Source organism: Microbispora sp. H10949 (genome assembly GCF_014161435.1).
Taxonomy (GTDB): Bacteria; Actinomycetota; Actinomycetes; order Streptosporangiales; family Streptosporangiaceae; genus Microbispora; species Microbispora triticiradicis.
In genome coordinates this window covers 301,809-345,652 of the sequence record NZ_JABBWZ010000010.1, presented here as the reverse complement: position 1 = coordinate 345,652, position 43,844 = coordinate 301,809, and the positions used below count along the sequence as shown (strand labels likewise).

Genomic DNA, 43,844 nt, shown 5'->3' with positions numbered 1-43,844 from the left:
CCAACTGCGGCTGATGCACATGCACCAACCCCTCCGCCGCCATGTCCGCGATCACCACACGAACCACACCCAGCGGAATCCGCAGCAACGCCGACACCTCCGCCACCGACCGCACCTGACGGCACAGCGTGCTGATCGCCTGGCGCTCCGGGGTGAGCGTGGAAAGGTCCTGGTGCATCGAGGTGGCGGAGGACACGAGTGCCTCCATCGCCAGCTGGAGGCGTGGCGTCGTCCGTCCTCCCGTCACCGCGTAGGGCCGGACGAGGGAGCTCTGCTCCGTCGGCGCCGGCCTCGGGACGGGGGTCGCACCGCCGTACTGCCGGTGGGCGTCGGCCACCGGCGGGTAGGGCTCGTTGTTCCAGCCGCCGCCTGCCACAACGTCCTCCTGACGTTCTTGTTGTCACTCCGGAATCCCGGTGGCCACCCCGTGCGCCCCGCTCCCGGGGCGCGTTTCCCGATCTGTCCTCCGCCGCGGTTCTCAGCTCACGGAACGGCGGGTCACCTCGGGTGGGACGACTGCAGCTCGGCCCGGACCGCGGGGGTCAGCACCTGCCCCGCACGCTCCACCAGCAACGTCATCTGATAGGCCACCAGACCGAGATCGGAGTCCGCCGCAGCCAGCACCGCCAGACACGACCCGTCACTGATCGACATGATCAGCAACAAACCCCGCTGCATCTCCACCACGGTCTGCGTGACGGGGCCGCCCTCGAACACCCGGGACGCCCCCTGCGTCAGACTGATCAACCCCGCGGCCACCGCCGCCAGCTGATCCGCCCGATCCTTGGGAAATCCGTCCGAGAACGCCAGAGGCAACCCGTCGGCCGACACCACCACGGTGTGCGCCACACCGGGCACGTTGTTCACGAAGTCCGTGATCAACCAGTTGATGCCGCGTGCGGCCTGACTCATCTCCCTCATCAGTCCTCCTTCTCACTGTCCTGGGCATCAGGCATGCCCAGGGACGCCGCCCCGGGGTATCCCTGGTCCTCTCCGGCCTCCCCGCGCGCGACCGCACGGCCCTGCCGTACGCCCTGCTGGAAGCTGGAGAGCCTGCTGCGCACCCGCTCGGGCGAGAGCACGGGCGGGGGTGGCGGCGGGGTGGCCGCCGCCGCGGGGGCGGGTTCCGCGGAGGGCGCGGGAGCGTTGGCAGAACCCGGCACGAGGTTGGCCTTGGGCACCCGCTTGGGCAGACCCGACGAGGTGACCCCGCCGAGGGCCGGCTCGCTGGCCGCCTGGGCCGCCTGCCAGCCGACGTCGGCCGGGGACGACCAGGCCCTGCTCTCCGCGCCGTCTTCGGCGGAGTCGTCCTTCTCCTCCGGGCCGTCGGCCTTCTTGAACCAGTCCGACTCGACCGCGGCGAAGATGGGGAGGTACTCCTCCTCCGACTCCAGCGGCGAGCTGCGCACCACCGGAAGCGGGCCGGTGTTGTCCTCGCCTTCGAAGGAACCGCGTCCGGCCCACCCGGGCCAGCCCGCGCCGCCCTCCTCCTGCCCTCCCGGCCAGGAGGCGCTCCCCGGCGGCGGCAGGTGGCCGGGCCAGGGCGTGTCGACGGGCGCCTCACCCACGCGGCCGCGGTTGAAGGGGTTGGTGTCGAAGGGACTGGACTCGAACGAGCCCGCGTCGAACGCGCCCGAGTCGAACGGGCGTGACTCGAACGCGCGTGAGTCGAAGGGTCCGGAGTCGAAGGTCGTGGTCTCGAACGGGTCCCGCTCGGCCGGCGTCTTCTCGAACGGCGTCCTGTCGGCGAAGCCCCTGTCGGGGGCCTCCTTGTCGAGGGGCGTCTTGTCGAAGGCCGCCCGGTCGAAGGGGCCGGACTCGAACGGGCTGCGGGCGAACGGGTCGGGCTGGCCGAACCCCCCACTGTCGAAGGGGTTGCGGGCGAAGGGATCCGGCTCCGCGGGGCGCTCGAAGCCGCCCGATTCGAAGGGGTTGCGGGCGAAGGGGTCGTTGCCCGCGTTCCGCTGCGGCGGCTCGAACGGATTGCGCGAGAACGGGTCGGGGTCGAAACCGGTCGTCTCGCGCGGGAAGGTCTCGAAGGGCCCGCGCTCGAAGGAGGCGGCGGCCGGGGCGCCGACCCCCGGCGCGTCCGCGCCGAACACGGGGGTGCGCGGCGGGTTGTCGAACGAGGTCGGGCTGGCGAGGGCCGGCGCGCCGAACGCGGGCTCGCCGAACGCGGGGGCGCCGAACTGCGGCCCGGTCCCGACGGCCGGCATCGGGCTGGTCAGCTCCGGCTGGGGCATGCCCGGCACTCCCGGGAAGGCCGGGCCGGCGTGGGCCAGCAGCGACTCGGGCAGCAGCACCATGGCCGTCAGGCCGCCGCTGTCCTGCTGGCGCAACTGCACCCGGACGCCGTGGCGCAGCGCGAGGCGGCCGACCACGAACAGGCCCATCCGTCGGGACACCGACACGTCCACCACCGGCGGGTTCGCCAGGCGGTAGTTCGTCTCCGCCAGTTCCTCGGGCGTCATGCCGATGCCGAGGTCGCTCACGGAGATGATCAGACCGCCGCCGTCGATGCGGTTGCTCGACACGGTGACCTTGGTGTCGCGCGGCGAGAAGGAGATGGCGTTCTCGACCAGCTCGGCCACCAGGTGGACGACGTCGTTGACCGCCTGGCCGACGATGGACGCGCCGGGCTGCACCTGGATGTCGACGCGCTCGTAGTTCTCGACCTCCGACAGGGAGGCGCGGACGATGTCGACGATGGGCACCGGCTGGCCCCAGCGGCGCGCGGCCTCCTGCCCGGCGAGGACCAGCAGGTTCTCACTGTTACGGCGCATGCGGGTGGCCAGGTGGTCGAGCTTGAACAGGTTGCCCAGCCGGTCCTCGTCCTGCTCGCCCTGCTCCAGTCCCTCGATCAGGGACAGCTGGCGTTCCACCAGGGTCTGCGTGCGCCGCGAAAGGTTCACGAACATCGCGTTGACGTTGCTGCGCAGGCGCGCCTCGTCGCCCGCGAGGCGGATGGCCTCACGGTGGACCTCGTCGAAGGCCCGGGCCACCTCACCGATCTCGTCGCGGCCGACCACGCCGATCGGGACGATGGCCGGCGCCTGGGCGTTGTCACCGGCCTCCCGCAGCTTCTGGACGGTGTCGGGCAGGCGCTGCCCGGCGACCTCCAGGGCCTCGCTGCGCAGTCGTCGCAGCGGGCGTACGAGCGAGCGGGCGACGCCGGCGGTGACGAGCAGCACCGCGATCAGCAGGAGGGCGACGGCGACGGCGATGACGACGGCCCGCTGCTGCTCGTCGTCCTTGAGCGACTGGGCGCGGGCCACGATCGCCGACGTCAGCTTGGCCTCGACGGTGCGCATCCGGTTGATCGGCTGCGAGATCGCGTCGAACCACAGACGGGTGTCGTCGCGCACGGACTGGTCGAGGCCTCTGAGGTCGAAGCCCGAGTTGGCCCGGTCGAGCACGAGCGTCCGGAGGAACTCCGCCTGGTCGACCCTGCCGCCGGAGACCGTGTTGTCGTAGTCGGTCCGTTCCTCCGGCGTGGCGCTCTTGCGGAACGCGCGCAGCTCGCTCTCCTGGGCGGACATCGCGCCGAGGAAACTCTGGAGCTGGGCCTGCTCGAACCGGCCGGAGGTCAGCACCGTGGACAGCAGGCCGCGCTGCTGGGAGGCGCTCTCCTTCGCGCGGGCGAGTGCGGCCAGGGTGACCGACATGGAGCCGAGCCGGTCGTCGACCGTGCCCTTGGCCAGTTCGTCCTGCAGGGCCAGCAGGTTGTCGATGACGAGGGTGTACTGGTCGAGCACGGCCCGCGGCTGCAGGTTCCCCTCCGCGGCCTGGCCGCGCAGCGACTCCACGCCGTCGAGCTTGCCGAGGATGTGCTCGATCTCGGCGGAGGCCCGGTCGCTCACGCCGGACCTGATCTCGTTCGCCAGGTCGCGTACGGCGGTGGCCGCCTTGTTCGTGAGGATGGTCTGCGCCTTGACGGCGGCGGCCGCCTTGGCCGGGCGGCCGATCGTGGCGTTCCACGCGGCCCGGTCCCGCTCGGCCTGCAGTTCGTGGGTGAGGTTCGCGACGCGGTCCACCAGCCGGGCCAGCTGGCTCGTCTGCTGGTACTGCGCCGCCGTGGCCACCGAGGTCACGATGCGGAACCCGCCGAGCACCAGTGCGGCCAGCGTGGGTATGAGGATCAGCGCCACCAGCCGGGAACGCACCCGCCAGTTACGCAGGAGGAAACGGCTTCCCTCGTCGGGCTCCTGCTCAGCCGGAACCCCGGTCCCGGGGCTCTCATCGGTCCGGGGGTCTAGTGTCCTCACAGGCTTCGCAACCTCTCGCCGTATGTGCGCGCAGGGGGAGTGTCTCGTCACGGATGTGGTCGGCGTGACACGGGAGACGTCCTGCAGGCGAGGGTAATTGCAGCACACCGACACCAGGGAGGCCAACCGAACACCCGTGCACAAACAACCTATACAGGCACGGAGATGATGTTATTTGATTAAATATCGGGTCGTCATCATTACCGGATTCTGCCCTTCCGGCTAGGTCACCATCTCACGAAACCACAGGCAGAAGGCTGGGAATCCGGTGACGCGGGCGGCCCGGACGGGCGCGGCCGCGGCCGGACGCCACGAAGGGCGGCACCCCGGGGGTACCGCCCTCGCCGCCCTCTCCCCGAGGGCTCACGGGACCGCGCTCAGTACGTCCTGCCGTACGCGGCCCGCACCGTGAGCACGTACTCGACCAGGCTGATGAGCGTGGACTTGACGGCGTCCCGCGACCTGGCGTCCGTACGGACGACCGGAACCTGCGGGGGCAGGGACAGCGCCTCGCGGACCTCGTCCTCCGAGTGGAGGAACTGCCCCTCCCAGCCGTTCATCGCGACGAGGAACGGAAGCTGGGCCTCCTCGAAGTAGTCGATGGCCGGGAAACAGTCGGCGAGCCTGCGGCTGTCCACGAGCACGACCGCCCCGATGGCACCGCGGACGAGGTCGTCCCACATGAACCAGAAGCGGTGCTGCCCCGGAGTGCCGAACAGATAGAGAATGAGGTCCTGGTCGAGCGAGAGCCGGCCGAAGTCCATCGCGACCGTCGTGGTCGTCTTGTTCGGCGTGAGCCCCAGGTCGTCGATGCCGGCGCTGGCGTCGGTCATCACGGCCTCGGTCGTCAGCGGAAGGATCTCGGAGACGGCACCGACGAAGGTCGTCTTCCCGACGCCGAACCCACCCGCCACGACGATCTTCGTCGAGGTAAGACCACGACTAGAGCCTGCGTAGTCCACTGAGCACCCTTTCGAGCAGGTTGAGGTCTGGCTGTCCCTGGTTGAGCTGCGGCATGTGCAGGCGGACCAGACCCTCGTCGGCCATGTCGGCGATGAGCACACGGGCCACGCCGAGCGGGACCCGGAGCAGCGCCGAGATCTCCGCGACCGATCGTACGGTACGACACAGCATCATGATCGATTCCTGCTCCGGACCGAGCAGGGAATAGTCATTGCTCTTCAAGGCCACCGATGATACGAGCGTTTCCATCGCCAGGTGATAACGCGGCTCGGCTCGCCCACCGGTGACGGCGTACGGACGGAACAGAGGTTCGTCCTCTGTCCCGTCACGATCGCGCATGCCTCACTCCCATGGTCATCGCCGCGATGTCTGCAGCTCGGCGCGCAGCGCCGGGGTGAGCACCTGTCCGGCCCGTTCCACGAGCAGGGTCATCTGGTAGGCCACCAGACCCATGTCGCAGTCCGGGGAGGCCAGCACGGCCAGGCAGGAGCCGTCGCTGATCGCCATGACCAGCAGCAGGCCGCGCTGCATCTCGACCACGGTCTGGGTGACCGAGCCTCCCTCGAACACCCGCGAGGCGCCGACGGTGAGGCTGAGCAGGCCGGCGGCGACCGCCGCGAGCTGGTCGGCTCGGTCAGGGGGGAAGCCGTCCGATTGGGCCAGCCGCAGGCCGTCCGACGAGACCACCACCGCGTGCGCCACCCCAGGGGTGGTGCCGACGAAGTCGGTGATCAGCCAGTCGAACCTGCGTGCTTCCACGCTCAGCTCAGTCACGAGCCCTCCTCCTCTTTACCCGACCCTTCGGTGAGGCCGCCGGCCGCTTGGGCCCGGCCCCGCCGCACACCCTGCTGGAAGCTGGAGAGGCGGTTGCGCACCGCCTCGGCCGAGACCGGCGGACGCGGAGGCGCGGCGCTCTCCGTGCCGACCGAGCCGGGCACCAGGTTGGCCTTCGGCATGCGCTTGGGCAGTCCGGCGGCGGTGACGCCGCCGAGCGACGGGTCGCGCACGCTCGCCGCGGCCTGGAAACCGCTGTCGGCCCGCGACCGCCACAAGCCGGTGTCGCCGGCCTGCTCGGCGGCGTTCGCCCGTCCGTCCGCCGGCCCGTCCATCGGCCGGGGGGCCGGTGCCGGGGCCGCGGCGGCCCGGGGGGTTCTCGCGATCTCTCCTGTGGTCTCCGCCGCGGTCTCCCCGTCCGCGGGCGGGACCGCGGTGGGACCGGTGTCGGAAGGACGGCGGAACCAGGCCGACTCGACCGAGGCGAAGATCGGCAGGAACTCGTCGCCGCGCTCCAGCGGCGAGTCCTCCGCCTCCGGCAGCGGACCGGTCGCCGACGCGAGGTCCCCTGCGCCGCCGGCCCGCGCCCTGGCGGGCGGCGGAGGGAAGGCGGTCGGCCCGGTGTCTCCCGGCGATCTCGTGCCTCCCGGCACCGGAGTGAAAGCGCTCACCCCCGTGCTTTCCCGAGTGAAGGCGCTCGGACCCGTGCTCTGCGGTGACGGCGAGAACGCGTTCGGCCCGGTGCTCTGCGGTGACGGGGGGAAAGCGTTCGGCCCGGTGCTCTGGGGCGAGGACGGGAACGCGTTCTCACCCGTGCTCTGGGGTGACGGCGGGAACGCGTTCGGCCCGGTGCTGTAAGCAGAGGGTGCGAGCGCGTTCTCACCCGTGCTCTGCGGCGGCTGCGGGAAGGCGTTCGGCCCGGTCGTGCCGGCCGGGGTGGCCGCGTCCCGCCGCGGGAGCGGGGTCGGCCCGGTGGGCAGCGACGGCCAGGAGGATTCGGACCGGCCGGGCGCGGGCTCCTCATCGAGCGGCGTGCCGAACGCCGGGGGCCACGACGCGCCCGCCTGCCCGCCGAAGGCCGGGCGGGGGGAGTCCGCGTCCGGAGACCCTCCCGGTGCTCCGGGCATCGGCTGCGGACCCGAGTTCCCCGTGTACGTGTTACCGGTGGCCGTGTTTCCGGCGTATGGGGTCTCGGCCGGCGGCGCCTCGGCGGGACCCGGCGCGCCGTAAGGGTTCTCGGGCGGCGCGGGCGCCTCCCTGACCGGAGCGCCGAACGCGGAGAAGCCGCCCGAGCCGTTTCCGCCGGACCCGGCGACGCCGGCCACCGGGGGACGGCGCGATCCCACGCCGCCGGCCGCGCCGTTGCCGGGGTTCCACGGCTCGAACGGGCCCGCTCCCGGCGCCTGGCCGGTGGGGTTGGGCTCGGCGAACGCCTGCCGGGCCGGCAGCCCCGCCGCGGTCTGCCCGACCGGGACCGACGGACGCGGCATTACGGGCTGGTCGGCGTTGGAGATGAGCTGCGCGGGGAACAGCACCATCGCGATGATGCCCGCGCCGTCACCCCGGCGCAGCTGCACCCGGATGCCGTGACGCAGCGCGAGGCGGCCGACCACGAACAGGCCCATCCGGCGGGACACCGACACGTCGATCGTGGGCGGCTCGGCGAGGCGGCGGTTGATCTCCGCCAGTTCCTCGGCGGACATGCCGATTCCGGCGTCGGTGACCCCGAGCATCACGGCCCCGCCCTCGACCGGACTGCTGGAGACCACGACCTTGGTGTTGCGCGGCGAGAAGGCGATGGCGTTCTCGACGAGCTCGGCCAGGAGGTGGACGACGTCGTTGGCGGCGTGCCCGGCCAGGGCGATGCTGCGGGGAATCCGGACGACGACCCGTTCGTAGTCCTCGACCTCCGACAGCGAGGCGCGGACCACGTCGACCAGCCGGGCGGGCTGGCTGCGCTTGCGCGGCGGCTCGTGGCCGGCGAGCACCAGGAGGTTCTCACTGTTGCGGCGCATGCGGGTGGCGAGGTGGTCCAGCTTGAACAGGTCGGCGAGGCGCCGGCCGTCCTCCTCGCCCCGCTCCAGGCCGTCGATCAGTGAGATCTGACGCTCCACCAGCGTCTGGGTGCGGCGCGAGAGGTTCACGAACATCGAGTTGACGTTGGCCCGCAGGCGCGACTCCTCGGCGGCCAGCCGTACGGCCTGCAGGTGGACCTCGTCGAATGCCTGGGCGACCTCGCCGATCTCGTCGGTGCTGCCGACCGCGATCGGCTGCACCTGCGACTCCCGGTCGGGGTCGTCCGACTCGCGCATCCGCCGCACGATCTCGGGCAGCCTGCGTCCGGCGATGTCGAGCGCCTCCACCCGCAGGCGGCGCAGCGGCCGGACCATCGAGCGCGCGATGAGCGCCGTGGTGGCCAGCACGAGGACGAGGAGGGCGAGGATCAGGGCCCCGGCGATGAGGGCGTTGCGCTGCTCGGCCGACTGCAGGTCGCGGGTCCGGTCCTGCACCAGCGACGACACGCGGCCCTCGACGGCCGCCATCTGCTCGATGGTCTTGGTACTGTCCTGGAACCACCGCTGGGCCGTGTTGTCCCTGCTGCGGTAACGGCTGAGCGACTGGTTCTGCAGGCCCAGCCTGAGCGCCCACGACTTGGTCAGCTCGCCGTTCACGACGCCCGGATCGGCGAAGAGGGTCACCAGGCGGGTCGCCTCGGCCTGCGGGGCCTCCGAGTAGAACGTCGCGAGGTAGCTCGCCTGGCGCGACTGGGCGGCCAGGAAGTCCTGCAGCTCGAAGGTGGTGAAGGTCTGGTTGCGCTCCATGAACTCGCGGGTGAGGGCGGCCCGCTGCAGGGCCACCTCCTCCTTGGCGTGGGCGAGACCGCCCAGGGCGCGGACGTCGCCCACGATCTCGGGGGCGCCGTCGCTCGTGCCCAGCTCGTCGTGCAGGCGCAGGATGTTGGCGATCAGCGCGCTGTAGTCCTCCGGCGCGCCGTTGGCGCGGATGCCGGCGAGGCTGGCGAAACGGCTCGTGAGCTGCTGGGCCTGCTCCCCCGCCCGCGCGCCGTAGTCCGCGTCGACGTTCTTGAGGTCGGCCCTCACCTGCTGCACCAGGGGATCCACCACCGCGCGCTGCTCGGCGCGGGTCAGCTCGGTCTGGCCGTCGATGTCGAACTTGCGCCTGCTGTTGCCTCCCCAGATGAACAGGTCGCGTTCGAGGGCGAGCTGTTCGGCCAGGTCCCGCAGGTGCACCGAGTACTCCGCCGCCGACCTGGTCCGCTGGTAGGCGGTCAGGCTGTCCATCGAGCTCACGACGCGGAGGCCGGCGAGGAGCACGGCCACGAGCGTCGGAGCGAGGATCAGCGCGGTCAGGCGTGTGGGAACCCTCCAGTTGCGCGGTGAGAACGGGCTCCTCCGCCTGCGGTTATCGGTATTCGACTGCTTCATGCTCACCGGCCCCGCCATCGTTCGGCCTGCCTTCACGCGTCTGGACAGCATGAAGTGACACAGCTATATAAGCGGGGACAATTCGACCACAAGGTCATCAAGGCGGGCGGCCCTACCCCTGCCGCAGCGCCCCAATTGTTACCAAGAGGTGAGGATCGTGACCCTTATCACCTAAGGGCCGCGAGGACGTGCTCACGTACCTGGATCCGCTGCTGTTCGTCCACAATGGGGCGGCCCGTACGATCCGCCACATAGAAGACATCCACCGCTTCTGCGCCCAGAGTCTCCACACGCGCGGCCCGTACGTCAAGTCCGCACTCGCCGAAGGCACGGCCGATACGCCACAGCAGACCAGGCCTGTCGTGCGCTCTCACCTCCACCACACTCGCCGTGTTGGACGCGTCGTCAAGTAGTGTGACGCGCGGCGGCGCCACCGGCACCCGGGAAGGGCGCATGGACCTCGCCCGCCGGGCCAGGCGCTGCTCGATGTCGAGCCGCCCGGCCAGGACGAGGCGCAGGTCGGCCTCCAGCGTCGCCGGATCCGGCGGCGAGCCGTACTCGGGGACGACGACGAACTCGATGACGGCGGTCGACCCGGCGGACGCGGCGGAGGCGGCGCGCACCGCCATCCGGTGCGCCGCGAGCACCCCGGCCGCCCGCCACAGCAGGCCCGGCCGGTCGGGCGCGACCACGGTGACCGCGCTGCCGTTGACCCGCACCGCTCCGCCGCCGTGCCGGGCGAGCGCCGCCTGCTCGGCCGACAACGCGGGCGCCGGCGCCGGCGGGGTGCCGGACAGCACCGACCTCACCCGCCTGACCAGGTCGGAGACCAGGGACGCCTTCCAGGAGTTCCACGCGGCCGGGCCGGTCGCGGTGCCGTCGGCCACGGCGAGCGCGGCCAGCAGTTCGAGGACCTCCCGGGAGCCGATCGCCTCGGCCACCCGGGAGATGGTCACCGGGTCGTCGAGGTCCCGCCGGGTGGCGGTCTCGGGCAGCAGCAGGTGATGCCGCACCACTGTGGCGAGGATCTCCACGTCCGCCTGCGGCAGGCCCATCCGGGTGCCGATGTCCCGGGCGACGATCTCACCGGTGGTCGAGTGGTCGCCCGGCCAGCCCTTGCCGATGTCGTGCAGCAGTGCCGAGATCAGCAGCAGGTCCGGGCGGGACACCTCGCGGGTGAACGCGGCGGCTCCGGCCGCGGTCTCGATGAGGTGCCGGTCCACGGTGTACCGGTGGACCGGGTTGCGCTGGGGACGGTGCCGCACGCGCTCCCAGTCGGGGATCAGCTTGACGAGCACGCCGGCCTGGTCGAGCTCCTCCCAGACCGGTACGGCGGCGCGGCCCGCGCCGAGCAGCGCCACCAGCGCGCCGCGGGCCTCCGGGGGCCACGGCACGGGCAGCGGAGGCGACTGGGCGGCGAGCGCGTTGACCGTCGCCGGCGCCATCGGCAGCCCCGCCTCGGCGGCGGCCGCCGCGGCCCGCAGCACGAGCGTGGGGTCGGAGCGCGGGGTGACGCCGCGGGCCAGCACGACCTCGCCGCCGTGTTCGACGACGCCGTCCGCGAGCGGCCGCCGTCCGCGCGGCGCGGGACCGGTCAGCAGCCGGTCGACGGTGCGCCAGGTGGCGTCGAACGCGTGGGAGATGGTGCGGCCGGCCTCCGCCAGGCGGCGCATCAGCGCCTCGGCGTCGAGCATGCCCAGCGTCCCGGCGACCGCGTCCTGCTCCTGGAGCACCAGGCGGTCGGTTCCCCGGGCGGTGACCAGGTGCAGCCCGTGCCTGATGTCCAGCAGCAGTTCGTACGCCTCGCGGACGCGGGGGCCGGGAGCCGAGGCCACCCAGGCGGCGGCCACGGCCTGCATCGCCTGCACGTCACGCAGGCCGCCCCTGGCGTCCTTGAGGTCGGGTTCGAGGAGGAAGGCCAGCTCGCCGCCGGTCTCGGCGCGTTTGTCCGCGGACGCCCGCAGCTCGGCCAGCCTGCGCCGGGAGTCGGCCCGCCACTCCACGAGCACCGCCTCCCGGGCGGACCGGGTCAGTTCGGGATCGCCCACCACGTGCCGCGCCTGGATCAGCCCGAGCACGGCCTTGAGGTCCTCCCTCGCGACCTTCACCGCCTCGTCCACGGTGCGGACGGAGTGGTCGAGACCGATCCCCGAGTCCCAGATGGGGTACCAGATGCGGTCGGCGATCCTCGCCACGTCGTCGCGGCCGTTGTGGAGCAGGACGAGGTCCAGGTCGCTGCCGGGGGCGAGTTCGCCCCGGCCCAGGCTGCCCACCGCGACCAGGGCCACGCCGCTGATCCCGGTGGGAGCGGCGGGGCCTCGCTCGTCGGGGAGGCCGCCCTTCCCTCCCGATCCCTCCTCCCGCGCGTACGGCCGGGTGGCCGCCGTGCGGAACAGATCGGTGAGCCATCTGTCGATGTCCGCGGCCCGGTCCTTGCGGGTCGCGGCGAACGAGCGCGCCTCCCCTCTCATCATCCGGTTACAGCGCCTCCGGTCCGCGCTCCCCGGTGCGGACCCGGATGACCGTGTCCACGGGAACCGACCAGACCTTGCCGTCGCCGATCTTCCCGGTCTGCGCCGCCTTGACGATGACGTCGATGACGTCCTCGGCGTCGTCCTCCTCGGCCAGGACCTCGACCCGGACCTTGGGCACGAGGTCGACCTGGTACTCGGCGCCCCGGTAGACCTCGGTGTGGCCACGCTGGCGGCCGTAGCCGCTGGCCTCCGAGACCGTCATTCCCTTGATGCCGAACTGCTCCAGGGCGGCCTTCACGTCGTCCAGTTTGAACGGCTTGATGACTGCGGTGATGAGTTTCATGCGTCGACCTTCTTCGCCTGTGCCGCGGAAACGGGCCCGTTGACGGAGGCCACTCCCGAGGAGTGGACGGTGCCGAGGTCGTACCCGGTCTCGGCGTGGGTGGTGATGTCGATGCCGGTGACCTCGTCCTCCTGCTCGATCCGGAAGCCCATCGTCTTGTCGATGATCTTCCCGATCACATAGGCCATGATGAAGGAGTAGAGGCCCACCGCGACAGGGCCGAGCGCCTGGACGCCGAGCTGCGAGATCGGGCCGCCGTAGATGAGGCCCTGGTTCTGGCCGTCGGCGAAGGGGTAGCGGGCGATGAGACCGAGGGAGACCGCGCCGATCGCGCCGCCGACCAGGTGGACGCCGACCACGTCGAGCGAGTCGTCGAAGCCGAAGCGGTACTTCAGGCCCACGGCGTACGCGCAGACCGCGCCGGCCAGGAGGCCGAGCACGAGCGCCGCCCACGGGTCGACGAAACCACAGGCGGGGGTGATGGCGACCAGGCCGGCGACGGCGCCGGAGGCGACGCCGAGGGTGGTGGAGTGGCCGTCGCGCAGCTTCTCCACGAGGATCCAGGCGCCGGCCGCGGCGGCCGTGGCGACCTGGGTGTTCATGAACGCGAGACCGGCGGTGCCGTCGACGGCGAGCTCGGAGCCCGCGTTGAAGCCGAACCAGCCGAACCACAGCAGGCCCACACCGAGCAGGACCAGGGTGAGGTTGTGCGGGCGCATGGGGTCCTTGCGCCAGCCGGTCCGCTTGCCGAGCACGAACGCGAGCGCGAGGCCCGCGGCTCCGGCGTTCACGTGGACGACGGTGCCGCCCGCGAAGTCCTCGATACCGAGACCGGCCAGCCAGCCGCCGCCCCAGACCCAGTGCGCGACCGGGAAGTAGACCAGCGTCGCCCAGGCGATGCCGAAGACCACCCACGCGCCGAACTTGGCCCGGTCGGCGATGGCGCCGCTGATGAGGGCGACGGTGATGATCGCGAAGGTGAGCTGGAAGGCCGAGAACACCAGGTTCGGCATGCCGGTGCCGTCGTCCTTGGTGGCCGTGTCGATGAGGCTCTGCAGACCCAGGGCGTCCCCGCCGCCGATGAGCTTGTTGATGACGTTGTCCCCGTCACCGAAGGCGTCAAAGGCCAGCGAGTGGCCGTACAGGACCCAGGTCAGGGTGACGGTGATGATGCTGACGAACGACATCATCATCATGTTCAGGACGCTCTTCGCCCTGGTCATGCCCCCGTAGAAGAACGCGAGCCCGGGCGTCATCAACAGCACCAGTGCGGTTGCTGTGATCATCCAGGCGGTGGTACCGGTATCGATCTTCACCGACGCGGCCCTCCTTACATTTGGCGTGTGGCCGGTTATCACTCCCTCAGTGGCGTCGTCCCGGGCTTCCTCGGCCGGCTGGCTCACTGACGTTGGCGAAAGCGTGTTCTTCCGCCGTTTCAGCTCATGACCATGCGTGTTTCACATGTGTGAAACTCGCCCATCCCGTGTTTCGGCCAAGTTTCGGACGTGCTGAGAACGACAAAACGCGCACCCCTGGGGGTGCGCGTCGTCGTGGGCGGCACGCCGGCCGCCACGGGTGCCGCCGGGGTTCAACCAGCCGCTTCAGGGGCCGCCCGGGCCACCCGCCGGGTGAACCCCGGTACGGCCGGGTCGTCAGGCGGCGCTGGCCATCTTCCGCAGCCGCGTCAGCGCGTCGCGCTCGATGCGCCGGGCGCGGTCACGGCCGATGCCGTAACGCTCCCCCACCTCGGTGAGGGTGTGCTCGCGGCCGTCCACCAGGCCGTACCGCCAGCGGAGCATGTCGCGGATCTGGCCCTCCAGGCCGGTCAGCCACTGCTCCAGGCGCTCCTTCTCCAGCGTGGCCATGGCCTGCTGCTCAGGGTCGGCCCAGGTCTCGTCGGCGATCATGTCGCCCAGCTCCGTCTCGTCCTCGTCGCCCACCCCGAGCTGGAGCGAGACGGGGTCGGACGCCCAGCGGCGCAGCTCCTGCACGCGCTCGATCGGCAGGTCGAGCACCTCGGCGAGGTCGGCGTCGGTCGGCTCGGCGTCGAACTCGGCCAGCATGTCCCTGCGGACCCGCATGAGCCGGGTCATCTGCTCGCCCGCGTGGGTGGGCAGCCGCACCGGCCGCGCCTGCTCGTGGATGGAACGGCCGACCGACTGCCGGATCCACCAGGTGGCGTAGGTCGAGAACTTGTACCCCCGGCGGTAGTCGAACTTCTCCACCGCCCGGACCAGCCCGAGGTTGCCCTCCTGAACCAGGTCGATCAGGGGCATCCCCCGCCCCGAGTACTTCCTCGCCACGGCGACCACCAGACGCAGATTGGCCTGGATGAACTCGTCCTTCGCCCGCCGCCCCGAAACGGCGAGGCGCTCGAGCTCCTCGTCGGTCGCGTCCGCGATCTTAGGCTCGGCCCTCCCGCCGTCGAGCAACTGCTCGGCGAACAACCCCGCCTCGATCCGCTTGGCGAGCTCGACCTCCTGGTCCGCGGTCAGCAACGGAACGCGGCCGATCTCGGCCAGATACGTCCCCAGCAGATCCCGGTCAGCGATCTGCTGCTCCTGCGTCCGATTCCCCGTCGCCATACGATGGCACCTCGTTCCGCCGCCACGATATGCAATATGTGAGCCGGTGACCGGACACGTCCGCCCCGTTCGGCGTGGCCCCCGGCTTCCTGCTCCTGACCCGGTCAACGGCCGGTCCATGGCAAAGATTCCCCAAATGAATACGACCGGGGAATGGTTTCCAGTTCCTCCCCAAGGAGGATGCGGGGCCGGGAAAAAAGCCGTTTACCCAGGTGTCCCGGGTCTAAACAAGGCGGCGTCCCCCTCGCCACACCTGTGCCACCAGCGGCACGCCGGGCCGGTACGCCAGGTGGACGTACGAGGGCGCCTCCAGGATGACGAGGTCCGCGCGGCCGCCCACGCACAGGGTGCCGACGTCGGTGCGCCGCAGCGCCCGCGCGCCCCCGCGGGTGGCCGCCCGTACGGCCTCCAGCGGCGTCATGCCCATCTCCCGGACGGCCAGGGCGATGCAGAACGGCATCGACGTGGTGAACGACGACCCCGGGTTGCAGTCGGTGGCCAGCGCCACGGCGACCCCCGCGTCGATCAGCCGCCGCGCGTCGGGGTACGGCGACCTGGTGGAGAACTCCGCTCCCGGCAGCAGCGTGGCGACCACCCCGGAGGACGCGAGCGCGTCCACGTCGGCGTCGCCGAGGAAGGTGCAGTGGTCGGCCGACGCCGCCCCCATCTCACAGGCCAGCCGCACGCCCGGCCCCTCCCCCAGCTGGTTGGCGTGCACCCTGACCTGGAGCCCGGCCTCGCGGCCCGCCGCGAGCACCCGCCTCGCGTGCCCCTCGCCGAACGCGCCGCGCTCGCAGAACACGTCCACCCACCTGGCGTACGGCGCGCACGCCTCCAGCATCGGGCCGGTCACCAGCTCGACGTACTCGTCGGCGGTGGTCTCCGGCGGGACGACGTGCGCGCCCAGGAACGTGGTCTCCTCGGTGAACTGCCGGGCGATCTCCAGGCTGCGCCGCTCGTCCTCGACGGTGAGGCCGTACCCGCTCTTTATCTCGAAGGTCGTCGTGCCCTGCATCGTCATCTCCGAGACCAGCAGCGCGGTCGTGGAGACGAGCTCGGGGATGGTGGCCGCCCGGGTCGCGGCGACGGTGGCGCGGATTCCGCCCGCCGTGTAGGGCCGGCCCGCCATCCGCGCGGCGAACTCCGCGGTGCGGTCGCCCGCGAACACCAGATGGGCGTGGCTGTCGACGAACCCCGGGATGACGGCGCGTCCCTCGACGCCGACCCGCTCGTCGGCGGGCGGGGCGCCGGCCGTGGGCCCGATCCAGCGGACCACCCCCTTCTCCGCGACCAGCGCGGCGTCCCGGATCTCCTCTCGTTCGGGATCTCCCGTGAACAGCAGTCCGATCTCGGTGAACACCGTGGAAGTCGCGTCGCTCGGCCACACGTCTCCTGATCCTCGCCAGGCCGCGCGCCGCGCAAACCCGCCGGGCCCGCCTGGAATCCCCTATTCGGGGCCGAGCACGGCGCCCGCGCGCCCCGGGCCGGCCGCGGCGCCGGTCAGGGGACGAGCGGGGCGAGCGCCTCGCGCAGCAGCGCGCCCGCGTCGCCGAGGACGTGCCGCCCGTCCGTCACGACGCGCCGCCCGCCGGACACCACCGAGTGCACGTCGGCGGCCGTCGCCGCGAAGACCACCGACGCCGCCGCCGACGCCCTCGTCGCCCCCGCCGTGCGGACCGAGTCGAGCCGTACGGAGACGAGGTCGGCCCACGCGCCGGGCACCAGGCACCCCGCGTCGGGGAAGCCCAGGGACGCCTGCCCGGCGGCGGTCGCGGCGTGCAGGAGGTCGGCGGGCGGCCAGTGGCCGCGCTCCCCCGTGACCAGCCGCTCGTCCAGCTCCACCGCCCGCGCCTCCTCGAACAGGTCGATGACCGCCTGGCTGTCGCTGCCCAGCGTGACGGGCGAGCCGGCGTCCAGGAGCCGGCGGGCGGGGCCCACGCCGTCGGCGAGGTCCCGCTCGGTGGTGGGGCACATGCACACGTGGCTGGTCGAACCGCCCAGCAGCGCCACGTCCACGTCGGACAGGTGGGTGGCGTGCACCGCGGTCGAGCGCGGCCCGAGCGCGCCGTGGTCGTGCAGCACCTGCACCGGTGTCGCCGCGTACGCCTCCACGCACGCCTCGTTCTCGGCCCGCTGCTCGGACACGTGGACGTGCAGCGGGCCGGTGTGCCGGTGGGCGAAGTCGACGACGACGTGCATCTGCTCGGGGGGCACCGCGCGCACGGAGTGGATGGCCGCGCCGATCTCCACGTCCCGCGCGCCCTCGTGCGCCCGCGCCAGGGCGTCGGCCCTGGCCGCCCAGCGCTCGGCGTCCCCGTCGCCGAACCGCACCTGGGCACCGGTGAGCGCGTCGCCGATGCCGCCGGTCAGGTAACAGGCGTCCAGCAGGGCGATGCGCAGACCGGCCCGCCTGGCCGCCTCGACCAGCGCCTCGCCCATCGCGTTCGGGTCCGCGTACGGCGTGCCCCCGGGGCCGTGGTGCAGGTAGTGGAACTCGGCCACGGCGGTGATCCCGGCGAGCGCCATCTCCGCGTACGTCGCGGTGGCCAGCGCGAGGTAGCGGTCCGGGTCGAGCGTCTCGGCGACCGCGTACATCCGCTCCCGCCAGCTCCAGAAGTCGCCCCGGCCCGTCTGGGTGTGGCCGCGCAGGGCACGGTGGAAGGCGTGCGAGTGACAGTTGGCCAGGCCGGGCAGGGTCAGCCCGGCCAGCCGCTCGGCTCCCGGCGGAGGCGGCACACCCGGCCGGACGTCCCCGATGCGGGAGCCCTCGATCGCCACCGCGACGCTCTCCACGACCTCGCCGGGCGGCAGCCACGCCATCTCGCACCAGTAAGTCACGTGCACCGGTCCTCCAGCTGGGCGGCGTGGCTGGCGCCACGGCCGGTCCGACGGGCCGTCAGCGGGTCGGTCCCGCCGCAGGCCGCACGGTGATCTCGGTGACATGCGCGTCCGGGGTGGCCGTCACCGCGGTCAGCACGGCGCGCGCCACCGACTCCGCCTCCAGATACCTTCCCGGCTCGTACGGCTCACCCTCCTGCTCGCGCACGTCCCTTTGCATGTCCGTGGCCACCCGGCCGGGGAAGATCGAGGTGACCCGCACGCCGTTCGCGTGTTCCTCCTCGCGCAGCACGTCGCCGTACGCGCGGAGGGCGAACTTGCTCGCGGCGTAGGAGCCCCAGTTGGGGTTGGCCCGTTGCCCCGCGCCGGAGTTGATCAGCACGACGTGCCCCCGGGCCGCCCGGAGGGCGGGCAGCAGCAGCCGGGTCAGCTCGGCGACCGCGACGACGTTGACCTCCAACGTCCGGCGCCACACCTCGGCCGGCGTGTCGGCGAGGTGGCCGAGCCTGACGATCCCCGCGCTGTGCACCAGCAGGTCGAGCCGTTCCACCCCCTCCACCTCGGCGGGGGTCAGGTCGGTGAGCTCCACCGCCCAGGGACGGGACCCGGGCAGCTCGTGGCACATCGCGTCGAGCGCCGTGCCGTCCCGGCCGCCGAGCAGCAGGTCGTACGTGGGGGCGAGGGCGCGGGCGATCGCCGCACCGATACCGCGCGAGGCGCCGGTGATCAAAGCCGTGGGTCGCATGGAGCACTACCTTAGGTCGCCACGCCGGGTCGCCGCCGTCCCGCCCCGCGCACGCCGGCCCGGCCCGCGTTTCCGGTGGATCGCGCTGGAACGTGGCGGGACGCCCCGGCCCACTGACCGGGGCGTCCCGCCTCCGGCCCGGCCGCCGGGCGCGCCCGCACGCGCGTTGCCCCCGGCGTCCGGGGCGGTGGTGAAGGAGAGGTAACGCACCTCCTGCCTTCCCGGCTCCCGGTCGAAAGAAGCTGTGGTCAGGTGTAAGGGCTGCTCACGGTTCCCCATCGCCCGTCCGATCGCCCATCCGATCGCCCGTCCGGCGGCCCGTCGGCGCGGGCCCGCCGGTCGCCGGTCAGGTCGCCACGAGGAACTGCGTGGCGGCGAGCTCCCGGTAGAGCGCGTCGGCCGCGACGAGCTCGTCGTGGGTGCCCCAGGCCCGCACACGCCCGGCCTCCATCACCACGATCCGGTCGGCTCCGGTCACCGTGGACAGGCGGTGGGCGATCACCAGGACCGTCGTCTCCCGCGCCACCTCCGCCACGACCTCCCGCAGGCGCAACTCGTTGACGGCGTCGAGCTGGGACGTCGCCTCGTCGAGCAGCAGCAGCCTCGGCCGGCGCAGCAGCGCCCTGGCGATGGCCACCCGCTGCCGCTCCCCGCCCGACAGCAGGACCCCGCGGTGGCCGACCGGCGTATCCAGCCCCTCGGGCAGCCGCTCGACCAGGTCGTCGAGGCGGGTGCGGGCCAGGGCGCGGGCGATCTCCTCGCCGGTCGCCTCCGGCGCGCCGAAGACCAGGTTCTCCCGCAGCGTCCCGGCGAGAACGGGGGCGTCCTGCTCGACATACCCGAGCATGGCCCGCAGCTCGCCGAGCGGCCAGTCGCGGATGTCGCGCCCGCCGACCGCGACGGTGCCCTCGCCGGCCTCGTAGAACCGCTCGATGAGGCCGAACACCGTCGACTTGCCCGCGCCTGAGGGGCCGACCAGCGCGGTCATGCCGCCCGCCGGCACCTCGAAGGTCACGCCGTGGTGCACGACCGGCCGGTCCTCGTCGTACCGGAAGACGACGTCCGTGAACGTGACCCCGACGGGCGCGCCGCCCGCCGCCGGGGCGGGCGCGGCGACCGGCTCCGCGGGCAGCAGGGCGATCTCCTGGATGCGGGTGACCGCGGCCAGGCCGTTCTGCATCTGGGTGAGGCTCTGGATGATCTGCCCGATCGGGGAGACCAGGTAGAACAGGTACATGAGGAACGCGATCAGCGCGGAGATCTCCATCTCCCCCGACGCGACCCGGGCGCCGCCCACTCCCAGCACCGCGAGGAAGGCGAGCTGGATGGACGTCCACGCGCCGACCCCGGCCAGCGACGTCCACCCGGCGGCGGCCACCCCGCGGTCGCGCGCCTCGGTGGCCGCCGCGGTCACCACCGCGGTCTCGCGGGCCTCCGCGCCGCTGGCCTTGACCGTACGGAACGCCTGAAGCGCCCGGTCGAGCATCGAGCCCATCTCGCCCAGCGCCTCCTGGGCCCGCAGCGAGGCCCGCCGGATGCGCGGGGCGATCACCACGCCCATGACCGCGACCAGGGCGACGACGGCCAGGGTGACCCCGAGCAGCAGGCCGTCCATGATCGCCATCATCACCGCCGCGCCGAGGAACGTGAACGCGCCTCCGACCAGCGACGCCAGCGCGTCCGTGCAGACTGCCCGCAGCAGGGTGGTGTCGGAGCCGACGCGCGACAGCAGGTCGCCGGGGCTGAGCCGGTCCACCTCGGGCACCCTGAGCCGCAGGATGCGGTCCACCAGGGTCCGGCGCGAGGCGAGCACGATGGTCTCGCCCATGCGTTCGAGGAGGAAGCGCCCCGCCGCCGCGACCAGCGCGCCCGCCATGACCGCGGCCGAGAGGCCGAGCACCGGCCCGGTCATCGTGCCGCCCGCGCCGAACGCGTCGATCACCCGCTTGGCCATGAGCGGCATCGCGAGCCCGGCGAGGCTGCCGGCGAGGCTGAGCAGGCCGCCCAGCAGGAGCGTCCGCCGATGAGGCCGGACCTGGTCGAGCAGCACCCGCCAGGCGGCCCGGTCCCCCAGTGACGCCTTGCGTGGCGGAGCGGGTGAACCGTCGTCGTCGCCGTCCGTCGCCACCGCAATCTCCTCCGCGAGAGCCCACCGTGCGATCTTCCGGGGACCCTAACGCACCGGAAAGGCCGGTGCGCGCGGAGATTCCGCGTCTCTGGCCGGCGCACCCGGCGGCCCGTGACCTCGGGCCGCGCCGGCGAGCGACCCCTCAGCCTCCTACGCCGTAGAGCAGCCGGATGTCCCTGATGGTGTCCATGATCTCGTACCAGGTGAGGCACAGGGAGGCCTCGGCCTCCTCGGTGCGCGCCTCGGCGGCCATCAGGCGGTCGCCGGTGAGCAACGCCGCCTCCTGTTTGAGTTGCGCCGCCATTTTCCGGAACACGAATCGCCCGCGAGACTCCATGCCGACCCTCCCGCCCCCCGCCAGCTTGTACATAAGCTGAAATACCCACAGAATCCGACGAAATTCTTTTCGTCGGATCAGCGGACACGTGTTCCCGGATGCACAGGTTTCCAGGCGCTCAAGGGGTTCCCGGACGCTCAGCGGGCCCGTGGGCGGCCCGACCGCCAGTGCCGCCCGGCCCGCTCCGCCCCCCGCCCGGCCCGCTCCGCTCCCCGCCGGGGACGCGGGGCCACCGCCCGCCGCCGGTGGCGCCGTACGGGCGACGCGGGCGCGGGAAGGTCGTGGCGGCCGGAGACGAACTCCTGAATGGCGATCTTCACCCGGATGACCGGCCGGCGCCAGCGCTCCTCCCGATGGATCGCCTTGGCCATGAGGCGGGGCCGGGGCCGCCGCGCCCGCTCCGAGTAGAACCAGCGGGCCCACGGCGAGCCGGGGCGGGCCACCCGCACCGCCCCCACGTACAGCGACGGCGGCACGAACAGCCCCAGCAGGCCGCTCCAGATCTTCCCCTTGAGCAGGGTGATCACGGCGAAGACGAGGTTGACCACGAGGAAGGCGGGGGCGGTCCCGCCGTCCCAGCCGAGCGGGTGCAGCCCGAACAGGAGCAGGCCGGTGGCGGCGATCGCCACGAAGACCGCGTCGACCGAGGTGCGGCCCTCCTCCTGCCAGTAGACGTCCCGCAGGTGCAGGATCAGCGCGAACTCGTCGAGCACGAGGGCCGCGCCCACGCCGAAGACGGCCGAACTGAACGAGTACCACCCCTGGGAGACGCCCGACAGGACCAGCCCGGCCACCCCGCCGAGCAGGGTGAGCACCACCCCGAAGACCACGTGGTGGATGTGCATCTCGCCGACGCTGACGTTGCCGAACCACCGCGTCCTGGCCCTGATCAGCCGGACGTTGACCCGCGTGCACAGGAACGCCGTGATCAGCGCCACGAAGAAGCAGAACAACGGCAAACGGTGCGTGTCGACGACGCGTTCGCGAAACCAGTCGGCCATACGGCTATCCATCCCCTGGTCCCCGATGCTACGGCCCGCCTCGCAGTGGTCAGGCAACGGTCATGCGGTGCGCGCCGGACCCGGCGGCGCCCAGGCAACGCTTCACGCGGCGCCCAGGCAGTGCTCACGCGGTCCCAGGCGGCGCTCACGCAGTGCTCAGGCGAGGAAGCCGCGCAGCAGCGCGGCCGTCCCCTCCAGGTGCTCGGCCACCGCCCGGCCCGCCGCCTCGGGGTCGCCGTCCAGGATCGCGGCGGCGATGGCGGCGTGCTGCACCGCCGCGTGCTCGATGTTCGGACCCAGCACGGGGATCGCGTCGAGCAGGTCGGTGACCCGCAGCCGGGCGTCCGCGCACGCGGCGGCCAGCAGCGGGGAGCCGGTGAGCTCACCGATGGCGAGGTGGAAGGCGATGTCCCTGCGGCGGTAGTCGGCCGGGGCGGCGTCGTTCACCCCGGCCAGCCGGGCCTTCAGGGTCTCCCGCCGGTCCGGGGTCAGCTCGGTCGTCGCGAGGACCCGGGCCGCCCCGCACTCCACGGCCATCCGGAACGTCAGGGCGTCTTCGAGCTCGTCCTCGCCCATCCGGGTGAGCGCCCTGCGCAGGTCACCCTTGCGGGGGCGCGGCGGGCGGTAGACGACGAACGCGCCGCCGTACCTGCCGCGCCGTACGTCGAGGTAACCGGCTTCCTGCAGGGCCCGGATCGCCTCACGAAGGGTGACCCGGCTGATGCCGAGCCGGTTCGCGAGCTCCCGCTCCGGGGGCAGCTTCTCCCCGTGCGCGACGACACCCAGCTTGATGGCCTGGAGCAGGCGCTCGACGGTCTCCTCGAACGCGTTGCCCGCCCGCACCGGCCGCAGCAGCGACACCCCGCCCGTGAGCGCGCCGTCCGCTGCCCTGTCCACTGCCCTGTCCGCGGTCCCGGCACGCTGCCGTACGGCCGCTCTCGGCGCGGAGGCCGCGCGCGGCTCAGCGGCGGGCCGGGGGTCGGGAGCGGGGCGGGGATTGGGGGCAGGTCGGGGGTCGGGAGCAGGCGCCCGCGCCGGGGTGCTGTCCATGCCTCGCCGTCCCTCCGCCCCTTCTCCGCCCTGGCACGCCGTGCCCGCGCGTCCCGCCGTGTCCCCCGCGCGTCCCGCGTGAACAGCGGCGCGTCCACCGGGTCCTCCGCGCGGCGACGGCCCGCCACACGATCGAGGTTGGTCCCGCGTGTTGTTGACGACGAGGGGAGCAGGGTGCTTGCATGCCTTCAATGGTCTGATTCTAGACATTTGGACGGGAGGCGTCGTGCTCGCCGTGGAACGACTTCGCGACGATGTCGAGGCGGGCCGGGTCGACACGGTCCTGCTCGCCGTCACCGACATGCAGGGACGACTGCAGGGCAAGCGGCTGTCCGCGCGCTACTTCCTGGAGGAGGTGCTGGACCACGCCGCGGAGGGGTGCAACTACCTGCTCGCCGTGGACGTCGACATGAACACCGTGGACGGTTACGCCATGTCGTCCTGGGAGCGCGGCTACGGCGACTTCGTGATGCGGCCCGACCTGTCGACGCTGCGCCGGGTGCCGTGGCACGAGGGCACCGTGCTCCTGCTGGCCGACCTGGTGTGGGAGGACGGCTCGGACGTCGTGGCCTCTCCCCGGCAGATCCTGCGCCGCCAGCTCGCCCGGCTCGCCGAACGCGGCTGGACCGCCCAGGTCGGCACCGAGCTGGAGTTCGTCGTCTACGACGACAGCTACGAGCAGGCCTGGCAGCGGGGCTACCGCGACCTGACCCCGGCCAACCTCTACAACGTCGACTACTCGCTGCTCGGCACCTCCCGCATCGAGCCGCTGCTGCGCAGGATCAGGCTCGGCATGGAGGGCGCCGGGCTGTACGTCGAGTCCGCCAAGGGCGAGTGCAACCTGGGCCAGCACGAGATCGCCTTCCGCTACGCCGACGCGCTCACCACCTGCGACAACCACGTGTTCTACAAGAACGGCGCCAAGGAGATCGCCGCCCAGGAGGGCAGGTCGATCACCTTCATGGCCAAGCCGAACCAGCGCGAGGGCAACTCCTGCCACATCCACCTCTCGCTGCGGGACGCCGACGGCAGGCCGGTCATGGCGGGCGACGAGCCGTACGGGCTGTCGGAGACCGGGCGGCGGTTCGTGGCCGGCCAGCTCGCGGGGCTGCGCGAGCTCACGCTCGCCTACGCCCCCAACGTCAACTCCTACAAGCGCTTCGTGCCCGGCAGCTTCGCGCCCACGGCCGTGAAGTGGGGGGTGGACAACCGCACCTGCTCGATGCGGCTGGTCGGCCACGGGCCCTCGTTGCGGGTGGAGAACCGGGTGCCGGGCGGCGACGTGAATCCGTACCTCGCGGTCGCGGCGATGATCGCGGCCGGGTTGCGCGGCGTCGACACCGGGCTCGATCTGGAGGAGCCGTTCGGCGGGAACGCCTACGACTCCCCGGCCGAGCGGGTGCCGGCCACCCTCCGCGACGCCCTGGCCCTATGGGAGGGGTCGCGCATCGCCGAGGAGGCGTTCGGCAAGGACGTGGTCGAGCACTACGCCAACAACGCGAGGGTCGAACTGGCCGCCTTCGACGCGGCGGTCACCGACTGGGAGCTCTATCGGGGGTTCGAGCGGCTGTGAAGATAGTCAATCCGGCGACCGAGGAAGTGATCGCCGAGGTCGAGATGGCGGACACCGCCGAGGTGGACCGCGCCGTCGAAAGAGCGCGTGCCGCGTTCCCCGCCTGGCGGGCGGTCGCGCCGGGCGACCGGGCCCGGCTGCTGCGCCGCTTCGCGCGGGTCGTGGACGAGCACGCCGAGGAGCTCGCGCGGCTGGAGATCACCGGCGCGGGGCACACGGCCGGCAACGCGCGCTGGGAGGCGGGCAACGTCCGCGACGTGCTCGACTTCTACGCGGGCGCGCCCGAGCGCGACCACGGCAGGCAGATCCCGGTGCCGGGCGGGGTGGACGTCACGTTCGCCGAGCCGCTGGGCGTGGTCGGGATCATCGTGCCGTGGAACTTCCCGATGGTCATCATGACCTGGGGGGTGGCCCCGGCCCTGGCCGCCGGCAACACGGTGATCGTGAAGCCCGCCGAGTGGACCCCGCTGACCGCGCTGCGGCTGGCCGAGCTCGCCCTGGAGGCCGGGCTGCCCGAGGGCGTGCTCCAGGTCGTCCCGGGTGAGGGGGAGGTCGCGGGAGCCCGGCTGGTGGAGCACCCGGACGTACGGAAGATCGTTTTCACCGGGTCGACCGAGGTCGGGAAGCTCATCGGAGCCAAGGCCGCCGAGCAGGTCAAGCGGGTCACTCTGGAGCTCGGCGGCAAGAGCGCCAACATCGTCTTCGCCGACTCCGACCTCGCCAGGGCGGCGGAGTCGGCCCCGATGGCGGTGTTCGACAACTCCGGCCAGGACTGCTGCGCCCGGTCGCGCATCCTCGTGCAGCGTTCCGTCCACGACGACTTCCTCGCGCGGCTCACCGAGGCCGTACGCGAGGTGAAGGTCGGGGACCCGGGCGACCCGGCGTCGCAGATGGGCCCGCTGATCAGCGCCGAGCACCGGGAGCGGGTCGCCTCGTTCGTCACCGAGGCGGACGTGTACGCGCGGGGGTCGTGCCCGAGCGGGCCGGGCTACTGGTTCCCGCCCACGGTGCTCGCCGGGTCGTCCTCGGAGTCCTTCCGGCGGGCCTTCACCGAGGAGATCTTCGGCCCGGTGGTCGCCGTCGTGCCGTTCGAGGACGAGGCCGACGCGGTGCGGATCGCCAACGACACGGCGTACGGCCTGTCGGGGTCGATCTGGACCCGCGACGTGGGCCGGGCGCTGCGCGTGGCCCGGGCCGTCGAGGCGGGCAACCTGTCGGTCAACTCGCACTCAAGCGTCCGCTACTGGACCCCCTTCGGCGGCTTCAAGCAGTCGGGCCTGGGCCGCGAGCTCGGCCCCGACGCCCTGTCCGCGTTCACCGAGACCAAGAACGTCTTCATCTCCACGGAGTAGATCAATGCAGCGTTTGCAGGACCGCGTCGCCGTCATCACCGGGGCGGGCAGCGGCATCGGGCTGGCCACGGCCCGCCGGTTCGCCGAGGAGGGCGCGAAGGTCGTGGTCGCCGACCTCGACGAGACGGCCGGCGCCAAGGCCGCCGACGAGGTGGGCGGCCTGTTCGTCCGGGTGGACGTGGCGAACGAGGAGGACGTGGCCCGGATGTACCGGACCGCGTCCGAGGAGTTCGGCGCCGTCGACATCGCGTTCAACAACGCGGGCATCTCCCCGCCCGACGACGACTCGATCCTGGAGACCGGGATCGACGCGTGGCGGCGGGTGCAGGAGGTCAACCTCACCAGCGTGTACCTGTGCTGCAAGCACGTGATCCCGTACATGCGGAGGCAGGGCAGGGGCTCGATCATCAACACCGCGTCGTTCGTCGCGGTGATGGGCTCGGCCACCTCGCAGATCTCCTACACCGCGTCCAAGGGCGGGGTGCTCGCGATGAGCCGCGAACTGGGCGTCCAGTTCGCCCGCGAGGGCATCCGGGTGAACGCGCTGTGCCCCGGGCCGGTGGACACCCCGCTGCTGCGGGAACTGTTCGCCAAGGACCCCGAGCGCGCCCAGCGCCGCCTCGTCCACGTGCCGATCGGGCGCTTCGCGCGGGCCGAGGAGATCGCCGCGGCGGTCGCGTTCCTCGCCTCCGACGACGCGTCGTTCATCACCGCCTCGGAGTTCCTGGTCGACGGCGGCATCTCCGGCGCGTACGTCACTCCGCTGTAGGGGCTCGGGGCCGGGCGGAAGCGTTTCGTCAGACGAAGGGGGAGGCAGGGCATGTCCCGTCCGGTCATCGGCGTCACCTGCTACGTGGAGCCGGCGAGGTTCACCGTGTGGGACATGCCCGCGGCGCTGCTGCCGTACATGTACGTCGACCACATCGTGCGGGCGGGCGGGCAGCCGGTCATCCTGCCGCCCGCCGGGGAGCCCGCCGCACTGACCGGCCGTCTCGACGGGCTGATCATCGCGGGCGGGGGCGACATCGAACCCGCCCGGTACGGGGCCGTCCCGGCCGAGCAGACCGGCTACATCCGGAAATTTCGGGATGACGCCGAGTTCGGGCTGATGAGCGCCGCGCTGGCGGCCGGGCTGCCGTTCCTGGGCATCTGCCGGGGCCTCCAGGTGCTCAACGTGGCGCTCGGCGGCACCCTCCACCAGCACCTTCCCGCGGTCGTGGACCACACCGGCCACTCCCCCGCCCCCGGAGTCTTCGGCCGCCTCCCCGTACGGCTCTCGCCGTCACTGGCCAAGGTCTACGGCGACGAGGAGCTGGCCCCCGCGCACTACCACCACCAGGCGATCGACCGCCTGGCCGACGGCCTGGAGGTCACCGCCCGCTCGGACGACGGCACGATCGAGGCCGTCGAGGTCACCGGCGCGGCGTTCGCCCTCGCCGTCCAGTGGCACCCCGAGGCCGACGAGGACGGCCCCTTGTTCCACGCCCTCGTCGAGGCCGCCCGAACTCGCTCCTGATCGTCTGGCGGCGGTCAGTCCGCCGTCCACAGATACAGCCGCCGCCGAGGCGACGGAGCAGATCGTCCAGTTCCCCTCCGTCTACAGGTGGTCGGCATGACGGTCAGCCGGGTGGAACCACGCTCGCTCGTACGGGAAACGTGGCGAGGGCTCAGCGCTTGCGGAGTTCGCCGTCTTCTATTCTGCCTATTCTTGCGACCTCATGCGGACCGGAACCGCACATCCACACACCGACGCCGTTTCGCATGTCCGGCTTCAAACCGAGTCGATGACTGGAACACAACGGCCCTCCGCGCCGAGGCGATCCACCTCGGCATCAAATGCCTCGTCCTCTCTCAGCAGCGAGATCCATTGCGCAAACTCATCGTCGGATTCCAAACACTGCCCCTTATCCGGAAGCGGCGACCCCAGTCGCCTCTAGCAGGGGCAGTGGTTACACCTCCACCTATCACCCCAGTGCCGGCCGAGTCGGTCATGATAGCCAGAAAAATATTCATTCTATCGATTCCCGCCGAGAGGTCAGCAGCCAAAGCAGATAAGCGAGCCCGAACAGGCTGATTACGATCATGTACCACGACAGCTGGTGGCGAATGTCCACCCACAGCGCCGCCATGCCCGACAGAAGAACCAGCACTGCCACCGCGGCGCGAAGTCGCCTACCGGCCTGAAACCCGGTTCCCCTCAACCGTGAGAACACCTCATTCATCCCGGCCGCATCGGCCAACCCCAGCATCATCTCCCAGAGGAAGACTGCGGCGGTGAGGCCGAACACTATACGCACAGTCCAGAAGTCCCAGTTGCCGGCCAGTATGACGATCGAGACAGCGAATAGCAGCAGGCTCCAGTACCAAGGGGCGGAAATCGGCGCCCGAGGGGTTGCACTCGGCTCCATTGTCACTTCCAAAGGCAAGGCCAGTGCCCATCGCACCGCCCTGCCGAGCGGGACGATGAGCACTGGCGGCCGGACGATGTCAGTATCCTACGCAGACCTTCTGCGCCAGCGGCCCGCGGCCTCCCATGTATTTACGGACGGCCGCACATCGGGCGCCCATAGTCGACGCCCCCGAATATTCGTTCCAATATTTGATCGCATTTATGTAGTCGGCGAGACTCGTCGCGATATCTGAGGGCAGCTTCATGGCGACCAGACAATGCGCCATGGCGAACCTGTTGTTCCAGCAAGTCGCGGTGAAAAGGCTCCGTAGCCGCTGGGCCGCTGCACGCGGGTTCTTCAAGACACTTGTGACGGCTCCGATGACCGCCTTTATGTCCCGCAGGAATTTCCTGAGTTTGAATAGCTTCCACAGTGCTTGCCATTCGGCGGCCGCCTCCCCCCAGAACTTGAAGTGATGGAACGTGAGCTGATGAAGAGGGTGGTCGGCATAGGTCATATAGCAGTACGACCAGCTGTACAACCCGTGATCAGCCCCCCAGCAGTTACCGTCCAGGTCATAACCGTTCACCGGGTCGGTGGGATAGGAATAGGCGTTGGCGCCGCCTCCCTCGACAGGATCGGTCTGCAGAAATCGCCCGGTCGCCGGATTGTAGAGACGGACGCCCATGAGGACGATGTCGGCCACGGTGTCGCTGGCTCGTTGAGCGCCTCCCAGCCACTCGTAGCGGTCGCTCGTGTTGACCGAGCGGTCCAGACCATATTCGGTCTGTTCGGCGTAGCTGTCCACGCCGGTGGCACTACTGCTATCGGCACAGGTCGCGACCACGTCCCCGTGCAAGTTCGTGAGCTGCAACGTGAGCGTCCCGCCGCTGGTCTGCGTCGCCGCCAAACCTGTGAAGGCGGTGACGTTGCGGGTCCAGCTGCCGCTCGCCTCAGCGATCCAGGCCGGGGAGTCGCCGCTGGCCGTGTAGTGATTCGTCTGGGTGCCGGCCGAGGACGTGGTCTGGCGGATGCGGCCGAGCGGGTCGAGGGTGAAGGTCTTGGTCGTGGACGCCTGGCTGAGGGTCCTGACCATGTCACCCGCGTAGTAGCCCACGGTGACCGCCGCGCCGTTGGCCGCGGACCCCGCCGGGACCGCGGTCGTACGGCCGAAGGCATCATAGGAGTACCCGGAGTCGGTGATCCGGTCTGCCGAGTCGAAGGTATGCGTTGCGGTCGTCGGTGTGGTCGACGTGGAGCACGACCCGTCGTCGGCCGCTGGGTAGCTCAGCTGAGAAGTACGGTTGCTGTCGACATCGAAACCATAGGTGCGGGTTTCGCACGACAGGTTGTAAGTGTCGGCGACCTTGGTCAGGCGTCCGGCGGTGTCATAGGTGTAGTGCTGCAGGCTGCCGTTCGGCCCGGCCGCTTCCACCGTCCGGCCGTCGGCGTCGGGGATGGCGGTGAAGGCCAGCCAGTTCGCGCCCGACTTGGCGTAGGTGAGCGCGGTCTGCTTGCCGGTGCCATCCCATGTGCTGGTGGCGGTCAGGCCGTTCGGGTACACCTGCTTGATCAGGTTGCCTCCGGCGTCATAGGCGGCGGTGAACGAACCAATAGCGGAGACCGCGATGCCGGTGGGGACGCCGCGGCGCTCCGCCTTTCCGGCGGCGTCGGTGCCGTCATAAGTGTAGGTGTAGGTGCCCTTGCCGTCGTTCAGTGTGGCGACCCGGCCCGTCGCGTCGTACGTGGTGACAGCGGTGTTGCCGTCCGCGTCCGTGGTCGAGTACACCCGGCCCAGCGCGTCATAGGCGGTCGTGACCGAGACCCCGCCCGCGGTGGATCCGGTCTGCAGGCCGGTCGCGCTGTCGTAGGTGTATGTGCCGTCCGGCAGTGGAGTGCTGCCGGCACCAGTCTCGGTCATGCTGGTCGTGGCCATACGGCCTGCGGCGTCGACCGTGACCGTCGAGGTTCGGGTCGCCGACCCCGATGTCTCCACGGTCTGGGCGGTCTGACCCCAGTAGCCATAGGTGACAGTGGTTACGGGCAGGGTCCCGCCGCCAGAGGGGTTTGCCGCGGCGGCCGTGCGGCACACCAGTCCGGCCCACTGTGGCTTTCCGCCGCACGACGGGTACGAGGAGTTGGCGGCGGCGGTGTAGTGAGTCGTCGTTGTCGTGCCCGCGTCGGAGCCTGACGATGACGGCATACGCCGTTCGATCTCCCGCCCCGCATCGTCGTACCGCACCTTGCGGACGGTATCGGTGCCGCCCGCGACGACGGTCTTCTGGCTGGTGGGCTGGCGGAGGTCCCAGCCGGAGGGGTCGCCGGAGACTATTGGGCCGTAGCCCACCTTGTCGATGTGGATGTCTGCCGCCGCGACCGTGCCTGCGCCGTTCACGACCAGAGGCTCCACGGTTGTGGTCGTCACGAGGTGGTAGTCGGTGTCCGGGTCGGGCTTGCCCTCATCGTAGGTGTAGGCGGTGTGCTGGCGGGCGGACGCCAACGTGCCGTCGGCGAGCATCACCTGGTGGGCGGGGCCGTCACTGGTCAGGACATCCCCGTCGTCGTTGTACACCGTGACGGCCGCCAGCAGGTCGGCTCGCTCGGCGCTGCTGACGCGCCCCGCCACGTAGGCGTCCGTGGTGGATGTGGGCGCCAAAGCCTCGGTCCGGTTGCCCGCGCTCAGGTCCCACACGGCGTTGCCATCGTCGTCGTATCGCGTCGCCGAGACCTGCCACGCGCCCGCGCCGTACGCCGCCGTGTTGACCGCACGGCCGTTGACGTCCATGTACGTCAGGGAGGCGTACGGGTAGTCGGCGGCCACCGGGGCGTAGGATCCGTCGCCGGCCTGTGGCGGCACGTGCCAGGAGGGAAAGACCGCGCTGCCGGTGCGAGGCAGGTCGGTGGTCTGCGACCAGGTCGCGGCGGTGGCGCCGGTGACGTCGACAGGTGAGTTGATCGGCACGCCGTAGGAGACGGCCTGGACGATGTCGGTGGTGCCGGCCTCGCGCTGGACATCCGCCAGGCGGCCTGAGGTGTCGTAGTCGATCCGCCAGGGGTTGAGCCCCGGTGGGGTGATCTGGGAGACCCGGCCGGCTCCGTCGTAGTAGTAGGTGACGGTCAGGGTGGTGCGGGGATCGGTCACCGTGCGCAGGTGGCCGGTGGAGTCGTAGGCGTAGGTGGCGACGGTGGTGGTCTTCATCGCCGAGGTGGCGGGGTCGTAGGCGGTGTAGGAGATGGCCTTGGCCAAGCCGGTGTAGTCGCCCCAGCCACTCGACACGCCGCTCGCCGTGGTGCTCGCAGCGTAGGTGATGTCGAGTGTCTTGCAGCCGGCGACCAGGGTGGTGCAGGTGACCCCGGCGGGGACTGGGGCGAGCATCCGGCTGACCCGTCCGGAGGCGTCGTAGGTGTAGGCGGTGGTGTTTCCGGCGCCCGCCTCGTCGATCGACGTGATGGTCCACGCGCTGCCGGAGGCGCTGAAGACGGTCTTCGTCCCGGCCGTGTCCGTGTGGGTGAACTGTGTAGCCGAGTCCTTGGTCACCGTGGACCCGTCGGAGGCGTCGGAGATGCCCTTGTACATGCCGTCGGGCTGGACCGTGTAGGTCTCGGTCGAGCCGTCGGTACCGGTGAACAGCACGTACCCGGCGCCGGAGTGGTCCTCGAACCGCATCCCCGACACGCTGGAGGCTCCGGCAGGGAAGGACGCCGTCCAGCCGGGGCCGAACACTCCTGCGGCGCCCGACGCCGCGGCGGGGGCCAGGGTGGTGTGGCCGCGCGAGACCGACAACCCGAAGGCCGACACGTCGGTGGCGGAGACCGAGTAGTCGCCGGTCAGCAGGGAAACCTCGCCGGGGCCCAGTTGCTGGGTGGCGTAGGAGGAGCCGAAGGCGGCGCGCTCCAGGGTGAACTCGCGTGCGTCGGAGCACGCCTCGCCGGAGGCCTTGACGAAGCAGGCGCGCACCTGAACCGGACCGTCACCCCGGCCGGCCGCGGCCATCGTCGCCGCGACGTCCCAGTACAGCGAGCCGAAGACCGCGCTGGTTCCGGTGGTCACGGTGGTGTACGGCCAGCCGGAGATGGGGGTCGCCGAGCCCGGCACGGTGACGTGCGCCGGAGGGATCGCCGCCCAGGTTCCGCTCGCGCTGACGTCGGCCTTGTATTCGTAGCGGACCCCGGTGGCGCCGGGGGCGGCGCGGGATCCCAGCGTGACGGCGGCCTGGGTGCGGTCGCCGGCCAGCGGCGCGGTGACCTCGCCGACGCCTGCGCCGAAGCTGTAGGTGGTCACGGTGGAGGTGCGCAGCGCCATGTCGCGGGCCTTGACCGACAGCGTGTGCCAGCCCTGGGCGGGGTCGATCGTGATCGTCTTGGCGTCGCCGCCGCCGTCGTTGTCCTCGACCAGGGTCGGAGCCGAGGCGTCGTCCAGGCCCCAGTAGTAGCCCGCGCCGTCGGCGGAGGTGGTGTCGAGGGTGCAGGTCACCGGGGCGGACGCCTTCGCCGTCCAGACGCCCGAGGCGTAGTCAGGGCAGGAGATCGTGGGCGCGGCCGGGGCGGTCATGTCGACGGTGAAGTACCGGTAGGAGGAGTAGTCGCGGGAGTAGTCGGTGCCGTCGTAGCCTCTGGCCCGCCACCTGTAGTGGTAGCCGTCGACCAGCTTGCCCGACGGGACGGTCACCGTGCCCAGCTCGCCCTGCAGGATCCCGGTCACGCTGCCGGTCCACACGCTGCCGGTGCCCTCGGCCGGGTAGCTCGGGTCGTGCTCCAGATAGAAGCTGATCGTCTCGGTGTCCCACTCCCCGTCCCCGACCATGCCGGTCAGCGTCGGCGTGAGCGAGGTGACGAACGTGCCGCCGTTCGTGCCGCCCGCCGAGGGGTTGACGGTCAGGTGGTGCGGAACGGTCGGGTAGGAGTTCCACTGGATCGACAGCCGCGGGCCGTCCGCGCCGACGGTGTTCTCGGAGGAGCGGTACATCCGCCAGTTGGTGGCCTGGGTCTCCGACACCGCCCGGACCTGCAGGCCGTAGTTCTCGGTCGGGTGGTCGGTCCAATACTGCACGATGTCCTCGCTCGACCACAGCATGTCGTGTTCCGGACAGCTGGAGTCGTACCCGTAGGCCTGGCTGGTGTTGTCCACCATCCCGGTCGTGGTCGAGGTCGGGTGGTTCGACTGCGTCAGCGTGGACGACGACCAGGCGGAGGTGACCCGCTTGACCCGGATGCCCAGTCCGGCGGCCACGCCGCCGCAGGCGTTGGCCTTGTAGTTCGACAGGTACAGGTCGGCGTTCATGATGTGCTTGCTGATCAGCCCGCCGAGCTTGAACTGCAGGTAGGTCCGGGCGGTCTTCGTCCCCGACCCGAACCGGCCCACGTGCAGCCAGGTCGCCGAGGTCGCCGAGTTGGGGTAGTCGTCGGAGACGAAGGTGTCGGTCTGCAGGGTCATCTGCATGTACGGGTCGATCGTCACCGGGTACGTCACGTCCGGCGCGTTCAGGAAGTCCATCGACGGCTTCAGCACCAGGACCGGGCCGTCGGAACCCTTCTCGATCGCCGAGCCGACCTCCGACCGCTTACCCGCGTCCGGGGAGTCGGCCGCCGCCGCGTCCCACATGTGCGGCGGCGGCGCCGCGGCGACCAGGTCACCCTTGCCCTTGCCGGCGTTGTCGACCAGCTTCAGCCGGTTCCTGGAGTCCTTGGACAGATCGGCTCCGGCCAGCTCGACCGGCAGCCGGATCTCCACCGGCGCGGTCGGCTTCTGCTTCAGCACCACGTAGTGCACGAACCCCCGCGGCTGCGCCTGCACCACCAGGTCCGCGCCGGGCGCGATGTTCGCCCACGTCGCGGTGTTGCCTGAGACCTGCGGCCTGCCCAGCGCGGTCGGCCAGCGCACGCCGATCCGGTGCTCGTCCTTGCCCGACCCCGTGACCAGCTCGGCCAGCGGGCCGTCACCACCGGCCGAGATCTCCACCTGCGCCCCGGCCGCGGCCGCCTTCGGCTCCAGATGGCCGTTCCGCTCCACCAACGTGGTGTCCACCGGCGTCCACGCGCCGTTCTGCTTCACGCGCACCGGACCGGCGAAGATCTCCGTCCTCGCCGAGCCGTCCGGCAGATAGACCGTCGTCGAGTCCTCCGTACGCGCCGACAGGTCCTCGACCGGAGAGTTCTGCAACCGTGCCGTCAGCGCCGCCGACGTCGCGTCGGGACGCTCGGAGACCGGAGCCGGGGATGCCGGCGCCGCCTTGGCCACCGGCGCGGCGACCGCGGGCGGCACCACCAGCAGGGCCGCCACCATGGCCAGGCCGGTCACCACCGCCCTGAGCCGTGTTCGTCGCTTCACCTGCCGATTCCGAGCGGTGACAGCGAGCATCTGCCGAAGAGGGGGGATCATATCGACGCTCCACAGGCCGGGGGCATACGCGCCAGACGCTACGGATCATCGACATACAACCAACACATTTTCGACCTACGTCACCTATCCCGCCTCCGTGACAGCCGTGGGCGGGGCCAGAGCTCACCGGCACCCTGCACGAAACGACATCAAGTGTGCAGAAAAAGACAAGACACTTATGTCCGTTCCTTGCATGCTGATTTCAGCGGACACCGGGGAAGCCGTCGAAGCGAAAACCGCTCACTAGCCGCCATGCGCGAGGGGGACCGTGCTGTACGCGCTGCTTGGACCGTTCCTGGCCTTCGACGTCCAGGGCGAGGTCATCGCGGAGCTCACGCCGAGGCAGCGGCAGCTCCTGGCGTTGCTCCTGCTCAACGTGAACATCGTCATGCATCGTGACAGGCTGATCGACCTGCTGTGGAACGGTCGTCCGCCCGACTCCGCCCGCCGCAATCTCACCACCTACATCGCGCGCCTGCGCCGCCTGCTCTCCCCTCGCGAACCGGCGAACTCCGCGCTGCGGACGGTCGGCAGCGGCTATGTCCTTTCCGCACCCTCGGACTCCGTGGATGTCGACAAGTTCAATTACCTGACAATGCACGGAAGAACGGCCCGGGACAATCGCGATTACCACGATGCGGCCGAACTGCTGGGCGACGCCCTGCGGTTGTGGCGGGGCGACGCCCTGCTCGATCTCAGGCGCGTCGACGCACTCGCGGTGTGGGCCGATCGGCTCGACGAGGACCGGCGCACCGTCACCGAGGACCTGTTCGACGTACGGCTGGCAGCCGGGCAGCACCACGAGGTCGTCAGCGCCCTGGCCCAGTGGGCGTCGACGCACCCGCTGCGTGAACGCCCTCACCGGCAGCTCATGCTCGCCCTGCACAGATCCGGTCGCACTCATGAGGCGTCCATGGCCTACCAGCGCCTTCACCGGACTCTCGTCGACCAGATGGGCGCCGGGCCCGCTACCGGCACGCGGACCCTCCACCAGCGCATCCTGGCCGGCGACCCGGAGATCGGCGCGTCCCTCGCCTACGTACCCGCTGTCGGGTGAAGCACCACGCGCCCGTCCCCGGTCCAGCCGCCGAGGGAAATGGAACAGCTTGACCAGTGTGAGCGCCGTGGCCCCGGCCCTCGGCGGCAGGTCGAGGGCGACACCGAGCGCGCGCAGGCACGAGGTGCGACAGGAACGCGCCCGCGGCCAGTGAGTACAGGCTCCACAGAACGACGCGCACGCGGGAGTCGCCGGCCGTATCGGCGTCGGCGTCCTCCCGCGTAACCACCACCCAGATCAACCACGCCTGCGCCGCGAGGTCGCCGCGAGCACGAGCGCAACGGTGACGGGAGGTCCGGGAGGGCGACCTCGTGGGACCGGGTGGCCAGGCGTTCGTCCGGCCCCGGCAATCATCGCCCGGTGGGGATCCCACTTGCTGCCTTTTTGCACCGCCTCATGGCGAATCCCGGTGATGTAACCGATTTCATAACATGCACGTGCATGTTCGCTGGGCATTCATGACTTTACGGAACGCAATGCCGAGTGGCCGACAACACATCTACGGGCGGCCGGAAAACGCGTAATTTTGACGAATGAAGGCGGGGAGAGATATCGTCAAACGCCGATCAAAGCCGCCGTCGTCGGCGCGTTCACGCTGCCTTGCGCGAGGGGAACCGTGTTATACGCCGTGCTCGGACCGTTTTCGGCCATGAACGACCGAGGAGACGCCATCGCCGGCCTCGCCGCGAGACATCGGCAGCTCCTGGCGCTGCTCGTCCTTAATGCGAATATCGCGCTGCACCGGGACCAGCTCACCGCACTACTGTGGAATGGCCGTCCCACTATTTCGGCGCCGCGCAATCTTACCACCTACGTCGCCCAGGTGCGGCGGCGGCTCTCCCCTCGCGACCCCGGCCTTTCTCCGGTCCGTACGGTGAAGGGCGGATACCTTCTTTCCGTCCGGCCGGGGTCCGTGGACGTTGCAGAATTCAACCAATGGGTGGCGCAGGGCAGAATCGCTCGCGAGAATGGCGATTACCACAATGCGGCGCGGTTGTTCGAGAACGCGCTGAGCCTGTGGCGGGGCGACGCCCTCCTCGATGTGCGGCAGGTCGACGGGCTCCGCGTGTGGGCCGAACGGCTCGACGAGGATCGGCGGGCGGTGACCGAGGACCTCTTCGACGTACGGCTGGCGCTCGGGCACCACCGCGAGATCGTCGGCGGCCTGGCCCAGTGGGCCACCCGGCACCCGCTGCGCGAACGCCCCCACCGGCAGCTCATGCTGGCCCTGCACCGCTCGGGCCGGACCCACGACGCCTTCGCCTCCTACCAGCGGCTGCGCCGCACCCTGGTCGACCGCCTCGGCACCGAGCCGTCCCCCGACACCCAGGCCCTCCACCAGCGGATCCTCACCGGCGACGCCTTGAGCGCCTTTCCCGCCCGTGGCCGCACGACCCCCAGGGGTATCACTCCGAGCGCGAACTAGGTCACCCAATGTGACAGAAGACCTGCGCGTGACGCTCACCTACAGTGACAATATGGCTGTGCTGACGATCGAGCTTGATCCGACGACCGAGCAGATCCTTGCCCGGCTGACGGCCGACGGACGGTCGGCGACAGACGTGGTGCGCGAGGCCATCAGGCTCGCCGACCGCCTCCGCTGGCTGGAGCAGGCCCGCGCGGACGCGGAGAGACTTGGCAAGGACCCGGACGACCTGGCCGAGATCCGCGCGATCCGCCAGGAGCTTGGGCATCCGGATGCGTGGTGACGTCTACCGGCTGCGCGCCCCTCGTGGGGCCGTCGGCCACGAGCAGCGTGGTGAACGGTTCGCGATAGTGCTGCAGTCAGACGGTTTCGCCCTGTCCACTCTCGTCGTCGCCCCCACCTCGACCAGCGCGGGCCGTGCGGTGTTCCGGCCGGAGATCGAGGTGGAAGGCAAGACGACACGGGTGCTCGTCGACCAGCTCAGCGCCGTGGACGCCACCCGGCTCGGCGACTTTTCCGGCCGCCTCGACCCTTACGAGATGCATGAGATCGACATCGCGTTGCGCGGCTTCCGCTCGGCCTGTTCTATCGATAGCCCGGCGCTGATGGTTTGGGCGGACACCGTGGGTGCGGCAAAGCGGGCGACCCGGCAGGTTACGAGGACGGCGGCGAACCACTAGGCTGGCAGCGCACCGATCATCCCGTGCGGGAGAGCGTCCTGGCAGCCGGTCAGGGCCCCTGAAGGAGCAAGCCCTCCCCGCGAACCTCTCAAGGCAAAGGACCGCGCGGGCCAGGTGACCTCTGGAAAGAAGGCCGCGAGGCCTCGCCGAAGGTGAAAGTCCGGCAAAGATCGGACGAAGCTCTCAGGCGCCGATGACAGAGGGGGAGGATGCCCGATAGTTCAGTGCAGCATCCGTCCTTTCCGAGGTCCGCATGTCCCGATCCACCCCGCTCCGCGGGGTACACGAACGCCTTGGCGCGACCCTGACCGACTTCGCCGGCTGGCAGATGCCGTTGCGGTACGGCAGCGAGTCGGCCGAGCACAACGCGGTGCGCACGGCCGCGGGCCTGTTCGACCTCTCCCACATGGGGGAGATCTTCGTCACCGGCCCGCAGGGGGGCGAGGCGCTCGACCACGCCCTGGTGGGCCACCTCAGCATCCTCGCTCCCGGCCGCGCCCGCTACACGATGATCGTGGACGAGGACGGCGGCATCCTCGACGACCTCATCGTCTACCGCCTCGACGAGGACCGGTACATGGTCGTCGCCAACGCCTCCAACTACGCCGTCGTGGCGCGTGAACTGACCGCCCGGTCCGAGGGGTACGACGCGCGGGTGACGGACCGGTCCGACGAGTACGCGCTGGTGGCCGTGCAGGGGCCGCGTGCCGCCGAGATCCTGCGCGGGCTGACCGACGCGGACGTCGACGGCCTGAAGTACTACGCCATCCTCCCCGGTGTCGTCGCCGGCGCGCCCGCCCTGATCGCGCGGACGGGCTACACCGGCGAGGACGGCTTCGAGCTGTTCGTCCTCAACGAGCACGCCGTACCCCTGTGGGACGCGCTCGGCGAGGCGGGCCGTGGCCTCGGGCTCGTCCCCGCGGGGCTGTCGGCCCGCGACACGCTGCGCCTGGAGGCCGGCATGCCGCTGTACGGCAACGAGCTGACCTCCTCGGCCACCCCGTTCGACGCCGGCCTCGGGCGGGTCGTCCGCTTCGACAAGCCGGGCGACTTCGTGGGCCGGTCCGCCCTGGAACGGGCCGCGCAGAACGGCTCCACTCGGCGGCTGGTCGGGCTGGTGGCCCGTGGCCGCCGGGTGCCCCGCCACGGCTACCCCGTCACCCGGGAGGGTGCCGTCGTCGGCGAGGTGACCAGCGGCGCGCCGTCGCAGTCCCTCGGCAAGCCGATCGCCATGGCGTACGTCACCGAGGACGCCCTCCGCGAGGGCGGCCTGACGGTCGACATCCGGGGCAGCCATGAACCGGTCGACGTCGTCGATCTGCCTTTCTACAGGAGGAGCAAGTGAGCAGCATTCCCGAGGAGCTGAGCTACACCAAGGAGCACGAGTGGGTGGCCGGGATCGACGACGGCCTCACCGTGACGGTGGGCATCACGGAGTACGCCGCCGAGCAGCTCGGCGACGTGGTGTTCGTGCAGGTGCCGGAGGCGGGCACGACGGTGGCGGCCGGTGACGCGGTCGGCGAGGTCGAGTCGACCAAGTCGGTGAGCGACATCTTCGCCCCGGTCGGCGGCGAGATCGTCGAGATCAACTCCGCCGTCGTGGACGACCCCTCCCTGCTCAACACCGACCCGTACGGCGACGGCTGGCTGTTCCGGGTGCGCGTGGAGGGGGAGCCGGAGGACCTGCTGTCAGCGGCGGAGTACGGCACCCTCACCTCCGGCGAGTCCTGACGGTCCCGGCCGCGCACGGGAAGGGCGACGATCAATGGCGATCAGCGTCTTCGACCTGTTCAAGGTGGGGATCGGGCCGTCCAGCTCGCACACGGGCGGCCCGATGGCCGCGGCGCACAGGTTCGCCCGCGGGCTGCACGAGGACGGACTGCTGGAGAAGGTCACCCGGGTCGAGGCCGTCCTGTACGGCTCGCTCGGCCTGACCGGCAAGGGTCACGGCAGCGACAAGGCGGTCCTGCTCGGCCTGTCCGGCGACAAGCCCGAGCTGGTCGACGTCGACACCGTCGACGAACGGCTGGCCGCGATGCGGGCGAGCGGCACGGTGACGCTGCACGGCCTCCGGGAGATCCCGTTCGTCGTCGGCGAGCATCTCGTCTTCGAGCGCAAGGTGTCGCTCCCCCACCATCCGAACGGCATGCGGTTCACGGCGTACGCCGACGAGGCCGTGCTGCGCGAGAAGGTGTACTACTCGGTCGGCGGCGGCTTCGTGGTGGACGAGAACGCCACCGGCGCCGACCGGATCAAGCCCGACGACACGGTGCTGCCGTACCCCTTCACGACCGGGCGGGAACTGCTCGCGCACTGCGCGGAGACCGGCCTGTCGATCTCCGGGCTGATGATGGAGAACGAGCGGGCCTTCGGCCGTACGCCGGAGGAGATCCGGGCCCGCCTGCTGCACCTGTGGGCCGTCATGGCCGAGTGCGTGCGGCGCGGGACCACCCGCGAGGGCGTCCTGCCGGGCGGGCTCAAGGTGCGGCGCCGGGCGCACCAGCTCCACCGCAAGCTCCAGGGCGAGGCCGACGGCGCCGACCCGCTGCGGGCGATGGACTGGATCACGCTGTTCGCGCTGGCCGTGAACGAGGAGAACGCGGCGGGCGGCCGGGTCGTCACCGCTCCCACCAACGGCGCCGCCGGAATCATCCCGGCCGTCCTCTCCTACTACACGCGGTTCCTTCCCGGCGCCGGAGATGACGGCGTCGTCCGGTTCCTGCTCACCGCGGGCGCGATCGGCGTGCTGTTCAAGGAGAACGCCTCCATCTCCGGCGCGGAGGTCGGCTGCCAGGGCGAGGTCGGCTCCGCCTGCTCGATGGCCGCGGCGGGCCTCACCGAGGCCCTCGGCGGCACCCCCGAGCAGGTGGAGAACGCGGCGGAGATCGGCATCGAGCACAACCTCGGCCTGACGTGCGACCCCATCGGCGGCCTGGTCCAGATCCCGTGCATCGAGCGCAACGCCGTCGCCTCGATCAAGGCCGTGACCGCCGCGCGCATCGCGCTGCGCGGGGACGGCCGGCACTTCGTGCCGCTCGACAAGGCCATCAAGACGATGCGTGACACGGGCAGGGACATGCTCGACAAGTACAAGGAGACCTCACGCGGCGGCCTCGCCGTGAACGTCATCGAGTGCTGATCCCCCTTCGCGGGCGCGGACGGCACGCCGGCGGACGCCCAATAAGGTGGTGATCTCGCCGACGAGGAGGAGGGCCGTCACGTGAGGTGGCGCGAGGCGCTGCGCCCGCATCGGGCGTTCCTGGTCCTGCTGGCGGCGGGCGCCGCCCTGCGCGCGGTCGCCGTGCTCGGCTACCGGCCCGCGCTGTGGTTCTGGGCCGACTCGTTCGCCTACCTCAGCTCCGCCCTCGACCTGCGGCCCCTGCCGTCCCGGCCGTCCGGCTACTCGCTGTTCCTGTGGGCGCTCAGCCCTCTGCACAGCGTCACCGCGGTGGTGGTCGTCCAGCACCTGCTCGGCCTCGGCATGGCGGTCTGCGTCTACGCCCTGCTGCGCCGCCGTACGCGGCTGCCGGGCTGGGGGGCGGCGCTCGCCGCCGCGCCGGTGCTGCTCGATGTCCACCAGATCCAGCTCGAACACCTGGTCATGGCCGACCTGTTGTTCACCGCCCTGGTCGTGGCCGCGGTGACGATCCTGCTGTGGCGGCCCCGGCCGGGCGGATGGCTCGTCGTCGTGGCGCTGCTGCTGCTCGGGCTGGCGACGGTCACCCGGACCCTCGGGCTGCCGCTGATCGCGCTCGCGCTGCTCCCGGCGCTGTTCGCCCGGCGCTGGCGGACCGCGCTCGCCGGGCTCGCCGCCGCCTCGGCCGTCCTCGGCGGGTACGCCGTCTGGTTCCACGACGCCCACGGGTCGTACGGGATGGGCGGCAGCAGCACCTGGCTGTGGTCGCGCACGATGACCTTCGCCGACTGCGCGGTGATGAAGCCGCCGCGGGACCTCGCGGTGCTGTGCCCGTCGGGGCCCCGGCTCGCCGCGCCCGCCTACATCTGGGACGCCCGCTCCCCCATCCAGCGGGTCAAGAAGGACCGGGAGCGGCTGGCGGGCGAGTTCGCCTCGCTGGCGATCCGCAGCCAGCCGCTCGACTTCCTGGCGACCGGTCTGCACGACGCCCTGTGGGCGTTCGAGTGGGACCGCAGGCCGTACCCCTCCCCGGGGCCGCAGAGCGCGTACGTCTTTCCCGCCTCGGTGAAGCCGTTCACCTCCAAGGTGGCCTCCGGCGGCCGTACGGCGGCCGAGCTCACCACCGCCTACCAGGGCGCCTCGGGGGACACGCGGGTGGCCGAGCCGTTCGCGGGATGGCTGCGCGCCTACCAGGAGCAGGGCTTCCTGCGGGGGCCGCTGCTGGCGGTGGTGGTGCTGCTGGCCGGGCTCGCCGGGGTGCTCGCGCGGCGGTGGGCCGCGCTGCTGCCGTGGACCGCCGCGATGGTCCTGCTCCTGCTGCCGCCACTGATCGCCGCCTTCGACCACCGTTACGTGGTGCCCGTCGTGCCGCTCGCCTGCCTGGCCGCCGGGCTGGCGCTCGGCGCCCCCGTGGCCCCAGCGGGCTCCCCCGCCCGGACCGCGGCCGGGGGCCGGAGACGGTCAGCGTCCGCGAACGTGCAGGCGGACGACGGCGGGCGCGTCGTCCCGGCCGACCGTGCGGCGAAGGCGTGAGACCGCCGACTCGTCCAGCCTCCTGATCACCTGCCGCAGGTCGGCCGATCGCTGCAGGGACACCGACACCCGCAGCCTGCCGTCCCCGACGACTCTGACCGACAGGCGGCCGATCCCCTCGACGCCCTTGAGCGCCACGCCGAGCATCGCGATGCCCGCGCCGGTGCGCCTGCCGACCCGTCCCCAGCCGAGGGCCAGGACGAGCCAGCGGGTCGCGACCAGGGCGACCAGCATCGCCGCCCCGGCCAGCAGAGGGAGCGCCCACGGCCTGCCGCCGAGCACGCCCACGCCGACCGGCGGCGACCCGGGCCGCCGTGCGACGGCCAGCAGGCCGAGTCCCCCCGCGACCAGCACCAGACCCACGAGGAGCAGTCCGACACGGTTTCCCAGACGCGGACGCATGTCAGTTTCCCCTCCCCCGGAGCCGTACGACCACCTCGTGGCGGGCCTGGACGCCGAGGCCGGCGAGGCGGTCGCCCACGGCCGCGCCGACCTCGCGCAGCACCGCCCCGGTCCTGGCCGTGCCGGTGACCACGGTGACCTCGATCCGGCCGCGCAGGATGTGGACGTTGGCGCGCCGGACGTCCTCGACCTCGCGGGCCGAGGAGATGAGCGTGCGACGCAGCCCGACGCGGGTCAGGCCCATCGCGAGCAGCGGGTCCTCGCACCGCAGGGGCACGAGACGGGGACGGCCGGGCACGACGGCGAGGGCCACCAGGCCCGCGCCGCAGACGATCATGCCGACCGCGGCGAGCGGGACGGCCGGGTCGGCCAGGGTGAGGTTCAGCAGGCGGGGCGGCAGCCGCCAGGGCACGGGCACCCTGAGCATGACGGCGACGGCCTGGGCGGTGAGCGCCCAGCCGAGCAGGGCGAGCACGGCGGCGACGACGATCGCGGCGGGAGTGCGTCCCGGCCGCAGGACACGTGCGACGGTGCGACGACCGGCCGTGCCGTCCTCCGGAACCGTCGTGCCGCCTCTTCCGGCGCCCTCGTCGCTCCGGGCCCAGCCGGCGGGTCCGGAACGGATGGCGGTTCCGCCTCCCGTGGCGCGTACGGCGTCCTCGGCGTATTCCGCGCGCATGTCGCCGCCGGCGCCCGTGACGCCTCCGGCATCCCCGGCGCCGCTGGTGGTGGTCCTGGCGCTCCTGGCCGACGAACCCGTCAGGATCTCCTGCAGGATGCTCATCAGCCGCTCACCCCTCCCGCGCACCGCGCAGGGCCCGCTCGGTAGTCACGCACTCATGGGTATATCGGCGCCGCGCCGCGCCGGGCGGGACACCCGCCCGGATGGGCGATCATGGCGGCTTCCCGGCCGAGATTTTGCCTGGGCCAATTAACGTGAACCAGGCTCATGTACTCCGCGTTAGGC

General features: G+C 71.4%; 35 protein-coding genes and 1 riboswitch. Of the genes, 12 read left to right on the top strand and 23 right to left on the bottom strand.

Annotation, left to right across the window (positions count from 1 at the left end):
• The 18 genes from HHX40_RS26645 to HHX40_RS26560 form a co-directional block, all read right to left on the bottom strand.
• Window positions 1–376, bottom strand: a 376-nt coding sequence (locus tag HHX40_RS26645) for a DUF742 domain-containing protein (RefSeq protein ID WP_182876609.1), incomplete at its 3' end; no start/stop codon positions are given.
• 122 nt (window positions 377–498) lie between these two features.
• The gene (locus tag HHX40_RS26640) at window positions 499–912 is read right to left on the bottom strand and encodes a roadblock/LC7 domain-containing protein (RefSeq protein WP_204288658.1); all 414 of its coding nucleotides are present in this window, start codon (window positions 910–912) and stop codon (window positions 499–501) included.
• A gap of 8 nt (window positions 913–920) precedes the next feature.
• A complete protein-coding gene (locus HHX40_RS37170; protein ID WP_310738297.1) occupies window positions 921–4,265 on the bottom strand; it encodes a nitrate- and nitrite sensing domain-containing protein in 3,345 nt (1,114 codons plus the stop codon).
• A 377-nt stretch (window positions 4,266–4,642) separates the two neighbouring features.
• Window positions 4,643–5,227 (bottom strand): GTP-binding protein, encoded by a 585-nt coding sequence (locus tag HHX40_RS26630; RefSeq protein WP_182882759.1) that lies wholly within the window; start codon window positions 5,225–5,227, stop codon window positions 4,643–4,645.
• A complete protein-coding gene (locus HHX40_RS26625) occupies window positions 5,208–5,567 on the bottom strand; it encodes a DUF742 domain-containing protein (protein ID WP_111699516.1) in 360 nt (119 codons plus the stop codon). Before HHX40_RS26625 ends, HHX40_RS26630 begins: the two co-directional genes overlap by 20 nt.
• Window positions 5,568–5,582: 15 nt before the next feature.
• A complete protein-coding gene (locus tag HHX40_RS26620) occupies window positions 5,583–6,002 on the bottom strand; it encodes a roadblock/LC7 domain-containing protein (RefSeq protein WP_111699517.1) in 420 nt (139 codons plus the stop codon).
• The gene (locus HHX40_RS26615) at window positions 5,999–9,448 is read right to left on the bottom strand and encodes a nitrate- and nitrite sensing domain-containing protein (protein WP_259403971.1); all 3,450 of its coding nucleotides are present in this window, start codon (window positions 9,446–9,448) and stop codon (window positions 5,999–6,001) included. Before HHX40_RS26615 ends, HHX40_RS26620 begins: the two co-directional genes overlap by 4 nt.
• Window positions 9,449–9,615: 167 nt before the next feature.
• Window positions 9,616–11,922, bottom strand: a complete 2,307-nt coding sequence (locus HHX40_RS26610) for a [protein-PII] uridylyltransferase (RefSeq protein ID WP_244460385.1) — start codon at window positions 11,920–11,922, stop codon at window positions 9,616–9,618.
• A gap of 4 nt (window positions 11,923–11,926) precedes the next feature.
• Window positions 11,927–12,265, bottom strand: coding sequence for a P-II family nitrogen regulator (locus HHX40_RS26605; RefSeq protein WP_111699519.1), 339 nt, complete (start codon window positions 12,263–12,265; stop codon window positions 11,927–11,929).
• Window positions 12,262–13,551, bottom strand: a complete 1,290-nt coding sequence (locus HHX40_RS26600) for an ammonium transporter (RefSeq protein WP_220499591.1) — start codon at window positions 13,549–13,551, stop codon at window positions 12,262–12,264. The genes HHX40_RS26605 and HHX40_RS26600 overlap by 4 nt, the downstream gene beginning before the upstream one ends.
• A 366-nt stretch (window positions 13,552–13,917) precedes the next feature.
• Window positions 13,918–14,850, bottom strand: a complete 933-nt coding sequence (locus tag HHX40_RS26595; RefSeq protein WP_111699521.1) for a sigma-70 family RNA polymerase sigma factor — start codon at window positions 14,848–14,850, stop codon at window positions 13,918–13,920.
• Window positions 14,851–15,073: 223 nt separating this feature from the next.
• Window positions 15,074–16,210: an imidazolonepropionase gene (hutI, locus tag HHX40_RS26590; RefSeq protein WP_310738296.1), complete on the bottom strand. Its 1,137-nt coding sequence runs from the start codon at window positions 16,208–16,210 to the stop codon at window positions 15,074–15,076.
• Between the two features lie 140 nt (window positions 16,211–16,350).
• On the bottom strand, window positions 16,351–17,694 hold the full coding sequence (locus tag HHX40_RS26585) for a formimidoylglutamate deiminase (RefSeq protein WP_310738294.1): 1,344 nt from the start codon (window positions 17,692–17,694) through the stop codon (window positions 16,351–16,353).
• Window positions 17,695–17,746: 52 nt separating this feature from the next.
• Window positions 17,747–18,433, bottom strand: coding sequence for an SDR family oxidoreductase (locus HHX40_RS26580; protein WP_182882755.1), 687 nt, complete (start codon window positions 18,431–18,433; stop codon window positions 17,747–17,749).
• Between the two features lie 346 nt (window positions 18,434–18,779).
• The gene (locus tag HHX40_RS26575) at window positions 18,780–20,561 is read right to left on the bottom strand and encodes an ABC transporter ATP-binding protein (protein WP_310738293.1); all 1,782 of its coding nucleotides are present in this window, start codon (window positions 20,559–20,561) and stop codon (window positions 18,780–18,782) included.
• 142 nt (window positions 20,562–20,703) lie between these two features.
• A complete protein-coding gene (locus tag HHX40_RS26570; RefSeq protein ID WP_165900921.1) occupies window positions 20,704–20,865 on the bottom strand; it encodes a hypothetical protein in 162 nt (53 codons plus the stop codon).
• 170 nt (window positions 20,866–21,035) lie between these two features.
• The gene (locus tag HHX40_RS26565; protein WP_259403939.1) at window positions 21,036–21,899 is read right to left on the bottom strand and encodes a hypothetical protein; all 864 of its coding nucleotides are present in this window, start codon (window positions 21,897–21,899) and stop codon (window positions 21,036–21,038) included.
• Window positions 21,900–22,055: 156 nt separating this feature from the next.
• A complete protein-coding gene (locus HHX40_RS26560; protein WP_310738292.1) occupies window positions 22,056–22,796 on the bottom strand; it encodes a FadR/GntR family transcriptional regulator in 741 nt (246 codons plus the stop codon).
• Between the two features lie 388 nt (window positions 22,797–23,184).
• Between HHX40_RS26560 and HHX40_RS26555 the strand changes: the two genes are divergently transcribed.
• The 4 genes from HHX40_RS26555 to HHX40_RS26540 are packed head-to-tail and all read left to right on the top strand — an operon-like array spanning window position 23,185 to window position 27,390.
• Window positions 23,185–24,522: a glutamine synthetase family protein gene (locus HHX40_RS26555; RefSeq protein ID WP_182882783.1), complete on the top strand. Its 1,338-nt coding sequence runs from the start codon at window positions 23,185–23,187 to the stop codon at window positions 24,520–24,522.
• Between the two features lie 44 nt (window positions 24,523–24,566).
• The gene (locus tag HHX40_RS26550) at window positions 24,567–25,874 is read left to right on the top strand and encodes an aldehyde dehydrogenase family protein (protein ID WP_259403968.1); all 1,308 of its coding nucleotides are present in this window, start codon (window positions 24,567–24,569) and stop codon (window positions 25,872–25,874) included.
• A gap of 4 nt (window positions 25,875–25,878) precedes the next feature.
• A complete protein-coding gene (locus tag HHX40_RS26545) occupies window positions 25,879–26,643 on the top strand; it encodes a 3-oxoacyl-ACP reductase (protein WP_182882753.1) in 765 nt (254 codons plus the stop codon).
• Between the two features lie 51 nt (window positions 26,644–26,694).
• Window positions 26,695–27,390: a gamma-glutamyl-gamma-aminobutyrate hydrolase family protein gene (locus tag HHX40_RS26540; RefSeq protein ID WP_182882752.1), complete on the top strand. Its 696-nt coding sequence runs from the start codon at window positions 26,695–26,697 to the stop codon at window positions 27,388–27,390.
• A gap of 255 nt (window positions 27,391–27,645) precedes the next feature.
• Here the strand turns inward: HHX40_RS26540 and HHX40_RS37165 are convergent, their stop codons facing one another.
• The 3 genes from HHX40_RS37165 to HHX40_RS37900 form a co-directional block, all read right to left on the bottom strand.
• Window positions 27,646–27,768, bottom strand: a complete 123-nt coding sequence (locus HHX40_RS37165; protein ID WP_259403938.1) for a hypothetical protein — start codon at window positions 27,766–27,768, stop codon at window positions 27,646–27,648.
• A gap of 115 nt (window positions 27,769–27,883) precedes the next feature.
• Window positions 27,884–28,345, bottom strand: a complete 462-nt coding sequence (locus HHX40_RS26535) for a hypothetical protein (RefSeq protein WP_182882751.1) — start codon at window positions 28,343–28,345, stop codon at window positions 27,884–27,886.
• 16 nt (window positions 28,346–28,361) lie between these two features.
• Window positions 28,362–34,592: a DNRLRE domain-containing protein gene (locus HHX40_RS37900; RefSeq protein ID WP_182882750.1), complete on the bottom strand. Its 6,231-nt coding sequence runs from the start codon at window positions 34,590–34,592 to the stop codon at window positions 28,362–28,364.
• Window positions 34,593–34,911: 319 nt separating this feature from the next.
• Between HHX40_RS37900 and HHX40_RS26525 the strand changes: the two genes are divergently transcribed.
• From HHX40_RS26525 to HHX40_RS26490, 8 genes are all read left to right on the top strand, one after another.
• On the top strand, window positions 34,912–35,700 hold the full coding sequence (locus HHX40_RS26525; protein WP_182882749.1) for an AfsR/SARP family transcriptional regulator: 789 nt from the start codon (window positions 34,912–34,914) through the stop codon (window positions 35,698–35,700).
• A 649-nt stretch (window positions 35,701–36,349) separates the two neighbouring features.
• Entirely contained in the window at window positions 36,350–37,126 is a 777-nt protein-coding gene (locus tag HHX40_RS26520) for an AfsR/SARP family transcriptional regulator (protein WP_182882748.1), read from the top strand.
• Between the two features lie 10 nt (window positions 37,127–37,136).
• Entirely contained in the window at window positions 37,137–37,409 is a 273-nt protein-coding gene (locus tag HHX40_RS26515; RefSeq protein WP_208868344.1) for a hypothetical protein, read from the top strand.
• Window positions 37,399–37,806 (top strand): type II toxin-antitoxin system PemK/MazF family toxin, encoded by a 408-nt coding sequence (locus HHX40_RS26510; RefSeq protein WP_182882747.1) that lies wholly within the window; start codon window positions 37,399–37,401, stop codon window positions 37,804–37,806. Before HHX40_RS26515 ends, HHX40_RS26510 begins: the two co-directional genes overlap by 11 nt.
• 16 nt (window positions 37,807–37,822) lie before the next feature.
• Window positions 37,823–37,920: riboswitch (glycine riboswitch) on the top strand.
• Between the two features lie 139 nt (window positions 37,921–38,059).
• Window positions 38,060–39,151, top strand: coding sequence for a glycine cleavage system aminomethyltransferase GcvT (gcvT, locus tag HHX40_RS26505; protein WP_182882746.1), 1,092 nt, complete (start codon window positions 38,060–38,062; stop codon window positions 39,149–39,151).
• Complete coding sequence (gene gcvH, locus HHX40_RS26500) at window positions 39,148–39,537, top strand: glycine cleavage system protein GcvH (RefSeq protein ID WP_111700047.1); 390 nt, start codon at window positions 39,148–39,150, stop codon at window positions 39,535–39,537. The genes gcvT and gcvH overlap by 4 nt, the downstream gene beginning before the upstream one ends.
• 34 nt (window positions 39,538–39,571) lie before the next feature.
• On the top strand, window positions 39,572–40,945 hold the full coding sequence (locus HHX40_RS26495) for an L-serine ammonia-lyase (protein ID WP_111700046.1): 1,374 nt from the start codon (window positions 39,572–39,574) through the stop codon (window positions 40,943–40,945).
• An 81-nt stretch (window positions 40,946–41,026) separates the two neighbouring features.
• Window positions 41,027–42,475, top strand: a complete 1,449-nt coding sequence (locus HHX40_RS26490; protein ID WP_182882745.1) for a hypothetical protein — start codon at window positions 41,027–41,029, stop codon at window positions 42,473–42,475.
• Here HHX40_RS26490 and HHX40_RS26485 read toward each other — a convergent pair.
• Entirely contained in the window at window positions 42,404–42,877 is a 474-nt protein-coding gene (locus HHX40_RS26485) for a hypothetical protein (protein WP_182882744.1), read from the bottom strand. The genes HHX40_RS26490 and HHX40_RS26485 overlap by 72 nt on opposite strands.
• Window position 42,878: 1 nt before the next feature.
• Window positions 42,879–43,661: a DUF6286 domain-containing protein gene (locus HHX40_RS26480; RefSeq protein ID WP_182882743.1), complete on the bottom strand. Its 783-nt coding sequence runs from the start codon at window positions 43,659–43,661 to the stop codon at window positions 42,879–42,881.
• Between the last annotated feature and the right edge of the window lie 183 nt (window positions 43,662–43,844).

Coding starts and splice junctions, on each gene's coding strand:
- HHX40_RS26485 (WP_182882744.1), bottom strand. CDS start 42,877: ATGCGTCCGCGTCTGGGAAACCGTGTCGGACTGCTCCTCGTGGGTCTG.
- HHX40_RS26550 (WP_259403968.1), top strand. CDS start 24,567: ATGGCGGACACCGCCGAGGTGGACCGCGCCGTCGAAAGAGCGCGTGCC.
- HHX40_RS26580 (WP_182882755.1), bottom strand. CDS start 18,433: ATGCGACCCACGGCTTTGATCACCGGCGCCTCGCGCGGTATCGGTGCG.
- HHX40_RS26545 (WP_182882753.1), top strand. CDS start 25,879: ATGCAGCGTTTGCAGGACCGCGTCGCCGTCATCACCGGGGCGGGCAGC.
- HHX40_RS26510 (WP_182882747.1), top strand. CDS start 37,399: ATGCGTGGTGACGTCTACCGGCTGCGCGCCCCTCGTGGGGCCGTCGGC.
- gcvT (WP_182882746.1), top strand. CDS start 38,060: ATGTCCCGATCCACCCCGCTCCGCGGGGTACACGAACGCCTTGGCGCG.
- HHX40_RS26625 (WP_111699516.1), bottom strand. CDS start 5,567: ATGCGCGATCGTGACGGGACAGAGGACGAACCTCTGTTCCGTCCGTAC.
- HHX40_RS26480 (WP_182882743.1), bottom strand. CDS start 43,661: ATGAGCATCCTGCAGGAGATCCTGACGGGTTCGTCGGCCAGGAGCGCC.
- HHX40_RS26595 (WP_111699521.1), bottom strand. CDS start 14,850: ATGGCGACGGGGAATCGGACGCAGGAGCAGCAGATCGCTGACCGGGAT.
- HHX40_RS26605 (WP_111699519.1), bottom strand. CDS start 12,265: ATGAAACTCATCACCGCAGTCATCAAGCCGTTCAAACTGGACGACGTG.
- HHX40_RS26570 (WP_165900921.1), bottom strand. CDS start 20,865: ATGGCGGCGCAACTCAAACAGGAGGCGGCGTTGCTCACCGGCGACCGC.
- HHX40_RS26565 (WP_259403939.1), bottom strand. CDS start 21,899: ATGGCCGACTGGTTTCGCGAACGCGTCGTCGACACGCACCGTTTGCCG.
- HHX40_RS26520 (WP_182882748.1), top strand. CDS start 36,350: ATGAACGACCGAGGAGACGCCATCGCCGGCCTCGCCGCGAGACATCGG.
- HHX40_RS26615 (WP_259403971.1), bottom strand. CDS start 9,448: ATGAAGCAGTCGAATACCGATAACCGCAGGCGGAGGAGCCCGTTCTCA.
- HHX40_RS26495 (WP_111700046.1), top strand. CDS start 39,572: ATGGCGATCAGCGTCTTCGACCTGTTCAAGGTGGGGATCGGGCCGTCC.
- HHX40_RS26540 (WP_182882752.1), top strand. CDS start 26,695: ATGTCCCGTCCGGTCATCGGCGTCACCTGCTACGTGGAGCCGGCGAGG.
- HHX40_RS26610 (WP_244460385.1), bottom strand. CDS start 11,922: ATGATGAGAGGGGAGGCGCGCTCGTTCGCCGCGACCCGCAAGGACCGG.
- HHX40_RS26600 (WP_220499591.1), bottom strand. CDS start 13,551: ATGATCACAGCAACCGCACTGGTGCTGTTGATGACGCCCGGGCTCGCG.
- HHX40_RS26640 (WP_204288658.1), bottom strand. CDS start 912: ATGAGTCAGGCCGCACGCGGCATCAACTGGTTGATCACGGACTTCGTG.